Genomic DNA, 46,094 nt, shown 5'->3' with positions numbered 1-46,094 from the left:
TTTTATTATTATAACCCTGACATCGTTAGATCGTCAGGGTTTTTTTATGCCTGATACTTATAAGAAACAAGATGCTGATAGCCGATAGGCTCGTCAGTATCATCGCCATTTTATTATCACAGCCTCATCGATATTCGGTGAGGCTTTTTTTTATGCCTGAACCCTACTAAGACAACTGCCCCTCCACACTCACTCTCACTCCGTAGTCCTGCACTCTTCAAACTTCACTCACTCACTCTCTATCCATCACCTGCGACAAAATATTAGTTAAGATTTTATGGCTTACTTCTGAATGTATTACAACTTGATATGTCCAGTATGGTTGTCGTTTATAACAACGCCTCATCAATTTTCAGGGAGATTTTTCATACGGTTACAAAAGGATGTTTGACTCTGACATTCAACGCTATGGATCATTTTATTATCAAAGCCCTGATATCGAAGGATCGTCTGTGCTTGACCCCTACCATGATTAAAGCCTTTCTGCACTCGCTCTTATACTTACTATCCAGGCCTTGTCTACAATAACTTATTTGAATAATATTTTAAACTCTAATATTTTCTTTTTTATAGAAAGTTATGAGGCATTAATTTTTCATTGTTAATGATTGTTTATTAAGTGAATTTATATAAAAAGAATATAAAATATAATTTATTTTAGCCCAATTAGCCTGATAAATACTCGTATTTTTTAGTGTATAATGGATTATTCTAAGTTTAGTATTTTTTTCAAATTTCCTCAAATAATTGACTATTCTAATATTAATATTCAGGGGTATAAGTTGTGATAATTAAAGTCTTTGAAATTGTGGTAATTATGTTTTTATAGTTTCAGAAATTATATTTTTAATTTGATTTAACTAAGTTTTACATGTAAGGTTTTTGATTTTATAAGTATAAAATTATTAAGTATTTAATAATTATTATATATTATACTTTTAACAATAAACCTACAGCCTATGAAAAACAAATTACTAGTATTCATTTTATTTATCATTCTGGGATTTCCTGGCTTATTAATAGGGCAGGAAATTAATGTTTCCGGAGTGGTAACCTCGGAAACGGGTGAAGAATTAACTGGCGTTAATGTTATTATCGAAGGTACCAATCGTGGTACTGTTACAAATATTGACGGTGAATATTCTTTAACTGTTCAAGAGGGTTCAACATTAGTATTTACATTTGTTGGATTCTTAACTGAGAAACGAGAAGTTACTGGGTCTACTCTAAATGTAACATTGACAGAGGATGTTACAGCATTAGAAGAAGTGGTTATTTCAGGATTAGCCTCCAATGTAAAAAGGTCAAATCTGGCAAATGCAGTTGCCACAATTGATAATGAAGAATTAACTGGAAAAACTGTACAGCAAACAGTAGATAATGCTATGTACGGTAAAATTCCTGGTGTTAATATGAACGCAAATGGTGGTGCGCCAGGTGGTGGTATAAATGTACAACTACGTGGAATTTCTACTTTAGGTGCGGGATCCTCTCAACCTCTTTATATAGTTGATGGGGTATATGTGAATAACTCTTCATTTAGAACTGGACGCTCACAAGTTAGTGGAGCTACTGGTGGACAGTCAAGTGCTACTCAAGATAATGCTGCAAATCGTATTGCAGACTTAAATCCTGAGGATATAGAACGCATAGAAGTTTTAAAAGGACCATCAGCTGCAGCTATTTATGGTACGCGAGCTAATGCTGGTGTTATAATTATTACCACAAAAAAAGGAACAAAAGGAAAACCAACAATTCGGATAAGTCAAAATGTTGGTTTTGCCCAAGGACAAAATTTTCAAAATTTTGATGATTGGAATCCTGATAAAATTATTGCTTATTTTGGTGATGGGGATGCAGGACAAGCTGAACTTCAAAAATATAATGAAGCAGTTTCCGAAAACAGGGTTGCAGATTGGGAAGATGTTATATATGGTGAAACAGCTTTACTTTCCAAAACACAATTAAGTGTAAGTGGTGGAAACGAAAGGACTACATATTTTGTGTCCGGTAGTATTCAAAATGAGGATGGTATTATTAAAAACACTGGTTTTGAAAGGTATTCAATTAGAGCTAACGTTACACAAAAGTTATTCGATAATTTGAAGATATCCATTGCCTCTAATTACCTTAAATCAGAAAGTGATAGAGGATTTACCGGAAATCAAAATAATACAGGAGGAAGTATGGGCTATGCTTTGGCGTATACTCCCTCATATGCAGATTTGTTCCCGGATGAATTTGGAAACTATCCCAATAACGATTATTTCAACGATAACCCTTTAGCCATAAGGGATCTAGCGGAAAACAGATATAAGACCAGTCGATTTATAACAAGCTTTGATCTTGACTGGGATATATTTCAAAATAATACTTCATACCTGTCTTTTAGTCTTTCAGGAGGTATTGATGACCTAACTGGAGAATCATTGGTTTATTTTCCTGAAATTTTACAACACCAACAAGCAGAAGCAAATCCGGGTGATGTGACATGGGGTAATACGCATGCAGTAAATACAAATCTTCAGGGGATATTCGTATTTGGTACTCAATTCGGATCGATAAGTTCTACCACGCAGGCTGGAGTTGTCAGACTAGATCAAAATGCTGATTTTCTTTTGACAAGAGGTAGAGGGCTAGCCGGAGGTCAGAATAATATGGAATGGGCGAGTGTAGTTTCTGTACTTGATCAAACTAGAACAATAATAACTGATCTTGGATGGATATTTCAGGAAGAATTGAATTGGGAAGAAAAGTTAATCGGAACGGTAGGAGTAAGATTCGATAAGTCAACTTTGAATTACGATCAGGATAAATATTATGCTTTTCCTAAAGCTTCTTTGGCTGCCAACCTTCATAATTTTGATTTTTGGAATAGCTCTACTGTAAGTCAGTTAAAACTTAGGACTGCTTATGGTGAAACCGGAGGATTACCTCAATATGAGAATACATTTGAATCCTTAACACCACAAGTAATTGGAGGATTTCTTGGAGGGCAGGTTGGAACCAGGGGAGTTGATCCGGATCTAGTTCCAGAAACCGCATCTGAAATAGAATTTGGTGCTGATATTGGATTCTTCAATAATCAAATTCAATTCGAAGCAACCTACTATATCAAAACAGTTCGCGATCTAATTCTTGATTTAGAACCTGCAGAATCTACAGGAATTTTAGCCATAGCAACTAACGCTGCTGATTTAGAAAATAGAGGTATAGAATTAGCGATTAGCGGTTCACCTTATCGCAGTGATAATTTTGAATGGAATACTAGATTATTGTGGTGGAGAAACCGTTCCGAACTAACTGATTTGCAGATTCCCCAGCAAACAGTAGGAGGATTCGGGCCTTCTTTAGGGTCTTATGTATATGCAGAAGGATATTCACCAACTACAATCATAGGTACTCCTAGTGGAGAAGGAGAGGATTTCCCTGCTGGCTTTACTGTTTACGGTGATAGGCAAGCTGATTTTGATATGAGTTGGTATAACTCTATAGTTTTCCTGAAGAATTTCGAATTGTCGTTTTTGTTCCATTGGAAAAAGGGAGGTCAAAACATAAATCTCTCATCACTTCTTTGGGATGATGGTGGAACCACTCCAGGATGGGATAACGATGCAAATAATGATGGAACTCCTGATGGCCTGGAAAGACTTTTAAATTGGGCTGGAGGAAATACTGGCGTTTATATTCAAGACTCTGATTATTTAAAATTACGAGAGCTAGGATTATATTATAGGTTCCCACAGGAAGTTTTAGAAACTTTTGCAAATGGCGCTTTTCAAAATATAAAGGTGGGCTTATCTGCTAACAATATACTTTTATGGACTCCTTATGAAAGTTATGATCCGGAAGTTTCAAATTTTGGTAGCCAGCCTGTATCTTCTAATATTGAAGTAACACCATACCCTTCATCGAGAAGATATTTCTTCCATGTATCATTTGAATTTTAATTAAAAGACAAAAACATGAAACGTATATATATATTTTTATTTAGTATTTTATTTGTTTTTGCCTGTGAAATAGATGAAGTGGTCGATCCAAATAACCCTTCATTGGCAAGTGTATTGGATAATGCTTCTAAAGCAGAATTACAGGTGTTAATTACTGGCCTGGAAACCCGAAGTAGAGGGTATTACGAAAATGCTACTGAGATGTTTGGTACATTCGGAAGAGAAGTTTATCCATATTTCGGTTCAGATCCCAGATTTCAAAATGAATGGTTGGGATTGGAGATTACAGAAACATATAATGACTTTTTTGCTTCTGGTGATTCTTACATTTTACCTTATTTAGCAGTTAAACAAGCTAACATTTTGATTCAATCCGTCGAAAACACGGAAGCTTTAACTGCTGAAGAAGCTGCAGGCTACACAGGGTTTGCAAAAACTATCAAAGGCCACCAATTATTATATCCACTTATGCAGCAGTATCAAAATGGAATACGCATTGATGTGGAAGATAAATTAAACCCAGGCCCGATATTACCCTATGATGAAGCGTTAGCAGAGATTAGAAATATCTTGGATGACGGCTTGCAGGATTTACAAGCTGCAGGTTCTAGTTTTGACTTCCAATTAACCTCAGGCTATTTGGGATTTGACAGTCCAGCTGGTATGATTGAAGTTAATAGAGCTATCGCTGCCAGAGCAGCACTTTATGCTGAAGATTATTCGGGTGCATTAACAGCTCTTGAAGATAGCTTTATGGATATGGATACATCTTTTAATATAGGGCCCGCACATGTTTTCGGGAATCCACCAGATGTAAGTAACCCCTTATTTTATCCATTGAATGCAGCAACAAGTACTATTTTGATAGTTCATCCTGCATTAATTGAAGATGCATTACCTGGTGATCAACGAGTTGTAAATAAATTTTTTCAACGAGATGATCCTGTTATAAATAATAACATTAGTGATGATAATGGTGATGCTATTCCTGGAGAATACCAGGATGCCAGATGGCCTTCAAACACTACTAACATTACTTATATTAGGAATGAAGAATTAATTCTGATTTATGCGGAAGCCAGTGTTTGGGAAGGTAATACCCAGGATGCTATAGATGCTATTAATCTGATTCGAAATACATGGGGAATAGCTGATTATTCTGGAGGCACATCTAATGATGAGTTAATTGATGAGATTCTTTTTCAGAGAAGATATTCATTATGGGCTGAAGCTGGTCATCGTTGGATAGATCTTAGAAGAACAGACAGATTAAATGATACCTACGTAGATTTACGCTCTGGAGGTAATATTTTTACCCAGGTAGCCAGAAGAGTATCAGAAATTAATTGGGAACAAAACCAATAAATAAAATCAAAAAAATAAAAAGGGGCAATTGCCCCTTTTTTTATTCCTTTGAAAATGTTGATTTACTTGCAACACTTTTTTTAATATTTTCCTCTGAAAAAAGCATTGACCTCCAGTTCCCATTTACATACATTTCACTTTGATCATCATACCAGTCACTGTTAAAGACACCAGATTGACCAGTTGGTAAAACATTTAAGGAACTATTAATATCAGATAAGTCAACGATTTTTCTCATCGATGGACCTGCATGAACTTTATAAGGTCGACTTTGATAATTAAACAAGTAGTTATTTAAGGCTTCATTCGTAGAGCCAACTTCAAACGGACCTACATTAAATAATAAATTCAATGGTTTTTGACTGCCTACTGGATGTTCATGAGTGAGAATATGATCGCTAGCCCAATTTGAAAAATCATTTGAGTTTATCGCATTTATTACCCTGTTCATAATTTCTTTTACAGACTCTTTTTCTTCAGTAGAAATGTCATCAATCCAAACAGAATTTTTCTCCTTAATTAATTTTTCAAATGTCCTTTTGTAGAGGTGAGTTTGTAAAAAGGTGCTATAGAGCTTTTCTCCTAATTCATCTTTATATACCTCTTCAGAAAATTTCTCTATTCCAAATTGGATTTTAGCGGACACTTCAGAATCACGATTAAAATTCCCTTTAAAATCTTCTAGTTCTTTTTTCAAGCTACCAATTGCATACTCAGATAACCATTGACTAAAGAAGAGTGAAGTTTCATTATAGTTATCTAATTGCATTTTTTGAAAATACCCGATGTCAAGATCATCTTTGCTTTCAATCATTTCGATAATGCGATTTGCCCTGTCATCCGGTAAATAGTATCCTGGAATTTTAATTGAATCAATTGTAGATTCTGACTGATTGTTTGCAGAATATATAAATCCGCTTTCAGGGTTTAAAGATTTAGGGTTTACAGAAAAAGGATAGAATTCTGTTATATCATCTTTTCCTGTAACTCCATCTAGAAAGAATTTAGAATTACCCTGGTTTGAGCGATCTGGAAGTTTAGCTGCTGCATACCAGGCTATATTTCCTGATGTATCTGCATACATCACATTAAGTCCGGGAGCATGTACAAGCTTTATTGCATTTTCAATTTCCTCAAGGTTTTTTGAATGAGAAAATTTATAACATGCTTCCATTAATTGATCATCGAATTCTAAATAAACCCACCATAAGCTAACAGGGTCCTTGTAATTTTTTAATTCGTCCACTACATCATTAATAACTATCCCATGAACAGTTTTTCGATATTTTTTCTTAACAGGCTTTTCACCTAGGATCTTAAATTCTTCTTCAATTATATCATACTCTATTTCTTCATCACGATATTTATAAGACTTATCTGTAATGCTTTTCCCCTGGTAAAGATCCATATCATCATTTTCAAACATAGTAAATCCCCATGAATGTCGATCTGTATGTCCAATGATACCGAAAGGAACTCCAGGCAGGTGACTCCCATAAAAATTAAAATCAGGAGTTACAATATGCGCTTCATACCAAATTGCCGGTTGGGAAAAACTAATATGTGGATCATTGGCAAATAATGGATATCCCGATTTTGTCTTTGAACCAGATGCTATCCAGGAGTTAGATCCGATTAAGACTGGCATATTTAATGAATTTATTTGTTCATTAAGGGATATAGCCATAGCCTGAATATCTTTACTCCTATATATAGATGAAGCAGGTATTGTAGTAGCAGAAGTATCATAATCAATTGCCAGGTCTGCCAGATATTCTGAACCATATTCACTTTTTATAAATTGTAATGTTGGTTCAGTTCTAATTGCCATTGCAAAAGAATAAGACATGTATCCTGTAACGTAATAGATATCTTCTAAAGTAAAAGGTTCCGGTTCTGTGCCCAGTAAATAATATTCTATTGGTTTATTTTTTTTGAGATATTCATTTATTCCTTCTATGTAGGCTTTCATACCCTTGGTCCAGGGAGATTTTTCGTCGAGTTGATTAATACTTTTTTGTGCGTGTCTTTTGATTTGTAACGACCTTAAAAACTGATCATTTTTAAGCATATCCTTACCAAATAACTCAGATAATGTTCCACTTCCTATTCTTCGGAATAAATCCATCTGAAAAAAACGGTCTTTTGCCTGTGTATATCCAAGAGTGCGGTAAGCATCGATTTCATTTGAAGCAAAAATATGCGGAACACCATGTTGATCATAATAAACTTCAACTGAATCCTGAAGCCCCAAAAGAGCCCTGTTTTCTGAATAATCTGGTTTAAAAGATCTCGACCATATAAAACCAACAACTAGAATTACGACAATTACGGCGATTACACCTAAAAATATCCTGGTGATAGATTTTTTCATTTATACAAACGATTTAATAACATAGAAATCAAGATAATAACTTTATTAAATTTTTAAACACTTAGCGAATTATAAATCGTTAACTTTTGATATTGGGTCATGATGCCCTATTTTTGTCACCAAAATTTTACCATAGCAGATATGAGCGTACTAGTAAATAAAGATTCAAAAGTTATAGTTCAGGGCTTTACTGGTTCTGAAGGTTCTTTCCATGCTGAGCAAATGATTGATTACGGTACCAATGTTGTTGGTGGTGTTACACCTGGCAAAGGCGGACAATCACATCTTGGCAAACCAGTTTTCAATTCTGTTTCAGATGCAGTTAAAGAAACAGGTGCAGATGTATCTATCATCTTTGTTCCTCCTGCATTTGCTGCAGATGCAATTATGGAAGCTGCCGATGCAGGTATAAAAGTGGTCATTACTATTACTGAAGGTATTCCGGTAAAAGATATGATTACTGTAAAAGAATATATTAGTGATAAGGATGTTATATTGATTGGACCTAACTGTCCTGGAGTTATTACTCCTGGAGAGGCAAAGGTTGGTATAATGCCTGGATTCGTTTTCAAAAAAGGAAAAATAGGAATCGTTTCTAAATCAGGTACTTTAACTTATGAGGCTGCCGACCAAATTGTAAAAGCTGATCTTGGAATCTCAACTGCGATTGGAATTGGCGGTGATCCGATTATTGGTACTCCAACAAAGGATGCGGTTAAAATGTTAATGGAAGACCCTGATACTGATGCTATTGTTATGATAGGAGAGATCGGTGGTAACTATGAAGCAGAGGCTGCAAAATACATTAAAGAAACAGGAAATAAGAAACCAGTAGTAGGTTTCATTGCAGGTCAGACAGCGCCTCCGGGTAGAAGAATGGGGCACGCTGGAGCGATCATCGGCGGTAAAGATGATACAGCTGAAGCAAAAATGAAGATCATGTCAGAGTGTGGAATTCACGTTGTGAAATCACCTGCTGATATTGGTGAAACAATGAAAAATGCATTAGCCTAAGACTATTTATATATAGTTAAAAAGGCTTGTGATATATATCGCAAGCCTTTTTTTATTTCTGCATGTTTATATTTTTAGTCTAAGGCTTCTTTGGTAAAAATATAGAACTGTCCGGTAGCCACATCAATTTTAGCATCTTTATCATCCAACTTCAGTTTTTGCCATTCAGTAGTTGGATAAATTCTGGTTTTTTCGTTTCCAATAAGAATATCTACAGGCATATCAAACCCGTCAACAACTCTTGTCCAGCGATACTCATATTTTTTCCCTTTCCTTTTCCATTCCAGAACCGGAATATCGGTAGTGGTAAGGTATTGATCAAATACAGTTCTCAGATCAATACCTAAATGCTTTTCGAAATAAGACTGTACTATTTGCCTGTTAACAATGGTCTTCTTATGGTCAAGCGTATAATTCTTAAATGTATTCCACCACAATTCATCATCAGCAGTAATATGTCGGATAGTATTGAGCATTAGTGCACCTTTTGGATACATATCGGAAGATCCTTCTTTGTTGACACCATAGGGTCCGATTATTGGAATGTCATTTTGAACATTTCTCTTCATACCATTCAAATAGGTCATTGCATCTTCGTACCCCCAGCGACATTCTATGTAAATGGCTTCTGTATAAGTAGTAAAAGCTTCATGAATCCACATATCGGCAATATCAGCAGCAGTAATGCTGTTACCGAACCATTCATGACCAGTTTCATGAATTATGATGAAATCCCATTTTAATCCTACACCAGTGCCCGAGAGGTCATTTCCCAAATATCCTTTTTGATACTTATTCCCATATGCTACCGCACTTTGGTGTTCCATCCCCAGGTAAGGAGTTTCAACCAGCTTATAACCATCTTCTTTAAATGGATAAAAACCCATTTTTTCTTCAAAACAGGCCATCATTGGTTTAACCTCTTTAAATTGTTTTTTAGCCTTTTCCAGATTTTCTGGTAGCACCCAGTAATCCAAGTCAAGGTCTTTATATGTATCATGGAAATGCACATAATCGGCAATATTAACTGATACATCATAATTATTGATCGGGTTATTAACAAACCAATTCCATCTGTTATAGCCATTACTAAGAGTGTCAACTCCTCTTAATCTTCCGTTTGAGATATTTTTAAGGTTATTTGGAACTGCTATACTGATCAACATGCTATCGGGTTCGTCACTCAAATGATCTTTGTTTGGCCACCATGAAGATGCTCCAAATCCCTGGCATGCAACTGCAATAAAATGATCTCCGGAAGGAGTTTTATCGAAAACAAATCCACCATCCCACGGAGCTCTTTTAGCAATTGTCGGTTTACCGGAGTAATAAAATCTAATTGTTTCAACATCATTTTCAGGTAGTTTTTTCCCCAGATCAATGAAAACAGCATTAAACTCCCTTTTATAATCTAAGTGATCATCACCTAGTTTTATACTGTCGACACTGAGATTATCAAACAGGTCTATTTGAATTTTACTCGTCGGTTCGTCAATTTGAAAGGTGATGTCGTTATAACCCTGAATGAGTTTTGAATAGGGATCTATTGAAATATTCAAATGATAGTATTTTACATCAAAACTAGTCCTTTCAGGCCGCATGCTCCCCCTTAAACTATCTGCGCGGGAAGCATTTCTGTTTTTATGTAAAAGCTGTGCATCAGCTGAAAATATTGCCAGGCAAATGAAAGCTAATAAAAAAATTGTTTTCTTCATGAAATGGATCGTTATGTTATAATATACAAGATGTAAATTAATTAAAAATAAAAAAAGCCGGTATCAAACCGGCTTCTAATAAGATTATCATGATTTTTACTTGGCGTAATTAACAGATCTCATTTCTCTGATAACAGTAACTTTTATCTGTCCTGGATACTGCATATCTTTTTCAATTTTTTGTGAAATGTCAAAAGATAAGCTTCCTGCATCATCATCACCAACGCTTTCTGCATCAACGATTACACGAAGTTCTCTACCAGCCTGGATAGCATAGCATTTTTGAACTCCATTAAAGCTCAATGCTAATTCTTCAAGTTCTTTAAGTCGTTTTATGTAAGACTCCATAATCTCACGTCTTGCGCCTGGCCTTGATCCACTAATTGCATCACAAGCCTGGACAATCGGAGAGATAAGAGAAGTCATTTCTACTTCGTCGTGGTGAGCAGCAATTGCATTAACCACCTCAGGATGCTCTTTATATTTTTTAGCAAGCTCTCCACCAAGTATTGCATGAGGAAGTTCTGGTTCTTCCGGCCATACCTTACCAATATCGTGCAGAAGGCCAGCTCTTTTAGCTAGTTTGGCATTTAAGCCTAATTCGGATGCCATGGTAGCACAAAGTTTAGCTACCTCTCTCGAGTGCTGGAGAAGGTTTTGCCCATAACTTGAACGGAACCTCATACGGCCAACTAGCTTTATCAATTCAGGGTTAACACCATGTATTCCAAGATCGATTACTGTTCTTTCTCCGATTTCAACGATCTCTTCTTCGATATGCTTAGTGGTTTTACTCACCACCTCTTCAATACGTGCAGGGTGGATTCGACCATCCTGAACAAGTCTGTGTAATGAAAGTCTGGCGATTTCTCTTCTAACAGGATCAAATCCGGATATGATTATTGCCTCAGGGGTATCATCAACAATGATCTCAACACCTGTTGCTGCTTCAAGAGCACGAATATTTCTTCCTTCGCGTCCGATGATTTTACCTTTAATATCATCGCTTTCTATGTTAAATACACTAACACAGTTTTCAATAGCATGTTCAGTTGCAGTTCTTTGAATTGACTCAACAACAATCTTTTTAGATTCTTTAGAAGCAGTAAGCTTAGCCTCCTCAATTATATCTTTGATATAAGAGTTTGCCTTTGTTTCAGCTTCGTCACGTAGAGCTTCAATAAGTTGTTCCCTGGCTTCATCTGCAGTAAGGTTGGCTGCTTTCTCAAGTATAGCTACTTGTTGCTGTCGGGTTTTTTCCAGTTCGTCTTTTCTCTTTCTGACAAACTCTAATTGTTCCTCCAGATTTTGTTTAGTTCTGTCCAGTTCATCCTCTTTTCTTTTAGCTTGCTCAATCTGTTTGGAGAGAGTAGATTCTCTTTGCTTTAGCTTGTTTTCATTTGTGATGATCTGGTTTTTCTTTTTATTTACTTCCTCTTCAAAGGATTCTTTCATTTTAAGAAATTTCTCCTTTGCTTCAAGAATTTTTTCTTTCTTGATTCTTTCTCCTTCAGACTTAGCCTCATTTAATTTGGCAAGTGCTACTTCTTCAGCTTCTTTTATTTTCTTATTATTGGATCCTTTCAATAAGAAGCTTGCGATGGCAAATCCGATAATTAGCCCGGCCACCGCGGCAATAATGGTTATTACCAATGGGTCCATAGTTTTTAACAGGTTTTATAGTTTATAGCCTGTATTCTGATAAAGGGAAGAGTTGATAAGTTGATAAAAAGAATTATATATCTGTAGTGCTTAGTGTTTCATCTAAAGCTTTATTCAGGTTTTGGATTCTTAGCAGTGCTGATTCTGTGACCTGTCCGGTCGAAGCTTCGACTTTTAGCTTATCAGCCATCACATCAAACGCAACCATAGCCAGCAGGTCCTGCATATCATCTAAACCAAAACGGTCTCTATATGCTTTTAATTTTTCATGTAATAGCTTTCCAGCTTTTCGTATACGCTGTTCATCATCAGGGTGAACCCTCATTGGATACTCCCTGTTACCAATTTTTATTTTTATGGATAACAGCTCTGCCATTAATGTTCAAAGTCGCTCAACGTTTCAATACACTTGTCGAGCTCAGATATATATTGATCTAATTTGCTTTTCAACTCAGTAGTATCAGTCCCTTCAGACAGAATACCGTCTACAATACTACTAATTTTTAATTTATTTTTATAAGCATCCAGTTCATCGTTTTTACTTTCGATCTGCCTTTTTAAGGATGCGTTGTCTTTTCGAAGATCATGCAACTCATCTTCTTGCTTTTTATAAGCAGCCTGAAGCAATTTAATCTTTCGCTCCAGTGAGTTTAAGGCATATTCTACATCTTCCTGCACCATTGGCATTAAAAAAGTAACGGATTGAACAGAATACTAATCTTTAATATACAGACTTATTAAATAAATACACAGTAACAAAGAATTATTTTCTTATGTAGGCATTATTGTGCTTTTCAAATGCCTTGATTAATCTTTGCATACTTTGATCTATCATTTTATCTGTCAGTGTTTTGTCCTTGTTTTCAAGAACAAAACTTAATGCATAAGCCTTTTTTCCTTCCTCAATTTTATCACCTTCGTATACGTCAAAAACGTTGATCCTTTTCAGCATTTTTCTTTCAGCTTTAAAAGCTGTTTCTTTCAGGTCATCAAAAGAAATATTCTTATCGATTACTAAAGAAAGGTCCCTTCTTACTTCAGGGAATTTAGAAATCTCATTATAGACTACACTATTATCTTTTTTATCGATCATTTTATCCCAGTCGAACTCTGCGTACCATACTGGCATTTTGACATCATTGATCGCTGTGAGATCGTTTTTTACAAGTCCAAGCTTTACTAATGGTGTTTTGTTAGAAAATAGTGTTAAGCCATCAGCTAATACTCCATCTGAAGTTCGTTCGTTCGTAATATTGTCAAAGTTGAACTTTTTAAGAAGAGTTAAAACTTTTCCGTACAAATAATGGAAATCAGCTTCTATCGCTTTGCTTTGCCAGTTTTCTTCCACGGCATCACCAGTAACAAATAAAGCTAGTTTGTAACCTTCCTGGTAGCTGTCACCTTTCTTACGGTAAGTTTTACCTAATTCGAAAAATTTTAGATTATTCTGCTTTCGGTTTTGATTTCTTGCTATTGCTTCCAATCCTCCAAAAAGCATTGTTTGCCTCATTACGCCAAGGTCTTCACTTAACTTATTAAGGATTACAACATCTTCTTCACTGTTTAGGTCTTCCACCGCATCTGAGTACTGAGGTTTTGTCAATGAGTTTGACATAATCTCATGAAATCCCAGGCCTGCAAGGTAATGAGCAGTTGTAGTGTAAATTTTACCCGGGTCTTTCTCATCAAAACTGCTTAAATAATCTGCACTAAGAGTTTCTCGTAGTGGAATATTATTTAAACCGTAAATTCGTATAATCTCTTCGATAACGTCAGCTTCACGTGTGACGTCAACCCGGTAAGTTGGAACTGTAGCTACAAAACCTTCTTCAGTTTCATTTGAAACCTCAATTTCCAGCCTTTCTAAAATTTCTTTTATTTTTTGCTTATCGATCTTGATGCCGATCAATCTGTCAATATTTTTATATTTCATATTAACGGTGACCGGTTCAACAGGCTTATCATAGATATCAATCACTTCACCCTTAATCTCCCCTCCAGTAAGTTCTTTGATCAATAAAGCAGCCCTTTTTAGCGCATACAAGCAAATGTTTGGATCCGTTCCTCTTTCGTATCTGAAACTAGCATCTGTTTTTAATAAATGACGTTGACTGGTAGATCGGATATAGTCAGGATTGAAATAAGCACTTTCGAGAAATACATCTGTTGTTTTTTCGGTCACGCCACTTTTTTCTCCACCAAATACTCCAGCGATACACATTCCCTGATCTTTACCGTTACAAATCATCAGGTCCTTTTCATGAAGTTTTCTTTCTTCACCATCTAAAGTAGTGAAGACAGTATTTTTAGGTAAGGTTTTAACCCGAACTTCATTGTTATCGATAGCAGCAACATCAAAAGCATGTAAAGGCTGCCCTATTTCATGAAGTACAAAATTTGTAATATCGACGACATTATTTTTTGGAGTGAGTCCGATAGCCCGCAATTTATTTTGCAACCATTCTGGTGACGGACCTACTTCAACACCTTCAATCGTAACACCAGAGTAACGTGGGCATGCCTCTTTATTTTCAACAACCACTTTAACAGGTGGTTGAGTATTGGTGGTAGAAAAAGAATTGATGTCAGGCCATTGTATTTTATTTCCTGTAACAGCATGAACATCCCTTGCTACACCTACGTGAGAAGTTGCGTCAGCTCTGTTTGGAGTTAATCCAATTTCAATAATCTGATCAGACTCTATATTTAGATATTTTGCAGCAGGAGTACCAGCAGGAAGGTCTGTGTTTAACACCATTATTCCTTCGTGCGACGTACCAATTCCCAATTCATCTTCTGCACAGATCATGCCGTAGGATGCCTCACCACGTATCTTAGCCTTTTTAATTTTGAAAGGCTCACTATCTTCCGGATACAAAGTAGTACCAACTGTAGCTACCAGAACCTTCTGACCAGCATCAACATTTGGGGCACCACAAACAATATGTGAAGGTTCATCTTCTCCAATATCAACAGTGGTGACTTTTAATTTATCAGCATTAGGATGTTTATCGCAGGTTAATACTTCACCTACAACTATGCCTTCAAGCCCACCTTTAATGGTTTCAAATTTCTCTATGCCTTCAACTTCAAGACCTGTTTGAGTTAGCAGTTCTTCAAGTTCATCAATTTTTAAATTATTTACATCTATATAATCTTTCAGCCAGCTAAGCGAAATTTTCATATTTTGTTCTATTCTGATTTTAAAAACCCAAAATTAATCAATATCCTTTGTGAACCCATATAAAAAATGAATCATATCTGTTTACTGAGCATCTTTTTCACCTGCAGTAATTTTTAAATCGATATAATTACCTCTTGGTGGGATGGGGCAGCTATAATCGTGGACGTAAGCACAGTACGGATAATATGCTTTATTGAAGTTTATAAGGATGTTTCCTGCATCTTTATAAGGTATTTCGAGATATCTTCCTCCGCCATAAGTTGACATTCCATTCGTTTTATCTGTAAAAAGAAGGTGGTATTCTTCAGGGGCATTTTTTGTAAGGGTTAATAGCATGACCTCAAAATTTTTACCCTTAATATCAAAAGTAGCCAAGGCCGATTGAAAATAGGTTAGGTCTTCGCCTGTTGTACTGGTTAGCTTAACAGGATTTTGTGGTCTAATAGGGCTTAATTTTGCTTTAATTTCAAATTCAGGATCATAGTTGAAATAATTAACCCCCTCAAATTCCACATCAGCTTCGTTAAAAGGGGAGGATGAAGAATTTCTCAGGAACTCCTCTCGATCATTTTTCCATTTTTCCCATGATTCTTTTTGATTTCCTGAGAGACTATAAATTGTTACGCCAACAACTATCACAAAAGCAATGGCTATGATTATCTTAAGTTTCATTTGTTAAAGTTTATAATACACCTTCATCTGCCATGCTAAAATAGCCATTATTGGTAATTATCAAGTGATCAAGTACAGGAACTTCGAGTAGATGCCCGGCTTCTTTAATTTTTCGAGTAAGTTGAAGATCTGCCTGACTGGGTTTAAGATTTCCCGAAGGATGGTTGTGAGATAAAATGACTCCTGATGCAGTATGGTCAACTGCCATTTTGAAGACAATTTTAGGATCTACAACAGTGCCAGATACTCCTCCGCTACTGGTTTTGATGGTCTTTATAACTCCATTTTGTCTGTTTAAAAGAATCACCCAAAACTCTTCATGGGGCAAATCTTTCATCATCGGACCCAGAATGTGATAAGCATCGGTGGAGCAGGTAATCCGGGTAACATTTTTACCTTCCGGTTTTCTTCTTCTGCCAAGTTCAAGGGCGCTCACTATACTAATTGCTTTTGCTTCACCGATACCCTTAAATCTCATCAATTCAGATACGGTCATCCGTGCAACTTTATTTAAATCATTGTCACTATGATGAAGAATCTGTTTACAGAGATCTACCGCGGACATTGAACGGGTTCCAGATCCAATTAGTATCGCTAGTAATTCAGCATCACTGAGAGCTGATTTTCCTTTAGTTAATAATTTTTCGCGGGGGCGGTCTTCTTCGGCCCAGTTTCTAATGTTCAGATGTGTGTTCATCCTGACAAAGAAAATACTGTCTCAGATAAATGCCAAGGTAAACGTTTAATTAGCCGAATTAATATTGAGGAAGGACCTAAATGATCATCATAATTAAATTAAAGGCAGGTATTTATTCTACCTGCCTTTAAAATAGTTTATTTTCTTTTTGCCGTAAATTGCTGGCCTTGGGCACTAATATTTGCTGCAGTAAATTCTTCACCTTCTTTGATGAACTCAATCGACAAGATTCCATCAAGACTTTTAAATTTACTTTCACCCACAGGGATTAACCAGCTATCAACACCACCACGAGGCACTCTGATCTTCAGCTTACCATCCTTTTCTTCAATATGCATAGCAAGAGGAACCTGATCGATCATATATTCTCCGGCAACTTTCATATTTGCAGCTGAGGATTTATAAATATCCTCAATCGAAGGAAGGATGTTGTTGCTTTGAGATTCATCAGGAACTCCCAGGCTTATTAATGCATAATTGATGTCTTTTGCATTATCCACAGTGATCGTATGTTTATTATCATTTTTCCATACGTCAGCTTTCTTAGTATAGGTTTTTGATGATCCATCATTATAAAAGACATCAAGTTTTAAAGGAACCGGTCGAATCCCTTTATTTTCTACTGTTATTTTATTTCCCTTAAGATCAGTAATTGCTAAGTCAGCATTTCCGTAATTAAAAAACCACGGTTTGAAAAGCCATGTCAGATCTTCACCGGATACATCTTCCATGGTGAATATAAAATCATATGGAGTTGGTGATTTCTTGGCCCAGCGGTTAATATATTCGCTATATGCTTTTTGAAACATTTCATCGCCCAAATAATCATGCAACATACCATAAAAGAATCCTGGAAGGCTATAGGAGGCATAACCGTAATTAGTTTGATCCATAAATTGAGTAGAGGTAATTAATGGCAGGTCTTCTATTGTACCCATGGTCCCACCACCTGTGGCCAAGCCAACATAATTAGGGTCATCTCCTTCGACGAAGTATTTATTTATCACTAACTGGGTGATGTACTGAGCCCAGCCCTCATCCATTGCTGCGAATCTTCGTTCATTTATTCGAACGTACATTGGGAAATAAGTGTGGAACATTTCGTGAACGGTAACTCCTAACCCTGGGCCGGCATTGTTGGCCATCATTGGAAATTCCATTCCACCACCTCTTAGTCCTATAAAAGTAGTAAAAGCAGGGTATGGGTAAGGGACGCCCGGCATATCTTCAGAAAAATGTTTCATAGTTTTTTTCTGATAATCTGTTACCTGTGAATATGCTTCACTTTGGCCTTTAGGAAATACTGTGCTTATTAAAACATTCCTGTCTTCAACCTTTTGATTTACGGCATCCCACTGATAATGATCACTTACACTAAAAGCAAAGTCACTAACTTCATCAGCAACATAGTGCCAGGTGCCTGATTTATTTTTGTAGTCAGAAAGATCATCTTCAGTAATAATATGAATTACTTCTTCTGAACTTTTTGCTTGCTTGTATTTATTTAGAATTTCTTCCTGAAATATCTCATCAGGATTTTGAAGAATTCCGGTAGCCCAAATATTGAAATTTTCAGGCATGGTAAGGGTGACATCGTAGTTTGCCAGATTATTATAGAATTCGGATAGAATTGTGTAATCCATGGTATCCCAGCCAAATATATCATCATAAACGGAAATCTGCGGATACCAATAAGCGACGTGATAACTCGTACTATCATAGACACCTGTCCTCCTTAAAGTATTAGGGATTGTATAATGCCACATGACTTCAAGATCTACGGAAGATTCAGGGTCCAAAGGTTCACTTAGCCTGACAAACATATTTGTACCTCTTCTCGTAACCTGTTCTCCATTTAAATCAATTTCCTTTCCCTCAACTGATAAAGAGGAAATTTCCGTACCATTCCCTATATCTTCAGAGTTTACAGATGATCTCCTGCTTGCTCCCTCTTTAAATACGTCATGATACAGTCTTACAACTATAGTATTTAATTCATCTGGTGAATTGTTGTGGTATTTAATTTTTGCTGCTCCGGTTAAGAGCCTGTTGGCTGGATCAATATTTGCTTTAATGTTGTAATCAACTGTGTTATGCCAATAATTTTTCCCTGGAGCACCATCTTTGCTCCTGGTTCCGGCTTCGTATGCTTCTCTTATTTCTCTGGGGATATAATAATTTTCATCCTGTGCGTAGATGCTACAGGTTAATAAAATAAATAAGTAACTGAATATTATTTTTTTCATGGTTGATATTATTAATACACCACGAATATAAAATAATAGGGCTGGAAAACGAATTGAAAGGATGTGTTGATAACAAATAATTCAATGAACGGTAGATAAGCAGGAAGAGTGAATTTTATTTATAGATAGATCGGGGGTGACTATCTAAAAAAAGGCAGAATGTCATGGAGATAGATAACAAAAAAAGCCTTACCCGATTAACAGGTAAAGCTTTGATATTTTAAGCTAAAACAGCTAGGGAATTACGCCAGGCTGTTAACGTGTTTTCTCAACTTTGATTTCTGGTTAGCTGCTTTGTTATCATGAATGATGTTTTTCTTAGCTAACTTGTCAATCATTGAAGAAACCTTGTTGAATAACTCTAGAGCTTCATTTTTATCAGTAGTATTTCTCAAACGCTTGACAAACGTACGAGTAGTTTTATGCTGATAACGGTTTCTCAATCTTCTAGCAGCGCTTGAACGAATTCTCTTTAATGCCGACTTATGATTTGCCATTTATCTATACTTTTTCTTGTTTCAAATTTAGGAGTGCAAATGTACGAAAATATTTACAAACACAAAACATACGCCCTATTTTATCTGTAAAATTAATCGCCTTTTGCTCAACAGGTTACAAAGGTAATAAATTATAATGCCAATAATGAATTTTTCATCAATAGATTATTTGTGGGTATTCAAGAGTAATTGGCTTATTTTAGACCAATGAAGAATTTTAATTTTTTACGTGCATTAATTATTCTATTATTATTTATTCAGATCCCTGCTATTTCATTTTCGTGGGGTTTTTTTGCACATCGGGAAATTAACCGGAGGGCCATCCTGACACTTCCGGGGGAGATGAGTAGGTTTTATAAAAATTTTTCTCAGTATATCTCTGAACATTCAGTAGATCCAGATAAAAGAAGGCATTCCGTTCCTGATGAAGCTCCAAGGCACTACCTTGATGCTGATGTATATGGTGATTCAGCTGTATATAGGTTGCCCAGGTACTGGAAGGAAGCAGTTGATTCTCTTTCTGAAGATACTTTGAAGGCTTATGGTGTACTTCCGTGGCACGTGCAACGAGTTTGCTACCAATTGACTAATGCATTTAAAGAAAAGGATGTAGAAAGGATAATTCAGCTTTCTGCAGAAATGGGACACTACATAGGTGATGCTCATGTACCATTGCATACAACAATAAATTACAATGGACAATTGACAGGACAGGAGGGTATTCATTCATTCTGGGAAACCAGGCTGCCGGAATTATTTTTCAAGAATTATACTCTGGTACCACGAAAGGCAAAGTATATAGAAAATACTCAATTGGAGATCTGGAATGTTATAGCTCATAGCCACAGTCTTGTTGATTCAGTTTTGTTAGCTGAAATTCAGGCAAGAAAGAATGTTCCTCAAACTGAACAGTATAGTGTAACTATAAGAAAAAATGTTGAAGTAAAGCGTCCTTCATATGAATTATCAGCAGAATATAATCGGTTATTAAACGACATGGTTGAAAAGCAAATGCTAAGATCCATCAATAAAATTGGTGATTTTTGGTTTACCTGCTGGGTCGATGCCGGACAACCCAATCTTGATAAGATGCTCAAAAAGAATAATAAAACTAAAGAAAGGAAAAAGAAGAGTAATGATTAAACCAGTAGATTATTACAGAAGAAGGCGTGCTAAATTAATTTCAGAATTGGAAAGTTCTACACTGGCAGTTTTTCATAGCAATGATCTTATGCCAACTAATGCTGATGGGAATTATCCATTTATCCAGGATTCTAATTTGTATTACCTAACAGGGATTTTGCAAGACAGAACTACCCTGATTATTGATAAAAGAGGAGAAAATGTTAAGGAAATTCTTTATATACGATATTCTGACGAGCACACGATAATTTGGGAAGGCAGAAAACTGTCTCAGTCTGAGGCCAGTGAAATATCAGGAGTGGAGGATGTCAGATGGGAGAAAGATCTTAATGAAGATTTGGAAATGCTGTTATCTAATGCAGATTCAGTATCAGCACTGGAAGATTATCCAAGGCGGACTGCTCCTGATGTCTACAGTAAGAATAAGAGATTCGTCGAGTATCTTCAAAAAGAATATCCGGGAAAAGATGTCCATATTTTAAATGACCTGCTAAGGATATTGCGTTCTTCAAAAGATAATCTTGAATTAAGCTACCTTGAGGAGGCTTGTAATATTACCGGAAAAGGGTTTGGCAAAGTCCTTGAAACAATTCGTCCTGGCATAACAGAGAATGAATTACAAGGTGTTTATTATGCAGAATTTTTAAAGCATAATGCTGAGGGTTTTGCTTATGAACCAATTATAGCTTCAGGTAAGGATGCTTGTGTATTACATTATGTAAGAAATAATAAAATTATCAAAGAGGGGGCTCTTATTTTAATGGATGTAGGCGCAAAGTACAGGCATTATAGTGCTGATTTGACAAGGACAGTACCGGCAAGCGGGCGATTCACTCCCAGACAAAAGCAAATATATAATATGGTACTTCAAGCCCAACGTTATGCATTTTCCATTATAAGAGCAGGCAAGACACTCAAAGAGATAAATGCAAAGGTTGGTCAGTATATTCAGGATCTTCTTCTTGAGCACGGCCTTTTGACTATTGAGGATATTAATAGTTCGACTAAAGATGCCCCAGCCTATCGTAAATACTTTATGCATGGCACCTGTCATCATTTAGGAATAGATACCCATGATATTCCATCAGGGACAGAACCTTTGAAAGAAAATGCTGTAATAACCGTTGAGCCTGGATTATATTTGATCGAAGAAGAAATAGGTATACGATTGGAAAATGACGTGATCGTTAAAAAAGATGGTATTATTGATCTTATGGCTGATATACCAATTGAAGCTGATCATATAGAAGAATTGATGTCAAAATGAAAAAACTTTTTACAATACAAGCTCTGATCTTATTTGGATTACTTTTTATAGGCTGTGGAGACAGTTATAGTATTGATGATGAAACGTGTACATACACGATTTGTGATCCTAAAAGAACATTTACCGAATCTGTATCTAATAGATTATTACGGGCTTTACTTAATGAAAATAATAATTATGAATTTTATCTCTATAATTCAGCGAGGACAGAAATAATTGACACGTTGAATATTTGCAATTCCTTAGCTGAAGGAGTACAGTTCAATGGTGAATTATTTCTTGTTACTGCCAATATTAAAACCGAATGTCCTGATGATCCATCATCGAAGTCAACTGCTTATCTTGCAAGTATAGTTGCAGAACCCTTTTGTGTAGTAGACAGGGTTACTACTGATGAGTCGGTGGAGCTAGTCAATACTGAATGGCAATTAGTAGGGGAGACTGGTTCAGGAGATGAAATCAATTATCCACCGTGTGATTATATTGGAGCAGTTCTTCAATTGCCTTCAACCACCTTCGGGCAGCTTTCAGGTGGTTTGAATGAGTTTAGTGGTAATGTCAATGAAAGCGGGAGTACAATTATCTTTAATTTTAATAAGCAAACCTCCATTGAAGGATTTGTGAATTCCGAGCAATATGAGGCTTCATTGGTGGAGGAATATTTCACCAATGATGAATTATCATACATTAAGAGCAGCAACGAATTAAAGTTGTGGAAAAAAACAGGGTCAGCCACTGATACACTATTATTTCAGGCTATTCCGGAAGAAGAATAAAAAAAAGCGCTTCGTTTGAAGCGCTTTTAATTTATATTTCAGTAGGATAAAGATTATCCGATAGAAATTCTTTTGAATGCAGCAACAGTCAGACCGTCTTTTACGCTGTTAAGGTACTGCGAAATAGACTGGCTGTTATCTTTTACGAAAGCTTGCTCAAGTAGAGTGTTTTCTTTGAAGAACTTATTCAATTTACCCATAGCAATTTTTTCAACAATTTGCTCAGGTTTACCTTCAGCTCTAGCTTGCTCTTTTCCGATTTCAATTTCTTTCTCAACAATAGCAGAGTCAACTCCGTCTTTGTCAAGAGCAACCGGATTCATAGCAGCGATTTGCATAGCAACATCTCTACCAGCTTCAGTTTGGTCTTCACCACCAGTGTTTTTCAGAGAAACTAAAACTCCTAATTTATTTCCAGCGTGAACGTAAGGAACTACTTGCTCGCCTTCCATTTTTTCGTAAGCAAGGATATCGATTTTTTCACCGATCTTACCTACCAATTCAGTGATCTTTTCTTCAACAGTTTGATCACCAAGCTTAATTTGCTTAAGCTCTTCGATGTTTGAAGGATTGTTTTCAAAGGTAGCGTCAGTGATTTGCTGACCAAGATTAACGAATTCATCGTTCTTAGCTACGAAATCAGTTTCACAACCAATGGCAACAATTATACCTACAGTTTTATCGTCGTTAGTTTTGGCAAAAACATAACCTTCATTGGTCTCACGGTCACTTCTTTTAGCAGAAACCTTTTGACCTTTTTTTCTTAAGATTTCGACAGCTTTATCGAAGTCGCCGTCAGCTTCAACCAATGCCTTTTTACAGTCCATCATACCGGCACCGGTCATTTGTCTTAATTTGTTAACTTCTTTTGCAGTAACAGCCATGATTATCTTGTTTTATAAGAGATCTAGATCGTATTAAAAAAAATTGAACATCGAAAGAAGACCTCCAATGTTCAATTTTATGATATTATACTAAAGTGCCATTATTCTTTATCTGAAGCACCTTCTTTAACTTTTTCGCCTTTATCTGCGGCGCGCTTTTTATTCTCCTCTTCCTTCATCTTAGAGTCTTCCTTATCTTTCTTACGCTCCATTAATCCTTCTTCGATTACAGAAGCGATATGTCCCATAAGTAACTCTACAGATTTGTAAGCATCGTCGTTTGCAGGTATCGCGTAGTCAACAAGAGTGGGATCCGAGTTGGTATCTACAAGTGCGAATACTGGAATGTTGAGCTTTTGCGCTTCTTTGATCGCAATGTGCTCACGCTTTATATCTACTACAAATAATGCTGCAGGCAGACGGGTAAGGTCTGAAATACCACCTAATACTCGCTCTAATTTTTCTCTTTCACGAGTAATCATCAGTCGCTCTCTTTTTGCAAGGTTCAGATAAGCTTCTTCTTTCATCATCTTATCGATACCAGACATTTTTTTAAGCGATTTTCTGATGGTTGCGAAGTTAGTAAGCATACCTCCCAACCAACGCTCAGTTACATAAGGCATCTTAAGATTACGTGCATTTTCTGCAACGATACCTTTTGCTTGCTTTTTAGTAGCAACGAACATAATTTTTCTTCCTGAGCGTGCAATGTTGCGCAGCGCGTGGGATGCTTCGTCAAGACTTGCTAAAGTCTTGTTGAGGTCTATAACGTGGATCCCGTTTTTCTCCATGAAAATGTATGGAGCCATTTTTGGATTCCACTTACTCTTTAAATGCCCGAAATGGACACCAGCATCCAATAAGTCTTTGTACTCTAGTTTTGCCATTGAGTAGTTTGATTAACAATAATTTTGATTTCTTAGTCCTGTTATCAGGATTAACGTTTCGAGAACTGGAATCTTCTTCTCGCTTTGCGACGGCCGTACTTCTTTCTTTCGACCATACGTGGATCCCTAGTAAGGAAACCTTCCTTCTTTAACGCAGGTCTGTGTTCCGGATTGATCTCGTTTAGTGCACGAGCAATTGCAAGGCGTAAAGCCTCAGCTTGTCCGGCGATTCCTCCTCCGTCTAATATAGCTTTAACATCGTAATTGTCGTTTTCGTCCACTAGGGCGAAAGGCTGTTTTACGATTGTCTGAAGAATATCAGATGGGAAGTACTCGTCTAGAGCTCTGTCGTTAACGGTGATTTCACCTTTACCGGGCGTCACGTAAATTCTCGCAACAGAAGTTTTACGTCTTCCTATGGTATTGATTACTTCCATTAATTATTAATTAAAGTTTAATTTCTTTCGGTTTTTGTGCTTCGTGAGGATGCTCAGTTCCTGCATAAACATGAAGATTGTTAAATAACTGACGTCCAAGTCTGTTTTTTGGCAACATACCTTTTACGGCCATTTCCAAAACTCTCTCAGGTCTTTTATTTAACAATTCCTGTGGAGTAGCAAAACGCTGTCCCCCCGGATGCCCTGTGTGACGAACGTATTGTTTTGCAGTCATTTTCTTACCTGTAAGGCTGATCTTGTCTGCATTAATAATAATAACGTTGTCTCCGCAGTCAACATGTGGAGTGAAGTTAGGTTTGTGCTTTCCTCTGATCAGTTTTGCAACCTCGCTGGCAAAACGTCCCAATGTCTGTTGTTCAGCGTCAACAATAACCCACTCTTTGTTAACTGTTTCTTTGTTTGCTGAAATGGTTTTATAACTCAATGTATCCACTTTTATAAAGCTTTAATTTTTCCAATACATATACGGTCCCCTCTCAAAAAGGGACACAAAGATAGACGTATTAATTTTGAATTCCAACAATAGTAGACAAATATCAATGAAATTGTTTGATAATCACCTGTTTTTGTCTAATTGTTTGATAGCAACTGCGAAATCTTTGGGGTATGGAGCCTTTATATCGATCATTTTACCTTTCGGATCTTCAAAAGAAATTTCATTTGCATGAAGTGCCAGTCTTTGAATTAGCGGTTTTTCCATATCATCCCGTCCGATATTGTAATTTCTTTTGATCTTGCTTAAGTATAGAGGCTCTCCTCCATACGTTTCATCACCTGTAATTGGTGCTTTTAGAAAACTAAGATGAACTCTGATCTGGTGCATTCTTCCTGTAACCGGTTGGCAGGCAACAAGGCTATGCATCTTATATGCCTCCAGAGTATCAAAATAAGTCAAAGCTTCTTTTCCATCTTGAAAATCAACTACCACTATTCCTTTTTTTAAAGTTTTGATAGGTCCGGTGGCTTTAGTCTCGCTAAATTCATGCAACCCGTCTACTATTGCATGATAAACTTTTTTGACTTTTCTTTTTTCAAAGGCAATAGATACATGCCGGTAGGTTTCAGGATTTTTTGCAATTATCAAACAGCCTGAAGTTTCTTTATCCAGGCGATGGCAGATTTGTGAATCTGGATTATATTCTTTTGCAAACTTGAGAATACTCAGGTTTGAAGTTCGATCATCTAAAGTTGAGATATTTGGTGGCTTATTAATGATATATAAATTATCATCCTCATAAAGTACTGATTCACTAATATTAAACTTTTTCATTAGAAGCTTTTTTACCTTTGTTTCTTTGTAGTTGTTCGCTATGCTTTGCCAAAGGTAACGTAAAGTAGAACAAAGTGCCCTTACCCGGTTTACTTTCAAGGTGAACTTTGCGATTATGGCCATCTACGACATGCTTAACAATCGCCAGTCCAAGGCCGGTCCCTCCTTTTTTCTTCGTACGGCTTTTTTCAACCCTATAAAAGCGTTCAAAAACTCTATGAGCATGTTCACTTGAAATGCCTACACCATTATCCTGTACACCAATAAATGCTTCTTGGTCTTTCTGCTTTAATATTATTTTTGCCCACCCACCTTCTTCAGTATATTTTATCGCGTTAGAGGTCAGGTTTAGCATTACCTGGTAAAGTCTGCGCTGATCACCATATACCATTAATCCCGGATTAGTGTCCTTTGAGAACTCTACTGATATGTTTTTTTTCTGAGCTTTATCTTCTAATTCATCAATGATCTCCTGACACATGCTATAGATGTCAAAATTTTCATAATGCATTTTAATTTCTCCTGCCTCCATTTGAGATAAGGTAAGCAGATCGTGAACAAGGTTGTCCAGTGCATCCAAACTTTTCGCTGCTTTCTTAAGAAACTTAGTTCTTACACTCTTGTCTTTAATTGCTCCATCTAACAAGGTGTGTACAAAACCCTGAGCGGCAAAAATAGGTGTTTTTAATTCGTGTGAAACATCAGCAAGAAAGTCGCGACGGAATTGCTCAAGTTTTTTAAGTTCGGCAATTTCCCTTTCTTTAGTTGATGCAAATGAATATAGTTCATCGTATAATCTTCCAAAAGGGCTTGATTTATTTGCCAGGTCATCTTTTAGTAAACTATAGTCTTCACCTCTCATTTGCTCCAGGATGTGATACACTTTTTCAAGTTCTTTAATGAATAAAAACTCGAGAACGATATAGCTTAGAAGGTATGAACTGGCAAAAGTAACCAGGACGATCACAACAAGAGTTGTTGTATCAAAGTTACCCCAGAGAGATATAAAAGCGACGCTGATCAGCGCCACACATATTCCTATGAGAACAGAAATAATCTTGGAATTAAGCAGTAATGATTGTTTACTCTTGTTCAAATTTGTAGCCAACGCCTTTTATTGTTTTTATATAATCCTGACCAACTTTTTCTCTTACTTTTCTAACGTGAACATCAACAGTTCTGGCTAGTACAAATACATCACTTCCCCAGATGTTTTTTAATAATTCATCGCGGTTGTAAACTTTCAAAGGATTGTTGGCAAGGAAATAAAGTAATTCGAATTCTTTTTTTGGCAAACTAATTTCTTTGCCATTCTTAATAACTTTATATGAAGTTTTGTCGATTGTGAGGCCCGGGAATGTCAAAATATCGGAATTTTCTTCTTTGCTTTCTTCCCTTCTGAAAATAGCACTTAATCGGCTTATCAGTGCTCGTGGCTTAATAGGTTTGGTAATATAATCATCAGCTCCTACTTCAAAAGCAGCAACTTCTGAATATTCTTCTGACCTCGCTGTAAGAAAAATAATATGAGCAGTCTTGAGATCCGGGATTTCTCTAAGTCGGCGACATGTTTCCACACCATCCATATCCGGCATCATTATATCTAGTAGTATAACATCAGGCTTGAAACTCTCTGCTATATCAAGAGCCTGGGATCCATTTTTTGCTGCTTTTGTGTGAAATCCTTCTTTTTCCAGGTTGTAGGTGAGTAATTCAATGATATCTTTTTCGTCATCTACAATAAGGATTTTCTTATTCTTAATTTTATTGTCTCTCATTTTAAATTCTTATGTAGCCGAAAATACCAGTTTTCATTAATTTATTCAAATCTCACCTAATTCATTCTTCAGGCCATCAACACTTGTAATATCAACTTCAACCGCACCAATAAACATTTTTGCTTTGATCTTTAGAGGGATACGATTTTTATCTGCACTTATCCAGGCTTCAATACTATCCTCACCGTCAAATATTTCGTTATCAGGCATCACTGGAGCAATGACATAGGCATCCATCTTACCCAGTTTGGTTCTGACTTTTTCTTTTCGAAGATACCGGATCTTAAATTCATATACCTCATCATCGAAGAACCCAGAAAGATCTACCTGGTCACCAGGCTCATATTGGTCAAAATCCAATGTCCTGAAGAAATAATAACCACTCACCAGGTCAAGCACATTTTTTGGAATATCAAATCTTTCCTTTTTTTCTACTTTTTTTGAGTCTTTGCTTAATCTTGTAACCAGGGCAGTTCCGGTTTTATGATTAAAATCAACAATTTCATTTTTCCGATACCTGTTTTCCTTAATAAATCTGTAAAATCTGTGCGGGATCAATGCTGCAGTATCCATATAGCTACCCCATCGGTCATCTACCTGGTAAAATACTTCAACAGCTCCGGAAGTTCTGCCCTGAATATCTATCCTGTAGCAAGGCCGGTTATTTAGTTTATATATCTTATCACTAATGGTCATAGTTGCTTTTGCAGCATTGAATATACCATAATGAATTCTGTAATTAAGCACTTCGCCAGGTCCAAAATTGTCCTGCTCCAGAGTTCTGTATGTGGAATCCTGAATAGTAAAGGCGCTAAAAGCCAATATTGCAAAAACAGAAAAAAGTCTTTTAAATAATTTCATTCTGATTTTATTTATTATTCTTTATATAATGATCGATCATCATGTTAAGATCACCATCAAACTTTTCATATAACTGTATTTCAAGAGTTTTTTCATAGCCTTTATACCTGATAAATGACATTAAATATGCGTTATTGAGTTGCTTTTCCTTAAAGATATCGTAATAAGCCTTGTTTTCGAATTGAATAGTGTTCAATTTTTCTTTTATGCTATTAATATATTTTCTTTTAGCTTCTTCCTTAAAGGAGTCAGGCAGGTAATCAATAGACTTATATAACTCATTTAACCTACCTGCTTCTTTTACCATATATTGTATATACGTATTTCTGTCATTTAGTTCTTTTTTATAGTTTTCGACTATTTCACTCCTATTGCCATATTTTGATTTCAAATATTTTAAAGCACCTTTCGTGCCAAAAAATGAAGCCAGGTTTTCATTAAATGTCAGACTATCCTTAATAAATAGAGTTCCATGGAACAATTCATGAATCAAAGTTTCGGAAAGTCCTGCTTCACCATCGGTCAACATTCCAGATAATACAGGGTCATTAAAAAATCCCAAAGTCGACCATCCTGCTGCAGTACGGATATATGCATCATAGCCGTTGGTTTTGATCTTAGCCAATTCATTTTTCGCCATTTCTTCATCAAAAAAGCCTTTATACGAAAAAGTGCCGATTACAGGAAAGCGCCACTCTTTAGCTTCAAATTGATAAGGTTTACAACCACTTACCACGAACATTATCGGATCCTTTCCGTGATCATAAAAGTCTGTATAGTTATCGGATTTTTTTAAACCTAGTTCAGAAAAGGCGAATTCTCGGATATCTTTAACTTTTGATAATAAATTTCTGGTTGAATCAGCAACATTTTTATTGGAAATCAGCTCGGAAATTGGCTTAGCATTTTTAACCACACGAAGTTGTCCTTCACCTTGTTTGAAACCATAGTAAATTAGCTCGTTGTTCCAAACCAGTAGTAAAAAAAACAAAATTAGTAGAATTGATAATATCCTCGACTTTCGTGTTTTAAGCATAATTAATGATAATACTTATAAATATAAATTGCCACTGATTAATAATCTTATATAAACGTTTATTTGTTTGGCAATTAAGTGGAATGATGTAAATTCGATCGTTGAAATAATTTTAAAAACCGAATATAAAATGGCAGATAAGTCTGAAAAAAACGAGAAGCTGAAAGCATTGCAGCTCACTATAGATAAACTTGAAAAAACTTACGGAAAAGGAACTATTATGAAGCTCAGTGATGAGCGTGTTGTCGATGTACCGGCAATTTCGTCAGGTTCTGTAGGGCTTGATATTGCATTAGGTGTAGGTGGCTTTCCTCGTGGTCGGATAGTTGAGATCTATGGACCTGAATCTTCAGGTAAAACTACTTTAGCAATGCATGCTATCGCCGAGGCTCAGAAAGCCGGAGGTATGGCAGCAATCGTTGATGCAGAGCATGCATTTGATAAGACATATGCCGAGAAGTTGGGTATTGATACTGAGAACCTATTGATATCTCAGCCTGACAATGGAGAACAAGCACTTGAAATAGCTGAGCACCTTATTCGTTCGGGAGCACTTGATATAGTCGTTATTGACTCAGTAGCTGCACTAGTACCAAAAGGTGAGCTTGAAGGTGAAATGGGAGATAGCAAAATGGGTCTTCAGGCTCGTTTGATGTCTCAGGCTTTGAGAAAATTAACCGGCGCGATTAATAAGACAAAATGCACCTGTGTGTTTATTAACCAGCTCAGGGAGAAGATTGGTGTTATGTTTGGAAATCCTGAAACTACAACAGGTGGTAATGCCTTGAAATTTTATGCTTCAGTACGTCTTGATATAAGAAGAATCGGGCAGATCAAAGAAAGTGCAGATTCTGTTCAGGGTAACAGAACAAGGGTTAAAGTGGTTAAAAATAAAGTTGCGCCTCCTTTCAAGGTAGTTGAGTTTGATATTTTATATGGTGAGGGAATATCTAAAGTAGGGGAGATAATTGATATTGGTGTAGAAATGGGAATTCTCGACAAGGCAGGTTCGTGGTTTAGTTATGATGGAAACCGTCTTGGGCAGGGTCGTGAGGCTATCAAAAAACTAATTCTTGATAATCCGGAATTAATGGAAGAATTAGAGAAAAAGATTAAAGATAAAATCGCTGGTAAAGACGAAAATCCTAAAGAAGCAGTAAAAGAAAAGTAGTTTAATCGAATACAACTGTCTCATTATAAAGCAGAAGTGAATTTCATTTCTGCTTTATTATTATAAGTGTATAAAATATGAAGATTCTAACAAAGTTGTATTTATTTAAGATCAATGATCCTCGAATGGGTTACATTATGATTTTAAACTGTATAAATTTACGATAATTGTCACTCTAATTGATCTAAGTTATGAAAATGAATGGTGTGAAGAAAGGTCTGCTTTCTCTCGTCCTTACTTTTTTTGTCGGAATAGCGACATTCGCTCAAGGGGACATGGAAGATGTGCAGTCGATGTTCATTTATCACTTTATAAAGTATATCGAATGGCCAGCTTCTAGTAATTCCGGGGATTTTGTTATTGGCGTAACTGGAAATGATGCGCTATATCAGCAAATCAATTCGAAGTTAAACGGGAAGCCAAGACCTGGAGGAAAAATAATTGTAAAGCAAATAAGTGATCCATCACAGGTTAATGGATTGCAGATTGTAGTTTTAGGTAAAAATAAATCAAGAGAATTTGATTCTTATAAAGCAAAGACAGCTGGAAAGCCAATACTCTTTATAACTGAAGATAGGGGGTTAGGTAAAAAAGGTAGTTCAATTAATTTCATTGTAGTTAATGGCAAGCTGAAATTCGAACTAAATAAATCAGTAATAGATGCACAAAAGTTAAGGGTTTCTTCCAGCCTTACTCAAGTTGCTGTTGTGATTTAAACTTTGTTTTTTGTTAAAAAAAAGCCGATTTCATTAATTGAAATCGGCTTTTTTATTTCATTTATTTTCTAGTGTTAGGACCTTATTGCGATTACAGGATCAAGTTTAGCTGCTTTAGCTGCAGGAATTAAACCTGACAAAATTCCCGTAAGTGAGGCAATAATTACGCCTATAACAATATTTTTAGCAGTTAATATTATTTCCAGGCTTCCCAGTGGCACAAATGTCAGGAGGTAAACCAAAATAATACCACAAAAACCTCCGATTAGACTAAGTAATAAAGATTCAAATAGAAACTGGGCTAGAATAAAATAATTTCTTGCTCCCAATGATTTTTGTATACCTATTAATGGAGTTCTTTCTTTAACTGTTACAAACATGATATTTGCTATTCCAAATCCACCGATCAGGATAGCGCACAATCCAATTATTGTACCCGCAACATTTACTACACCAAAAACCCCGGAAACTACATCTGCTATGGCTTCAGGTTTATTTATAGAAAAATTATCTTTTTCACCTGGTCGCAGACCCCTGACAGGTCTTAAAAGTCCTTTGATTTCTGATATTAATTGTTCAAGATCAGCGTCTTCTTCTAAACCACTTACACCAATAGTAGCCTCTCTACCATCATATTTACTACCCGTTAGATAAAGTTTCTGAAAAGCTTTGAAAGGAATTATGATTTTTTCATCATTACTTTCAATACCCAGAAAACTTTCACCGGCTTCTTCCAATACCCCAATTACTTTAAATTTATAGCCCCTATGTTTAATTTCATTTCCAATAGCAGGCTCATTCGGAAATAGTGAGGTAGCCACTGTATGACCGATAATCGCTACAGGTCTTCCACCTTCAACTTCCTGCATTGAAAAATATCTACCCATTCCAATAGGAGTATCCAGTAATTTAAAATAATCGTAGGTACTGCCCGTGAGGTTAACCGTTCCTATGCTGTTAGATCCATGTTTAAATGTCCTATTGCCTATTTCACTAATGATAGCAACGCCATTTTGATTTTTTAGATTTTCTTTCAGAAGCTCATATTCTTGATAAGTAGCCTGCGGTCTTTTAATATATTCCCACCAGGGAAAGTCCGGCCCTCCGACAAAAGGCCATTTTTGAATGTAAACCACGTCTGCACCTAGAAATGAAAAGCTATCTTTTATATTTCTTTCAAGTGAGTCAACCAGGGTATAAACGGCTATAATCAGGAAAATACCCACTGTAACTCCCAATAATGAGAGGGTGGTTCTTAGTAAGTTAGTTTTCAAGGCCGTGAAGGCAAAAACAAAGCTTTCGTATAACTGCCTGAGCATCTTTATGATTTATTTAAAGGAGTTTTTCAGAAGTAAGAAATGATTGTTAAGAAAATAAAAAACAATTCATTAGATTTGCAACCTTAAATTATTCTGTTCATTTTGAACAATATAGTGTAAATATACATATGAAGTTATCAGAGTTCAAATTCGATTTGCCCGAAGGTTCTATTGCGTTATATCCGGCTGAAAACAGGGATGAGTCTCGTTTAATGGTCGTAAACCGCAAAGAAGGAACAATTGAGCACCGCCTGTTTAAAGATATTATTGAATATTTTGATGAGGATGATGTGTTTGTTCCAAATGACACAAAAGTATTTCCTGCCAGAATGTATGGGAATAAAGAAAAGACCGGGGCAAAGATCGAAGTATTTTTACTTCGAGAGCTGAATAAAGATCTTCACCTATGGGATGTTCTTGTAGATCCAGCAAGAAAAATCCGTGTAGGTAATAAGCTTTACTTTGGCGAAAGCGATCTTGTAGCTGAAGTAGTTGATAATACAACCTCCAGAGGAAGAACTATCAGATTCTTGTTTGATGGTACCGATGAAGAGTTCTATGCTACTATAGATGCACTTGGTGAAACTCCCTTACCTAGAGAGATTAAAAGGGATACTGAAGCTGAAGACAGAGAGCGATATCAGACTATTTTCGCTAATGATAACAAGGTAGGAGCTGTTGCTGTCCCAAGTGCTGGCTTGCATTTCACTCCTCATGTAGTCAAGAGGCTCGAGCTTAAAGGGATTGAAATAGCACCAATTACTATGCATCTTGGTCTTGGAACGTTCAGACCTGTGGATGTGGAAGATCTTACAAAGCATAAGATGGATAGTGAAAACTTTACTGTCCCTCAATCTACAGTCGATATAGTTAATAATGCTCGTACAAATAAAAATAGAATTTGTGCTGTAGGTACAACTGCAATGAGAGCATTAGAGTCTTCTGTTTCAGCTAATAATGAACTGAAAGCAAATTCAGGTTGGACAGATAAATTTATTTTCCCTCCTTATGAATTTAAGATTTGTGACGCATTGCTAACAAATTTTCACCTGCCTGAGTCAACTTTATTGATGATGGCTGCTGCTTTCGGAGGCTATGACCTGATTATGGAAGCTTATCAAATAGCTATAAAAGAAGGTTATAGATTTTATGCTTACGGTGATGCAATGTTGATAATATAGATAATTTTATAAATTATATTAAATTCCGATCCTTACAGGTTCGGAATTTTTTTTGTCATGAAAAAGTTTGTCGTAATAGTAGCAGGGGGATCAGGGTCAAGGATGAAATCTGACATTCCCAAACAATTTTTGGTTCTCAACGGGATTCCCGTTTTAATGCATACCATTCAAAAATTTCATAAATCATTTAATGGAAGCATTACTGTAATACTAGTTTTACCAGTGAATCAGCATACATACTGGAATGAACTTTGCGAAAAATATAATTTTGATCTTCCTCATATCATAGCAGGAGGGGGTAATTCACGAATGCATTCAGTAGAAAATGGTCTTAAAAAGATTAATGAAGAAGGTATTGTAGCTATCCATGACGGTGTAAGGCCTTTGATCAGCGAGGAGGTGATTCGCAATTCTTTTTATGCTGCTGAAAAACATGGAAGTGGAGTAGTTTGTGTTCCTCCCAAGGATTCTTTAAGGAAAATATCAGATAATAATCGAAATATCACCCAGGCGGTAAACCGGTCTGACTATTTGTTAGTACAGACACCACAAACTTTCAGAGTCAAAGACATCAAAGAAGCTTTCGTAAAAGCAGACAATTATAATTTTACTGATGATGCCAGTGTATATGAAAACGCAGGGCAGAATATTCACGTCATAATTGGGAACTATGACAATATAAAAATCACGACACCTGAAGATCTTGTGATCGCAGAGTCACTCATTGGAAAATAATACAACCCCCGAATTATTTCGGGGGTATATAATTAATATTCGTCTTCGTTGAAGAAAAAGTCTTCTTTGGTTGGGTAATCAGGCCAAATCTCTTCAATGCTTTCAAAAGGTTGTCCATCATCTTCTAGTTCCTGAAGATTTTCAACAACTTCCAATGGTGCTCCTGATCTGATTGAAAAATCAATCAATTCGTCTTTAGTTGCCGGCCAAGGGGCATCTTCTAAATATGACGCAAGTTCTAATGTCCAATACATAACTTACTCTTTTAATAGATTCTAATTTTCCGCAAAAATAAAAATTCAGTTGAATAATCAAACCATTTATTTGATTCTTCTAATAAGAATATAAATCTTACCGCTAACTTTGCAAAGTTTAATACGACAAATTTTATATTTAGTTATTCTATCGAAAAATTGTGTTAATTTATTATATAAATATCAATTTTATCATCTGATATTTTTTAATAGAAGTAATCTATATGAGTGACGAAAAAATAATATTTTCAATGTCCGGCGTGGGCAAGATATATCCTCCTAAGAAACAGGTTCTTAAGGATATCTATTTATCTTTTTTTTATGGAGCAAAGATCGGAGTTATCGGTTTAAACGGAAGTGGTAAGTCCAGTTTGTTGCGCATTATCGCAGGCATTGATAAAGAATATCAAGGAGAAGTAGCTTTCAGTAAAGGTTATTCCGTTGGAATGCTTGAACAAGAACCTGAGCTTGATCATGAAAAAACTGTTAAGGAGGTAATCGAAGAAGGAGCTGGTGAGACAGTTGCTCTTTTAAAGGAATATGAAGAGATTAATAATCGATTTGCAGAGCCTGAAGTATTGGAAAATGCAAATCTGATGAATGAACTCATCGAAAAGCAAGGGGAAGTTCAGGAAAAGCTTGATCAGGTAAACGCCTGGGAACTTGACACAAAGCTTGAGATTGCTATGGATGCTTTAAGAACTCCTCCTGCTGATAAAAAGATAAGTGTACTTTCAGGAGGGGAGAAAAGGCGTGTTGCTTTATGTCGATTACTCTTACAAGAACCTGATGTACTATTACTTGATGAGCCTACCAACCACCTTGATGCTGAATCTATTTTATGGCTGGAGCAACATCTTAAACAATATAAAGGTACTGTTATTGCAGTAACTCACGACAGATATTTCCTTGATAATGTTGCAGGATGGATTCTTGAATTAGACAGAGGACATGGGATTCCATGGAAAGGTAATTATTCATCCTGGCTTGAGCAGAAGCAAAAAAGACTTGCCGAAGAAGAGAAATCTGAATCTAAGAGACAAAAGACTCTTGAAAGGGAGTTGGAATGGATCAAGATGACTCCGAAGGGCCGGCATGCCAAGCAAAAGGCCAGATTGAATGCTTATGATAAAATGGTGGGTCAGGAAGCCAGGGAAAAAGAGGCTTCGCTGGAATTATACATTCCACCGGGGCCACGGTTGGGAAGTAAGGTGATCGAGGCTAAAAATGTATCTAAAGCTTATGGTGATAAAGTTCTTTTTGAAGATCTTTCTTTTTCCCTTCCTCAGGGAGGTGTAGTTGGAGTTATTGGTCCAAACGGAGCAGGTAAAACTACTTTATTTAACCTGATCACTGGTAAGGAAAAACCAGATACAGGAGAGTTTGAAACAGGTTCTTCAGTTAAGTTGGCCTATGTGGATCAGGAACATGATGATCTTAAACCAGATGAATCAGTTTGGCAGGCTATTTCGGAAGGAAACGAGTGGATTGAACTGGGTAATGTAAAAGTTAACAGCAGAGCCTATGTCAGCAGATTTAATTTTAGTGGTTCAGACCAGGAGAAAAAAGTTGGAAAGTTATCCGGAGGGGAGAGAAACCGGGTTCATCTTGCGATGACTCTGAAAGAAGGCGCTAACTTAATTTTACTTGATGAGCCAACAAACGACCTCGATGTAAATACTTTAAGAGCATTAGAGGAAGCCATTGAAAATTTTGCCGGAAGTGCTGTAATTATTTCACACGACCGATGGTTTTTAGACAGAATTTGTACTCATATTCTTGCTTTCGAGGGAGATTCACAGGTTTATTGGTTTGAAGGGAACTTTACCGAATATGAGGAAAACAGGAAAAAAAGATTGGGTGACACCCAACCAAAGAGGATTAAATATAAGAAGCTTATTAAATAACAGATCATGAACAAACGACACATTTTTTCTTTATTGGCCATTGTACTATTAATGTCTTCTTGTTTCAATTTCAAGGAGAGAATCTTTCTAAAAAAAGATGGTTCCGGAACTTATACCTTCACCATTGATATGTCGGCTTTAAAGCCGATGATGGAAGCCTTTGAAAATATGGCGGATTCTACTCAAACTGATGATGAGAAAAAGGAAGGTCCGAAAGATATGACTAAAAAGTTCGATGATGATATGCAGAAGGACAAAGAACTTCTCGAATCTGTTGATGGAATTACGAATGTTGAAGCCATATCTGATGAGGAAACATTTAATTTCGGATTAAAATTTGATTTCGCCGATGTTAAAGCTTTAAATAATGCTTTAAATGCCATGAATAAGAAGGAGAATGAAAATTATCAGGAAAAAGAATTCTTTAAATACAGTAAAAAATCTTTCGAGAGGGTTTCTTTATTTCTAGATAAAAGTGAGTTAAAACAAGAAATGAGTGAAGAAAGTGATGAAGAAATGACTGATCAGGATTTTGAGCAAATGTCTCAGATGTTCGGAGATATGACTTATACTACTGAATATGTTTTCGAGCAGCCTGTAAAGAATATTTCGAATCAAAATGCAATGATGTCTCCTGATGGTAAAAAAGTAACTATCGAGACTAAGATCTTAAAAGAGGAAGAAGGGGAAAGTGGCCCGACTAAATTCTCATTTTAAAAATTAAATCTCTGAGAGGATTTGTGATGCATGGATGATTTTAATTTTTTGATTTTACCTAACGGTATAAAAGTAGTTCACAAAGAAATAAATTCAACCCGGCTTGTTCATGCCGGGATTGTTTTAGATGTAGGTTCCAGAGATGAGGATCCTGACGAATTAGGTCTTGCTCATTTCTGGGAGCACATGGCTTTTAAAGGAACAAAAAAAAGAAAAGCATATCATATTTTAAGCAGATTAGATAGTGTGGGTGGTGAACTGAATGCCTATACAACAAAAGAAAAGGTCTGCTTTTATGCTTCTGTTTTAGACACCTATGTAGATAAAGCCGTAGATATCATTTCTGATATAACTTTTAATTCAGTTTTTCCTGAAAAACAGATCGAGAAGGAAAGGGGGGTTATACTGGAAGAAATGTCCATGTATTATGATTCCCCGGAAGATGCGATCCAGGATGATTTTGATGAAATTGTTTTTTCAGGTCACCCTTTAGGTAATAATATCCTTGGCACAAAGCAAAGTGTTTTAAATTTCACTAAGGATGATTTTTTGAAATTTATTTCGAAAAACATGGATACCTCCCGAATGGTATTTAGTATCACTGGAAATATAAGCTGGAAAAAAGTTCTGAAGCTGTGTGATAAATATCTTTCCATTCACGAACCCCGGGTGAGATCATCTAATAGGGAAGAATTTAAAAATTATATTCCAAGGCATGTAGAAATAAAACGCCCTACAACACAGGCACACTGTGCAATTGGATGTGAGGCTTACAATCTTCACGACGAAAAACGGTTACCTTTTTTCACCTTAACAAATATCCTGGGTGGACCGGCAATGAGCTCGAGGCTTAACATGGGAATAAGAGAAAAGTATGGATATGTGTATGCTATTGATGCTTCTTATCAGTCTTTTACAGATACTGGTCTATTTTCAATATTTTTTGCTACCGAGCAAAAGCAATTAAAAAGATGTATTAATCTTGTCAACAAAGAGCTTGAGAAATTAAAGACTACCAAATTAGGTTCTCTTCAATTGCATAAAGCCAAAGGGCAGATTATGGGGCAGCTGGCTATGGCAGAAGAAAATAATGTTAGTCTCATGCTTTTAATGGCAAAAAGCCTTTTAGATCTTGGCAGGATAGAGTCATTAAAAGAAATTTTCTCCCGGATTGATTCAATTTCCGCTGAGGATTTGCTTGAAGTTTCAAATGAGATTTTACAGTCTGATCAATTAAGTTTATTAACTTTCTTACCTCAAAACCATTAAAAATGCAGTTTTTGCCCGAAGACATATATAAATATACTGTAGAGCATACACAGGAAGAGCCGGAAGTATTAAAAGAATTAGATAGAGATACTCATCTAAATGTGTTAATGCCTCGTATGATTTCAGGGCATCTTATGGGGCGTGTTCTTGCGATGCTTTCGAAAATGATCAGACCAAAATTTATTTTGGAAGTAGGAACTTATACTGGATATAGTGCTATTTGCTTTGCTGAAGGACTGCAAGAAAACGGACATATTTTCACTATTGATAAGAATGAGGAAATAGAAGAGATGGCAGAGCGTTATATTGAAAAGGCCGGGTTAAATGATAGAATCACCAGGATTCAAGGCGTTGCCTCTGAAGTAATTCCTACTCTTAATAATAAATGGGATATAGTTTTTCTGGATGCAGACAAAAAAAATTACGATCTTTATTATGATCAGGTTTTTGAAAATGTAAATAAGGGAGGATTTATCCTTGTGGATAATGTATTGTGGAGCGGAAAAGTCGTTGGAATGCACGGAAAAAAAATAGATTCTGACACCCGGGCGATAATGGATTTTAACGAGAGGGTTCACAACGATGAAAGAGTTGAAAATGTGTTATTCCCAATTAGAGACGGATTAATGGTTTTAAGAAAAAAATAAACAGATATAACAGGCAGCGATGAGGATTTTTTTGAGTTTTTTAATTTGTTTTTTCTTTATTTTTTCGGTTTCTGCACAGTCACCGAAAGTGCCGGAAGTCATTCACTTCGCAGATCTTAAATTAAAATTAAGCAATAAGCTTCAGAAGGAGATTCAAGCTGAGGTAGACAATCTTACTCGGTATCCAAAATACTTTAATATTAAAGTAGATCGGGCGTTAATGTATTTCCCCTTGATTGAACGAGTTTTCAGGGAACAGAAACTTCCGGAAGATTTTAAATATCTTGTATTACAGGAAAGTGCTTTAATAGGCGATGCAGTTAGCTCATCAAATGCGGTAGGTTACTGGCAGTTTAAAGATTTTACAGGGCTTGAAGTTGGTTTGAAGATTGACAGGCGTATTGATGAACGAATGCATATCGTTAGAGCAAGTGAAGGCGCGGCAAAATACTTAAAGACCAATAATGCATTTTTTGATAATTGGCTCTATGCTCTGCAGGCTTACCAAATGGGTAGAGGAGGCGCTGAGAAAGTTGTTGACAAGAGGGAGTATGGAGCTAAAAAAATGAATCTCGACGCCGATCTTTATTGGTATGTCAAAAAATTTCTGGCACATAAAATAGCTTTTGAATACGGAATAAAAGAAAGAATGCAGCCTGCTAATGATCTTGTTCTTGTTGAGTATTATGACGGAGCAGGCCTTGACCTGAGTGATGTATCAAAAAAACTGAAAGTCTCTGAAGAGCAATTAACGACCTACAATAAGTGGTTAAGAAGAGGTAACATACCAGATGATAAAAAACTGGCTTTACTTGTACCGGTGTCAAAAGACCAGGCTAAATATTATATCAAAGGCGAGCGGTTAGGTGTTCCGGAACCTACAGTAATCACTGCATCCAATAAGATTAAATCCAAAAGACGCCTTGATCCAGTGGTAGGCATAGTTCCTGCCAGGTTAAAAGTAAATGGCAGAGAAGCTATTGTGGCAGAAAGTGGTGATACCTTTGAGTGGTTGGCAGTCCATGCCGCTATACCTCTAAACAGATTTTTAAGATATAATGATATTGATGGTGATGAAAAGATTAAAAACGGCCAAATTTTTTATACTGAAAGAAAAAAGGGAAGAGCTAACGTTCATTACCATACTTTAAAAAATGATGAATCCCTTTGGGAAGTTTCTCAAAAATATGGGATAAGGTTGAAATCTCTGTTAAGGAAAAACAGGCTTGATGGCCAAAATGATATCAATGTTAAACCAGGCTTAATTGTCTGGCTAAGAGATAAAAGGCCAAAAGATGAACCATACAAATACAAACAAACACAAGATTTAATACCTGTCGAAGATACTAATAAAACCATCCTTGCTAAAAAAGATGAACCAACAGACGACTTTTCAGGGCCGTTGTCAGTGAATGAGTCTGGAAAACTCGCTGTTAACGAAAATGATAAATCGATTGATGAGGATAATTTTGTGAAATCTGAAAATATTTCTTTTGATAAACCTGAAAACCAAAATGATACTAATCAGCAAAATGTTACTCAGCAGGTTGCTGGAAATTCAAAAAATATTGAGGCCGGAAAAATACTAGAGTTTAATCAGAATAGTAAAGAAGCTGAAGTAGAGGAGGTCGAAGAATCTCAAGTTACAAGAGAGATAGTTTTGACGGATGAGCCTAATTTGACATCAGATAGTACAATTCAGGAAAAGAGGGAAATAGCAACTAATAAAGATGAAGTAGATCTACCAGTTAAGAATTCTATTCCTACTTCCACTGAAGAAGTAAGTCATTCGATTAATAAAGAAATTCCTGTTATTGCTGTTGATAGTTTGCAACCAAAAGTGGTGGTGAATGAAGATGGGTTGGATGTAATAAGCTATGGATCTAATCCCATGAATAGGTCAGAGCAAAATGAAGAGCAAATTAAGAATGATTCCAGAGCAACTGAGGAAAAAGATTTTGATCTTTTAGAAAATGGTAAATCAGAAACAAATAAAATAACAGAAGAGGATAAACATGACATTGAAAGTAAAATCATACATAGTGTAGTTAAAGGGGAGACATATTATTCAATTTCCCGGAAATATGACGTTACTGTAGGTGAGCTATTAAGAAAAAATTCATTGTCGATTGACTCAGTTTTAAGCATAGGTCAGGAGCTTAAAATACCTCTTGGAGGTGAAAGTATAGACTCTGATCTAATCGAGGCCAGGGCATATAAGAAAATGGATAATTCTAAAAAAGATAACCCGTCAATGTCAGGATATGAAGTTTATATTGTAAAAAAAGGAGATAGCTTATACAAGATTGCCAGGGAGAATGACGTTACGATACAACAGGTAATGGACTGGAATGGAAAGACAGATTTTGATATTAGTGAAGGTGAAGAATTGAAAATTAAAAAAGTAAAATAAGCTCGAACTATTTTACAATCGAGTAGAAATTTATATTTTAGTCAAATCATAAATTAAACTTGTTTGGTAGTTATTTAGTCAATTCATTACATTTTAACTTTTTATTATTTTATTATTAATATATTTGAATTGATTATCAGCAAGTAAAATAAATCAAATAGTAGTTAATGGCAGCTGAAGAAAAAAGCATTGATCTGGTTATGCTGGTAGACGATAATGATACTGATAATTTTATCAGTAAGCGTATTATCGAAATTACCGGTTTTGCGAAGAATGTAGAAATAAAGAATTCAGGCAAGAGTGCTCTTGAATATATCGAGCAAAACAAGGATAACCCTGAAAAGCTTCCAAACATCATATTTTTGGATATCAATATGCCGATCGTTGATGGCTTTGTATTCTTGTATGAGTTTGAAAAATTCGCAGAAATTGTAAAAGATAAGTGTAAAGTGATTATTCTGTCCAGCTCAGATAATAAGCGGGATATTGATAAGATCGTTAATAACGACCACGTTATTAAATTTATTACAAAACCACTTACAGAAAACGCTTTACAGGAAATAAAAGAAATGGGAGTAGCGTAAGTGCTACTCTTTTTTTACGATTCTGGGTCTAAGCCTAATTTATCAATTAGGGATTGTAACAAAGGAACCTCATTTTTAAGATAATCGAATTTGTCCCTGTCTGTATATAATTTATTACCAGATCCTTGATTTGATGATAATTCATGGGTAAGTGAAAGTTCAGGGTGGTCTATGCGGCTTTTCAAATATCCAAAAATCTCTCCCTTCCTTTCTATAAATAATTCTTCCTGAACACTACTATTTATGCTCAGTACTACTTGCCCCTTTTCTCCCAACCTGAATGGCTGTTTAAGCATTACTTGAAGTAAGGCACTTGAGTTTTTGACTTTCTCCTGTAATTCTTTAAAAGCAGTTTCTATATTTTCCTTATTAAACGCAAGCTTTTCGTTGGGCTGACTATCATTTGCAAAATCCTGTGTTCTGTCAATTCCCTCTTTTTCATTCTGAGGTTTGGAAGCAGAATAAGCTGATTGACTTACTTTGTTTTTAAGATCGTCAAGACTCGGCAGCTTTGCTGATTTCTTTAAATTATTTTTCAGCCCGGCTTTTATTTCAGTGCCTAAAGATTTATTCGAAGATTTAGATTTAACTATTTCGATGTCCTCTTTGGACGGCTTACCTTGATCTGGCTTTTCGACTGATTTTGCACTTGTGTTTTCTTCAGCTTTTGCCTGTCTTAACTGACTACTTTTTTTTTTAATTCAGCAGCCAGCGATAATGCCGACGGAAGATTGGCAAGTTTCATTAAGGTTAGCTCAATCAACAATCGCTGATTTTTGCTGCTCTTAAATTGAATATCAGCCTGGTTACAAAGATTTAATGCACTTAGAATAAATGATTGACTAACTGCCTGAGCTTGTTCGTTGTATTTTTCCTTAACCTTATCAGAGACATTCAAGAGATTAATAGTCTCCTTGTCTTTACACATCATCAGATCTCTAAAATGACTTGATAAACCGTTTATGAAATTATGGCTGTCAAACCCTTTACTGATGATTTCATTATAAATTAATAAAGCCTGAGCACTATTCTGATCTTTTAATGCATCAGTAACTTTGAAATAATAATCATAATCCAGGATGTGAAGATTATCGATGGTTGTTTTATAATCGACACTTCTGTCTTTAGAAAAGGTTACTATTAAATCAAAAATTGACAAGGCATCTCTCAGTGCACCATCTGCTTTTTGAGCGATTAGGTGGAGAGCTTCAGGTTCGGTTTTTATTTCCTCTCTGTCAGCGATCTGCTTTAAATGATCAGCAATATCACTTACCTGGATACGATTAAAATCATAGATCTGACAACGAGAAAGAATCGTAGGAATGATCTTGTGTTTTTCGGTAGTAGCCAGAATAAAAATTGCGTAAGGAGGAGGTTCTTCCAAAGTTTTAAGAAAAGCATTGAAAGCCGCATTTGATAACATGTGAACCTCATCAATGATATAAACTTTGTAGTCACCGTGTTGAGGCGGGTATCTCACCTGGTCAACGAGGTTTCTAATGTCGTCGACAGAGTTGTTAGAAGCAGCATCAAGTTCGTAGATGTTCATCGAACTTTTTTCAGAACCTTGCTCAAATCCATTAATCAACCTGGCAACGATGCGTGCACAAGTCGTTTTGCCAACTCCTCTAGGACCACAAAAAAGTAAGGCCTGGGCCAATTGATTCTTATCTATGGCATTTTGAAGCGTAGTAGTAATGTGACTTTGACCGACAACTTCGTCAAAACCTTTGGGTCTGTATTTTCTGGCTGAGACTACAAAATTTTCCATCGCTGCAAGATAAAAAGTTTATAGTAAATAGATGACTAAAAATTAAAATTCTTCTTATTATAAAAACAATGATCCTTTAAATAGCAGGAATAAATACACATAAACCATTTAATTCATTTCTTATTTTTATGCTTATCGAAGCTCAGTTTTAGTTAGTATGATTATTTAAAGAATATTTATTTTATAGGCAAGAGCCGATCTGTCTCTTAATTGGTGTTAACTTATTGAATATGAGTGATTAAGAACGGTGTTTTTAATGTTTAAAATTATTGACTTGAATTGTAATGTCTTTTTTTTCGTCGAAATAAGTTTGTAGCATTTTAATCATTCGATTATCATTGCGGCAGTTAAAATTTTTCAACTTATTTATTTTTTAACAATACTATGAAAAAGTTATTATTTGCAATTGCTGCATTGGTATTTATCAACGTAGCGTCTAACGCACAAGAATTTAAGCCATTTAGTGTAGGAATTGATTTCGGTTACGGAATCCCTACTGGTGAAACTTTACAAGGTGGAATCATCTTCGCTGTTGAGCCAGCTTACAAATTTTCTGATCAAGTAGAAGCTTCTTTAAAGTATGAAGGTGCATTATTAGCAGGTGTTTCTGCTGACGGTACTACTGCTGATGTTTCAGCAATCGGATCTTGGTTAGTTGGTGGTAAATATTACTTCAACACTAACGATTTCCGTCCTTACGGTGGTCTTGGTTTAGGTATCTACAACATCGGTACTGCTACTATCACAGATAGCTCTACTGGTGACGATGTAGTTGCTGGTGGAACTAAGTTTGGATTTGCTCCAAGAGTAGGTTTCCAGTACAAGCACATCAGACTAGGTGCTGAGTATAACACTGTATTAGGTGTTGATGAAGCTTTAGGTAGCCAAAACTACTTATCAATTAAATTTGGAGTAGTAATCGGTGGTGGAAGATACTAATCACTGATAAAATATTATATAAGAGGGCAGGAGGTTATTCCTGCCCTTTTTTTGTAACTTCGAATTTATATTCTCGTAATAATACGAGGGTGCTCCATAAACGAATGGGGCCGACCGGTTTTGACGGTAAGATGAGTCATGTACTTGCGTGCCGGGTGGTGAGTGTACATCCGTAAGCAATTCACTTAAACTATAATTGGCGAGAATAACTACGCCATGGCTGCCTAATTCAGACTTCCTAGAAGCTGAAAGGGCTTAAACGGTTGAGTCGACGGTAAACATCGACTCCCGAGCCACATCTCACAGCGCTTTGTTTTGTCGGCGCTGAATCGAGGTGACGATCAGGCAAAACTAGCGCCACGATGCTGCTAAGTGGTTGCGAAACTCTAGCAGATAAGCTGTAGATAGGAACGTTGCCTTTCCAGTCTGCAGTCGAAAACCTGACAGGCAACTACGCATGTAGACGGTGCATAGGTTCGCTTATCCGGACGAGGGTTCGAATCCCTCCGGCTCCACAAAATGAACCTCAAAAGAGCATAAGCAGCTATCATTAATTTGGCAGCTGCTTTTTTTTATGTATGGCCGGAGGGATGCTTCCCTCAAGCCTGCTCCTCGCTAAAACACTTCACAGGAGTGTTTTTAAACGCTCGGCCACCCATCCGGCTCCACAAAATGAACCTCAAAAGAGCATAAGCAGCTATCATTAATTTGGTAGCTGCTTTTTTTTATGTATGG

The 46,094-nt window shown here is 36.2% G+C and carries 40 protein-coding genes and 1 other RNA gene; 18 read left to right on the top strand and 23 right to left on the bottom strand.

Annotated features, from left to right (window positions below):
- Positions 1 to 959 precede the first annotated feature (959 nt).
- Positions 960 to 3,950: a SusC/RagA family TonB-linked outer membrane protein gene (locus OO013_RS14945; protein ID WP_266057724.1), complete on the top strand. Its 2,991-nt coding sequence runs from the start codon at positions 960 to 962 to the stop codon at positions 3,948 to 3,950.
- 15 nt (positions 3,951 to 3,965) lie between these two features.
- Positions 3,966 to 5,315 (top strand): RagB/SusD family nutrient uptake outer membrane protein, encoded by a 1,350-nt coding sequence (locus OO013_RS14940; RefSeq protein WP_266057723.1) that lies wholly within the window; start codon positions 3,966 to 3,968, stop codon positions 5,313 to 5,315.
- Between the two features lie 40 nt (positions 5,316 to 5,355).
- Here the strand turns inward: OO013_RS14940 and OO013_RS14935 are convergent, their stop codons facing one another.
- Complete coding sequence (locus OO013_RS14935; RefSeq protein WP_266057721.1) at positions 5,356 to 7,689, bottom strand: penicillin acylase family protein; 2,334 nt, start codon at positions 7,687 to 7,689, stop codon at positions 5,356 to 5,358.
- Between the two features lie 141 nt (positions 7,690 to 7,830).
- Here OO013_RS14935 and sucD point away from each other — a divergent pair, with 141 nt between their 5' ends.
- Positions 7,831 to 8,703, top strand: coding sequence for a succinate--CoA ligase subunit alpha (sucD, locus tag OO013_RS14930; RefSeq protein WP_266057719.1), 873 nt, complete (start codon positions 7,831 to 7,833; stop codon positions 8,701 to 8,703).
- A 74-nt stretch (positions 8,704 to 8,777) separates the two neighbouring features.
- Here the strand turns inward: sucD and OO013_RS14925 are convergent, their stop codons facing one another.
- The 9 genes from OO013_RS14925 to rpsT all read right to left on the bottom strand — a co-directional run bounded on the left by OO013_RS14925 (position 8,778) and on the right by rpsT (position 19,376).
- A complete protein-coding gene (locus OO013_RS14925; protein WP_266057717.1) occupies positions 8,778 to 10,418 on the bottom strand; it encodes a M1 family metallopeptidase in 1,641 nt (546 codons plus the stop codon).
- 96 nt (positions 10,419 to 10,514) lie between these two features.
- Positions 10,515 to 12,080, bottom strand: a complete 1,566-nt coding sequence (gene rny, locus OO013_RS14920) for a ribonuclease Y (RefSeq protein ID WP_266057716.1) — start codon at positions 12,078 to 12,080, stop codon at positions 10,515 to 10,517.
- Between the two features lie 73 nt (positions 12,081 to 12,153).
- Positions 12,154 to 12,456, bottom strand: coding sequence for a cell division protein ZapA (locus tag OO013_RS14915; protein ID WP_137089511.1), 303 nt, complete (start codon positions 12,454 to 12,456; stop codon positions 12,154 to 12,156).
- Positions 12,456 to 12,761, bottom strand: coding sequence for a hypothetical protein (locus tag OO013_RS14910; RefSeq protein ID WP_266057715.1), 306 nt, complete (start codon positions 12,759 to 12,761; stop codon positions 12,456 to 12,458). Before OO013_RS14910 ends, OO013_RS14915 begins: the two co-directional genes overlap by 1 nt.
- 82 nt (positions 12,762 to 12,843) lie before the next feature.
- Positions 12,844 to 15,264, bottom strand: coding sequence for a phenylalanine--tRNA ligase subunit beta (gene pheT / locus OO013_RS14905; protein WP_266057714.1), 2,421 nt, complete (start codon positions 15,262 to 15,264; stop codon positions 12,844 to 12,846).
- 81 nt (positions 15,265 to 15,345) lie between these two features.
- Positions 15,346 to 15,936, bottom strand: coding sequence for a DUF1684 domain-containing protein (locus tag OO013_RS14900; protein WP_266057713.1), 591 nt, complete (start codon positions 15,934 to 15,936; stop codon positions 15,346 to 15,348).
- A gap of 10 nt (positions 15,937 to 15,946) precedes the next feature.
- Positions 15,947 to 16,633, bottom strand: a complete 687-nt coding sequence (radC, locus tag OO013_RS14895; protein ID WP_266057712.1) for a RadC family protein — start codon at positions 16,631 to 16,633, stop codon at positions 15,947 to 15,949.
- Between the two features lie 137 nt (positions 16,634 to 16,770).
- Entirely contained in the window at positions 16,771 to 18,879 is a 2,109-nt protein-coding gene (locus OO013_RS14890; protein ID WP_266057711.1) for a M1 family metallopeptidase, read from the bottom strand.
- Between the two features lie 242 nt (positions 18,880 to 19,121).
- A complete protein-coding gene (gene rpsT, locus OO013_RS14885; RefSeq protein WP_266057710.1) occupies positions 19,122 to 19,376 on the bottom strand; it encodes a 30S ribosomal protein S20 in 255 nt (84 codons plus the stop codon).
- 207 nt (positions 19,377 to 19,583) lie between these two features.
- Between rpsT and OO013_RS14880 the strand changes: the two genes are divergently transcribed.
- Genes OO013_RS14880 through OO013_RS14870 form a run of 3 tightly spaced genes read left to right on the top strand, consistent with a single transcriptional unit; the run spans position 19,584 to position 22,562 of the window.
- Entirely contained in the window at positions 19,584 to 20,519 is a 936-nt protein-coding gene (locus OO013_RS14880) for a zinc dependent phospholipase C family protein (RefSeq protein WP_266057709.1), read from the top strand.
- A complete protein-coding gene (locus tag OO013_RS14875; RefSeq protein WP_266057708.1) occupies positions 20,512 to 21,786 on the top strand; it encodes an aminopeptidase P family protein in 1,275 nt (424 codons plus the stop codon). Before OO013_RS14880 ends, OO013_RS14875 begins: the two co-directional genes overlap by 8 nt.
- On the top strand, positions 21,783 to 22,562 hold the full coding sequence (locus OO013_RS14870) for a hypothetical protein (protein ID WP_266057707.1): 780 nt from the start codon (positions 21,783 to 21,785) through the stop codon (positions 22,560 to 22,562). The genes OO013_RS14875 and OO013_RS14870 overlap by 4 nt, the downstream gene beginning before the upstream one ends.
- Positions 22,563 to 22,615: 53 nt before the next feature.
- Here the strand turns inward: OO013_RS14870 and tsf are convergent, their stop codons facing one another.
- The 9 genes from tsf to OO013_RS14825 all read right to left on the bottom strand — a co-directional run bounded on the left by tsf (position 22,616) and on the right by OO013_RS14825 (position 29,691).
- The gene (gene tsf, locus OO013_RS14865; RefSeq protein ID WP_266057706.1) at positions 22,616 to 23,446 is read right to left on the bottom strand and encodes a translation elongation factor Ts; all 831 of its coding nucleotides are present in this window, start codon (positions 23,444 to 23,446) and stop codon (positions 22,616 to 22,618) included.
- A gap of 101 nt (positions 23,447 to 23,547) precedes the next feature.
- Positions 23,548 to 24,333: a 30S ribosomal protein S2 gene (gene rpsB, locus OO013_RS14860; protein WP_266057705.1), complete on the bottom strand. Its 786-nt coding sequence runs from the start codon at positions 24,331 to 24,333 to the stop codon at positions 23,548 to 23,550.
- Between the two features lie 50 nt (positions 24,334 to 24,383).
- Positions 24,384 to 24,770, bottom strand: coding sequence for a 30S ribosomal protein S9 (rpsI, locus tag OO013_RS14855; RefSeq protein WP_137089521.1), 387 nt, complete (start codon positions 24,768 to 24,770; stop codon positions 24,384 to 24,386).
- A 10-nt stretch (positions 24,771 to 24,780) separates the two neighbouring features.
- Positions 24,781 to 25,224: a 50S ribosomal protein L13 gene (rplM, locus tag OO013_RS14850; RefSeq protein ID WP_266057704.1), complete on the bottom strand. Its 444-nt coding sequence runs from the start codon at positions 25,222 to 25,224 to the stop codon at positions 24,781 to 24,783.
- Between the two features lie 123 nt (positions 25,225 to 25,347).
- Positions 25,348 to 26,061: an RluA family pseudouridine synthase gene (locus tag OO013_RS14845; protein ID WP_266057703.1), complete on the bottom strand. Its 714-nt coding sequence runs from the start codon at positions 26,059 to 26,061 to the stop codon at positions 25,348 to 25,350.
- Positions 26,048 to 27,157 carry a sensor histidine kinase gene (locus OO013_RS14840; RefSeq protein WP_266057702.1) on the bottom strand — a complete coding sequence of 370 codons (1,110 nt, stop codon included), beginning with the start codon at positions 27,155 to 27,157 and terminating at the stop codon, positions 26,048 to 26,050. Before OO013_RS14840 ends, OO013_RS14845 begins: the two co-directional genes overlap by 14 nt.
- Positions 27,144 to 27,839, bottom strand: coding sequence for a response regulator transcription factor (locus tag OO013_RS14835; RefSeq protein ID WP_266057701.1), 696 nt, complete (start codon positions 27,837 to 27,839; stop codon positions 27,144 to 27,146). Before OO013_RS14835 ends, OO013_RS14840 begins: the two co-directional genes overlap by 14 nt.
- Before the next feature lie 45 nt (positions 27,840 to 27,884).
- Positions 27,885 to 28,700, bottom strand: a complete 816-nt coding sequence (locus OO013_RS14830) for a DUF3108 domain-containing protein (RefSeq protein ID WP_266057700.1) — start codon at positions 28,698 to 28,700, stop codon at positions 27,885 to 27,887.
- A gap of 7 nt (positions 28,701 to 28,707) precedes the next feature.
- On the bottom strand, positions 28,708 to 29,691 hold the full coding sequence (locus OO013_RS14825; RefSeq protein ID WP_266057699.1) for an aminopeptidase: 984 nt from the start codon (positions 29,689 to 29,691) through the stop codon (positions 28,708 to 28,710).
- Positions 29,692 to 29,866: 175 nt separating this feature from the next.
- Here OO013_RS14825 and recA point away from each other — a divergent pair, with 175 nt between their 5' ends.
- Positions 29,867 to 30,907, top strand: coding sequence for a recombinase RecA (gene recA, locus OO013_RS14820; protein ID WP_266057727.1), 1,041 nt, complete (start codon positions 29,867 to 29,869; stop codon positions 30,905 to 30,907).
- Positions 30,908 to 31,098: 191 nt separating this feature from the next.
- Entirely contained in the window at positions 31,099 to 31,623 is a 525-nt protein-coding gene (locus tag OO013_RS14815; protein WP_266057698.1) for a YfiR family protein, read from the top strand.
- 74 nt (positions 31,624 to 31,697) lie between these two features.
- Here the strand turns inward: OO013_RS14815 and OO013_RS14810 are convergent, their stop codons facing one another.
- A complete protein-coding gene (locus OO013_RS14810) occupies positions 31,698 to 32,942 on the bottom strand; it encodes an ABC transporter permease (protein ID WP_305067240.1) in 1,245 nt (414 codons plus the stop codon).
- A 128-nt stretch (positions 32,943 to 33,070) separates the two neighbouring features.
- On the opposite strand from OO013_RS14810, the gene queA reads away from it, so the two are divergent.
- Both queA and OO013_RS14800 read left to right on the top strand, forming a co-directional pair.
- Positions 33,071 to 34,123: a tRNA preQ1(34) S-adenosylmethionine ribosyltransferase-isomerase QueA gene (queA, locus tag OO013_RS14805; RefSeq protein WP_266057696.1), complete on the top strand. Its 1,053-nt coding sequence runs from the start codon at positions 33,071 to 33,073 to the stop codon at positions 34,121 to 34,123.
- Between the two features lie 57 nt (positions 34,124 to 34,180).
- On the top strand, positions 34,181 to 34,858 hold the full coding sequence (locus OO013_RS14800; protein WP_266057695.1) for a 2-C-methyl-D-erythritol 4-phosphate cytidylyltransferase: 678 nt from the start codon (positions 34,181 to 34,183) through the stop codon (positions 34,856 to 34,858).
- A 32-nt stretch (positions 34,859 to 34,890) separates the two neighbouring features.
- On the opposite strand, the gene OO013_RS14795 is transcribed toward OO013_RS14800, so the two are convergent.
- Positions 34,891 to 35,112 (bottom strand): DUF2795 domain-containing protein, encoded by a 222-nt coding sequence (locus OO013_RS14795; RefSeq protein ID WP_137089532.1) that lies wholly within the window; start codon positions 35,110 to 35,112, stop codon positions 34,891 to 34,893.
- A 224-nt stretch (positions 35,113 to 35,336) separates the two neighbouring features.
- Between OO013_RS14795 and ettA the strand changes: the two genes are divergently transcribed.
- The 6 genes from ettA (at position 35,337) to OO013_RS14765 (ending at position 42,649) form a co-directional block, all read left to right on the top strand.
- Positions 35,337 to 37,019: an energy-dependent translational throttle protein EttA gene (gene ettA / locus OO013_RS14790; RefSeq protein WP_266057694.1), complete on the top strand. Its 1,683-nt coding sequence runs from the start codon at positions 35,337 to 35,339 to the stop codon at positions 37,017 to 37,019.
- Between the two features lie 6 nt (positions 37,020 to 37,025).
- Complete coding sequence (locus OO013_RS14785; protein WP_266057693.1) at positions 37,026 to 37,736, top strand: hypothetical protein; 711 nt, start codon at positions 37,026 to 37,028, stop codon at positions 37,734 to 37,736.
- 30 nt (positions 37,737 to 37,766) lie between these two features.
- On the top strand, positions 37,767 to 39,005 hold the full coding sequence (locus OO013_RS14780) for a M16 family metallopeptidase (RefSeq protein ID WP_266057692.1): 1,239 nt from the start codon (positions 37,767 to 37,769) through the stop codon (positions 39,003 to 39,005).
- A 2-nt stretch (positions 39,006 to 39,007) separates the two neighbouring features.
- A complete protein-coding gene (locus OO013_RS14775) occupies positions 39,008 to 39,652 on the top strand; it encodes an O-methyltransferase (RefSeq protein ID WP_266057691.1) in 645 nt (214 codons plus the stop codon).
- Positions 39,653 to 39,740: 88 nt separating this feature from the next.
- On the top strand, positions 39,741 to 42,065 hold the full coding sequence (locus tag OO013_RS14770; protein ID WP_266057690.1) for a LysM peptidoglycan-binding domain-containing protein: 2,325 nt from the start codon (positions 39,741 to 39,743) through the stop codon (positions 42,063 to 42,065).
- A gap of 167 nt (positions 42,066 to 42,232) precedes the next feature.
- A complete protein-coding gene (locus OO013_RS14765) occupies positions 42,233 to 42,649 on the top strand; it encodes a response regulator (protein WP_266057689.1) in 417 nt (138 codons plus the stop codon).
- A gap of 14 nt (positions 42,650 to 42,663) precedes the next feature.
- Here the strand turns inward: OO013_RS14765 and OO013_RS14760 are convergent, their stop codons facing one another.
- Together OO013_RS14760 and dnaX are read right to left on the bottom strand one after the other, a co-directional pair.
- Positions 42,664 to 43,008: a DUF8439 domain-containing protein gene (locus OO013_RS14760; RefSeq protein WP_500796399.1), complete on the bottom strand. Its 345-nt coding sequence runs from the start codon at positions 43,006 to 43,008 to the stop codon at positions 42,664 to 42,666.
- Positions 43,009 to 43,325: 317 nt separating this feature from the next.
- On the bottom strand, positions 43,326 to 44,420 hold the full coding sequence (gene dnaX, locus OO013_RS14755) for a DNA polymerase III subunit gamma/tau (protein ID WP_266057687.1): 1,095 nt from the start codon (positions 44,418 to 44,420) through the stop codon (positions 43,326 to 43,328).
- Positions 44,421 to 44,804: 384 nt separating this feature from the next.
- Between dnaX and OO013_RS14750 the strand changes: the two genes are divergently transcribed.
- Together OO013_RS14750 and ssrA are read left to right on the top strand one after the other, a co-directional pair.
- Positions 44,805 to 45,359: an outer membrane beta-barrel protein gene (locus OO013_RS14750; protein ID WP_266057686.1), complete on the top strand. Its 555-nt coding sequence runs from the start codon at positions 44,805 to 44,807 to the stop codon at positions 45,357 to 45,359.
- 106 nt (positions 45,360 to 45,465) lie between these two features.
- Positions 45,466 to 45,877, top strand: a transfer-messenger RNA (tmRNA) gene (gene ssrA, locus OO013_RS14745).
- Positions 45,878 to 46,094: the final 217 nt, after the last annotated feature.

The organism is Mangrovivirga halotolerans (genome assembly GCF_026241165.1).
GTDB classification, from domain to species: domain Bacteria; phylum Bacteroidota; class Bacteroidia; order Cytophagales; family Cyclobacteriaceae; genus Mangrovivirga; species Mangrovivirga halotolerans.
Note: the sequence above shows the minus strand (reverse complement) of the source record. Positions and strands in the feature narration are given on the sequence as shown.

What these genes read in the sequence shown, in the direction of transcription:
- OO013_RS14845 (WP_266057703.1), bottom strand. Translation starts at nt 26,061, where the DNA reads ATGAAAAAGTTTAATATTAGTGAATCAGTACTTTATGAGGATGATAAT.
- rny (WP_266057716.1), bottom strand. Translation starts at nt 12,080, where the DNA reads ATGGACCCATTGGTAATAACCATTATTGCCGCGGTGGCCGGGCTAATT.
- rpsT (WP_266057710.1), bottom strand. Translation starts at nt 19,376, where the DNA reads ATGGCAAATCATAAGTCGGCATTAAAGAGAATTCGTTCAAGCGCTGCT.
- sucD (WP_266057719.1), top strand. Translation starts at nt 7,831, where the DNA reads ATGAGCGTACTAGTAAATAAAGATTCAAAAGTTATAGTTCAGGGCTTT.
- OO013_RS14900 (WP_266057713.1), bottom strand. Translation starts at nt 15,936, where the DNA reads ATGAAACTTAAGATAATCATAGCCATTGCTTTTGTGATAGTTGTTGGC.
- OO013_RS14835 (WP_266057701.1), bottom strand. Translation starts at nt 27,839, where the DNA reads ATGAGAGACAATAAAATTAAGAATAAGAAAATCCTTATTGTAGATGAC.
- queA (WP_266057696.1), top strand. Translation starts at nt 33,071, where the DNA reads ATGAAGTTATCAGAGTTCAAATTCGATTTGCCCGAAGGTTCTATTGCG.
- OO013_RS14940 (WP_266057723.1), top strand. Translation starts at nt 3,966, where the DNA reads ATGAAACGTATATATATATTTTTATTTAGTATTTTATTTGTTTTTGCC.
- OO013_RS14750 (WP_266057686.1), top strand. Translation starts at nt 44,805, where the DNA reads ATGAAAAAGTTATTATTTGCAATTGCTGCATTGGTATTTATCAACGTA.
- OO013_RS14800 (WP_266057695.1), top strand. Translation starts at nt 34,181, where the DNA reads ATGAAAAAGTTTGTCGTAATAGTAGCAGGGGGATCAGGGTCAAGGATG.
- OO013_RS14775 (WP_266057691.1), top strand. Translation starts at nt 39,008, where the DNA reads ATGCAGTTTTTGCCCGAAGACATATATAAATATACTGTAGAGCATACA.
- OO013_RS14870 (WP_266057707.1), top strand. Translation starts at nt 21,783, where the DNA reads ATGAAAAAACTTTTTACAATACAAGCTCTGATCTTATTTGGATTACTT.
- OO013_RS14915 (WP_137089511.1), bottom strand. Translation starts at nt 12,456, where the DNA reads ATGGCAGAGCTGTTATCCATAAAAATAAAAATTGGTAACAGGGAGTAT.
- OO013_RS14780 (WP_266057692.1), top strand. Translation starts at nt 37,767, where the DNA reads ATGGATGATTTTAATTTTTTGATTTTACCTAACGGTATAAAAGTAGTT.
- ettA (WP_266057694.1), top strand. Translation starts at nt 35,337, where the DNA reads ATGAGTGACGAAAAAATAATATTTTCAATGTCCGGCGTGGGCAAGATA.
- rpsI (WP_137089521.1), bottom strand. Translation starts at nt 24,770, where the DNA reads ATGGAAGTAATCAATACCATAGGAAGACGTAAAACTTCTGTTGCGAGA.
- OO013_RS14795 (WP_137089532.1), bottom strand. Translation starts at nt 35,112, where the DNA reads ATGTATTGGACATTAGAACTTGCGTCATATTTAGAAGATGCCCCTTGG.
- OO013_RS14890 (WP_266057711.1), bottom strand. Translation starts at nt 18,879, where the DNA reads ATGAAAAAAATAATATTCAGTTACTTATTTATTTTATTAACCTGTAGC.
- OO013_RS14785 (WP_266057693.1), top strand. Translation starts at nt 37,026, where the DNA reads ATGAACAAACGACACATTTTTTCTTTATTGGCCATTGTACTATTAATG.
- OO013_RS14815 (WP_266057698.1), top strand. Translation starts at nt 31,099, where the DNA reads ATGAAAATGAATGGTGTGAAGAAAGGTCTGCTTTCTCTCGTCCTTACT.
- rpsB (WP_266057705.1), bottom strand. Translation starts at nt 24,333, where the DNA reads ATGGCAAAACTAGAGTACAAAGACTTATTGGATGCTGGTGTCCATTTC.
- tsf (WP_266057706.1), bottom strand. Translation starts at nt 23,446, where the DNA reads ATGGCTGTTACTGCAAAAGAAGTTAACAAATTAAGACAAATGACCGGT.
- radC (WP_266057712.1), bottom strand. Translation starts at nt 16,633, where the DNA reads ATGAACACACATCTGAACATTAGAAACTGGGCCGAAGAAGACCGCCCC.
- OO013_RS14810 (WP_305067240.1), bottom strand. Translation starts at nt 32,942, where the DNA reads ATGCTCAGGCAGTTATACGAAAGCTTTGTTTTTGCCTTCACGGCCTTG.
- OO013_RS14945 (WP_266057724.1), top strand. Translation starts at nt 960, where the DNA reads ATGAAAAACAAATTACTAGTATTCATTTTATTTATCATTCTGGGATTT.
- OO013_RS14875 (WP_266057708.1), top strand. Translation starts at nt 20,512, where the DNA reads ATGATTAAACCAGTAGATTATTACAGAAGAAGGCGTGCTAAATTAATT.
- OO013_RS14925 (WP_266057717.1), bottom strand. Translation starts at nt 10,418, where the DNA reads ATGAAGAAAACAATTTTTTTATTAGCTTTCATTTGCCTGGCAATATTT.
- pheT (WP_266057714.1), bottom strand. Translation starts at nt 15,264, where the DNA reads ATGAAAATTTCGCTTAGCTGGCTGAAAGATTATATAGATGTAAATAAT.
- OO013_RS14880 (WP_266057709.1), top strand. Translation starts at nt 19,584, where the DNA reads ATGAAGAATTTTAATTTTTTACGTGCATTAATTATTCTATTATTATTT.
- OO013_RS14935 (WP_266057721.1), bottom strand. Translation starts at nt 7,689, where the DNA reads ATGAAAAAATCTATCACCAGGATATTTTTAGGTGTAATCGCCGTAATT.
- recA (WP_266057727.1), top strand. Translation starts at nt 29,867, where the DNA reads ATGGCAGATAAGTCTGAAAAAAACGAGAAGCTGAAAGCATTGCAGCTC.
- OO013_RS14765 (WP_266057689.1), top strand. Translation starts at nt 42,233, where the DNA reads ATGGCAGCTGAAGAAAAAAGCATTGATCTGGTTATGCTGGTAGACGAT.
- dnaX (WP_266057687.1), bottom strand. Translation starts at nt 44,420, where the DNA reads ATGGAAAATTTTGTAGTCTCAGCCAGAAAATACAGACCCAAAGGTTTT.
- OO013_RS14830 (WP_266057700.1), bottom strand. Translation starts at nt 28,700, where the DNA reads ATGAAATTATTTAAAAGACTTTTTTCTGTTTTTGCAATATTGGCTTTT.
- OO013_RS14910 (WP_266057715.1), bottom strand. Translation starts at nt 12,761, where the DNA reads ATGGTGCAGGAAGATGTAGAATATGCCTTAAACTCACTGGAGCGAAAG.